The organism is Pelomonas sp. CA6 (assembly GCF_022549225.1).
In the GTDB taxonomy this organism is placed as follows: domain Bacteria; phylum Pseudomonadota; class Gammaproteobacteria; order Burkholderiales; family Burkholderiaceae_C; genus Roseateles.
Genome location: NZ_JAKZFD010000001.1, coordinates 1 through 55467 on the forward strand (window position 1 = coordinate 1; position 55467 = coordinate 55467).

Here is a 55467-nt window from a genome sequence, read left to right on the forward strand (position 1 = left end):
TGCTTCCTGCGGCGTGCAGCCGGGTCAAGGCTGGCCGTGAGGCCACCCGCAGGGCTCGGCCTTGAAGCGGCATCACGCCGAAGGACGCTCGCCGTGTGCGGTGCCTGGCCGTTGAGGGCCTGGCACCGCTGACGGCAGAGGGCGACTCGCTCCTTGCCGCTGGCGGGAAGGCGGGGGATGGGTGAAAGGAGCCGCCGCCGAAGGACGGCGGGCAGCAGCGGCAGGCGCCGATGCTGACGCGAAGGCGCACCCGCCCCCAGGCGGGTTGCCGCAGCGCTGCGGGGGCCGACCTCGTGCAGGCGCGGTCCAAGCGCCGGGTCCGCGCCCACGCGGACGCATGAGGTTGGGGTGGGGAGTGCGTTGGGCGAAAGCTTGGCGAGTCCGAGCATCAAGACGCTCGGCGACGGTAGCTCGATGGATGTGAAGCCGTTCCAGGCTGAGCCGATCGGGAAGCTGTCACCCCTGAATTCCCAAGGACTGGAAAGCCTGAGGGTGTCGTTGCCGTACTTCGCGGGCAGTGAGAACACTGCGGGCGTGCTGGGCAGCGGGACTTATGCGCTGCCGGAAATGAGCTATGCGGACCCTGCGGGCGGAGGCTCCTGGTCCGGACTGCCGACGCTTTGGAAGGGTGGCGACTCGGGAACGGAAATCATGGGTCTGGCCGGGACTGCCCCTGTGGGTGAGCTTCGCCGTTTGAATGGCCCCCTGGCCTTCAATGCCGAGTTGCCAGCCGGCGGCAGCTACATCGGCTATGCCGACCGCATGGGGCAGCGCTTCTTCGACGTGAACGACCCAGCCCAGGACCACGCAGGTGGAATACGAGGTCCCCGGCTTCATAGCTGTACAGCACAGGCGCTCCTGTGTGGACTTGCGTGTAACCGCCACGTTGAAGCAGGCTTTGGCATTTTTTGTTCTCGGGAATGGTGGTCGCCCAGAAGCTTGCAATGCCGTAGGAGTGCTGAATCTCGGTATGCATCCAGGCCAGCGCCTCCTGCGCAAAGCCGTGGCCCCAGAAGGTTGGGCTGAACAGAAAGGCGACTTCGGCGATGGAGTCGTGCAGTGTTGCCTCCAGGCGCCCAAGCATCTGCCGTGTCGTTCGCTCTCGCACAAGGAAGTTGAGCCAGCGCTCGTTTCGTCTCGATGCGCCCGGCCCACGGAGAGCTCGCTCTCGGTCGAGGATGAAGTCCTCGGTCGTAGGAATCCCGCCAATGTGTTCGTAAACCGCATGATGGCGGAGTAGCACCGCGAGCTCAGGCAAATGCTCTGCGCGGAGCTGTTCGATGTGTAAACGGGGAGTGCCCAAAGCGGCCCTTTCGCAGCCTGTTGTGATGTGCTTGTCAGTCTAAGTTTTTGGAAGTATTGCTTGATTGCCCCAAGCGCCAATCAGCCGACGTGGCCTAAGGGATACGGCCCGCTCTTGCGCTGCCTGTCGCAGCTGGCGGCGGAAGACGCGGCGCAGGGCAGCACCGATGCCACGAGTTAGTGACTAGCTAGCGCGCCCGCGGGCGGTCCAGCGTTCGTAGCACCTGCGCGAGTTTGCGGACGGCGGCGTCCAGTTCGTAGGGGGCATGGGCGGCGAAGCCCATCAGGAAGCCGGCCTGGCGCCGGCTGGTGGCGTACAGCGCGCTGAGGCCCAGCAGGTCGATGCCGGCGCGGCGCGCGGCGTCCAGCGCTTCGCGCTCGGGGAGGTCGCGGACAAAGAGGCAGGGCATCTGCAGCCCGCCCGCCGGCACGCGCGGCTCGAGCACGCCGGCCAGGTGCTGGCGCAGCAGCCGCGCCAGCACGTCGCGCCGTTCGGCATAGACGGCGCGCAGATGGCGCACATGGGCGCCGAAGTGGCCGCCCTCGATGAAGCGCGCCAGCGTGAGCTGCGGGATGGGCGCGCTGTGCCCGTCCATCAGGGTGCGGGCCACGGTCATGGGCGCCACCAGCGCCGGCGGCAGCAGCATGTAGGCGATGCGCAGGCCGGGGAAGAGGGACTTGGTGAAGGTGCCGATGTAGAGGGTGCGCTCCTGCGGGTCCAGCCCCTGCAGGCAGGCGGTGGGCTTGCCGGCGTAGTGGAACTCGCTGTCGTAGTCGTCCTCGATGATCCAGCCCTGGTGCTCGCGGGCCCATTCGATGATGGCCAGGCGCCGGTCCAGCGCCAGCGTGGCCCCGGTGGGGAACTGGTGCGAGGGCGTCAGGAACACGGCGCGGGCGGATTCGCCGGGCCGGGCGGCGGCGCGGCGCAGCAGGTCGGCGCGCAGGCCGTCGGCGTCCACCGGCACGGGCACGCCCTGCAGCCCGGCGGCCTCGAAGGCCTTGCGCGCGCCGTGGTAGGCGGGGTCTTCGATGAAGAGGCGATCACCGGGGTCCAGCAGCACGTTGGCGCACAGGGTCAGGGCTTGCTGGGAGCTGGTGAGCACCAGCACGCGCTCGGGCGTGGCGCGGGCGCCGCGCTCGAGGTTGAGGTAGTCGGCGATGGCGCCGCGCAGCGCCTCCATGCCCTGCGGCGGGCTGTGCAGCAGCGCCTGCGTGCCATGTTCCTTGAGCACCTGGCGTTGCAGGCGCTCCCAGGTCTGCAGCGGAAAGCTGCGCGTTTCGGGCACGCCCGGCGCGAAGGCGCTTGGCGCGAGGAAGTCGCGCACGCCGCCGCCGTGGAACAGCGCGCTGCCGCGCTGGCTGAGGCGCGGCGCTTCGTGTCGGCCGCTGCCGCCGCGCCGAGCCGTGGCGCCGCCGGTCAGGCGCTGCGCGCGCTCAGACACGAAGCTGCCGCTGCCCACGCGGCGCTCGATGAAGCCTTCGGCATGCAGCTGGCCGTAGGCCGCTTCGACGGTATCGCGCGAAACGCCCAGCGATCCGGCCAGCGCGCGCGAGGCGGGCAGCGGACGGCCGGCATCCAGCGCGCCGTCCAGAATCAGCTGGCGGATGGCGCGCTGCACGCGCGCGTGCAGGGGCAGGGCGCCGTGGGCGGGGTCGCCGATCCAGGCCTTGACGGATTCCAGTTGGGCGGTCTTGAACAATTGGTCGGTATGCCTGGCGATAAATGGCGGGGAACCGCCGGCCATTATGGGGCTACAAATCGGGCCATGAACGCTGCCCCGTCACCCGCTCCCTCCTCGTCGCCATCGTCCTCCGCGCCGCTGCGCTGGAGCGACCTCGCCCACCCGGTGGTGGCCGGGTTGATCTCGGTGATCGTCAACTACGGCGGCACCTTCATCCTGGTGTTCCAGGCCGCGAAGGTGGCCGGGCTGGGCGCGGAGCTGACGGCGTCGTGGGTGTGGTCGGTGTCCATCGGCGTGGGCGTGACCGGGCTGCTGCTGAGCTGGATGAGCCGCGAGCCCATCATCACCGCCTGGTCCACGCCGGCGGCCGCCTTCCTGGTCACCGCGCTGGCGGGCACGCCGTATGCGGAGGCGGTGGGGGCTTACCTGATCTCGGCGGCGGCCTTCGTGGCGCTGGGGCTGTCGGGCTGGTTCGAACGGGTGATCCGCCTCATTCCGCCCGGGGTCGCGGCGGGGCTGCTGGCGGGCATCCTGCTGCAGTTCGGCATCGGCGCCTTCGCGGGCGTGAGCGTGGACCCGCTGCTGGCCGGGCTGCTGATCGTGGCCTATGTGCTGCTGAAGCGCTTCACGGCGCGCTACGCGGTGGTGGGCATCCTGGTGCTGGGGCTGGCCTTCTTGCTGCTGCAGCAGCGCGTGGACCTGTCGGGCCTGCGGCTGGAGCTGGCCCGGCCGGTGTTCACCGCGCCGGCGTTTTCGCTCAACGCCTTGCTGAGCGTGGCGCTGCCCCTGTTCCTGATCACGCTGACCGGCCAGTACATGCCGGGCATGCTGGTGCTGCGCAACGATGGCTTCAAGACCAGCGCCAACCCCATCGTGACCGTCACTGGGCTGGGGTCGCTGCTGATGGCACCGTTCGGCTCGCATGCCTTCAACATCGCCGCGATCACGGCCGCCATCTGCACCGGCCGCGAGGCGCACGACGACCCGTCGCGGCGCTGGATCGCGGGCATCGCCGCCGGGCTGTTCTACATCCTGGTGGGCGTGTTCGGGGTGACGCTGGCGGCGGTGTTCATGGCCTTCCCGTCCACCTTCATCACCACGCTGGCGGGCCTGGCGCTGCTGGGCACGATAGGCGGCAGCCTGGCCAGTGCGCTGGCTGACGCGCGCACGCGCGAGGCGTCGCTGATCACCTTCCTGGCCGCCGCGGCCAACATCCAGCTGGTTGGCATCGGCGGCGCCTTCTGGGGACTGGTGATCGGGCTGCTGGCGCATGCGGTGCTGCATGGCCGGCTGCCGCGCCGCGCCGCCGCGGTGGCGGTACAGCCCGAACGCCATGCGCCGGCCCGCCCCGCTTCCGTTTCTTCCCCTGGCTCAGGAGTTCGCCCGTGATGCCCCGCCCGCCCGACACCCAGACCCGCCACGACCAGCACGGCCGCTATCCCGAGGCCGCGACGGTGGAGGACTTTCGCCGCAACCTGGCGGCGGTGCGCGCGCGCATCGAGGCCGCCTGCCGGCGCGCGGACCGCGACCCGGGCACGGTGCGCCTGCTGCCGGTCAGCAAGACCAAGCCTGAGGCCAGCCTGCGCCTGGCGCATGCCGCGGGATGCCGGATGCTGGGCGAGAACAAGGTGCAGGAAGCGCATGGCAAATGGGAGGCGATGCGGGACCTGACCGACCTGCGTTGGTCGGTCATCGGCCATCTGCAGACCAACAAGGCCCGGCTGGTGGCGCGCTTCGCGACCGAGTTCCAGGCGCTGGACAGCCTGCGCGTGGCGGAGGCGCTGGACCGCCGCCTGCAGGCCGAGGGGCGGGCGCTGGACGTGTTCGTGCAGATCAACACCTCGGGCGAGGCGAGCAAGTACGGCCTGGCGCCGGAGGAGGTGCCGGCCTTCGTGCGGGCGTTGCCGGCGTACGCCGGCCTGCGCGTGCGCGGGCTGATGACACTGGCGCTGTTTTCCAGCGAGGCCGAACGGGTGCGCCACTGCTTTGCGCGGCTGCGCGCCCTGCGCGATCGGCTGCGCCAGGAGGCGCCGGCCGGGGTCGCGCCGGACGAGCTGTCCATGGGCATGTCGGGCGACTTCGAAATCGCCATCGAGGAGGGCGCCACCGTGGTACGCGTGGGCCAGGCCATCTTTGGTGCCCGGCCCTTGCCGGACAGCTTCTACTGGCCCGGCGCGGCGGGGGAGGGCGACCAGACCGCGCCCGCAGGCTGAGCGCGGAGCCGGTCGCAGTGGCGCGAGTGCCGGCGCCACCCGGTCCGAGCAATTGTGGTATCCTCGCGCTCATAGATTCGCACAAGACCGTTCTTCCAAGGTCTTACTGCAGCCCCGCTGGTCTCCCCCAGGCCTCATCTCGCGAGCGGCTCGCTACAGCTTCACCCCGCTGATTGTTCTTGAGTGTTTCTGTCTCCATGTGCCATGGCGGCGTACGGAGTGCGTTTGCATATTCACCCCCTCTTTTTCAAAGGAAACACCATGAACACTCAAACCGGCATCGTGAAGTGGTTCGACGACGGCAAGGGCTTCGGCTTCATCACCCCCAGTGATGGCAGCAAGGACCTGTTCGCCCACCACAGCGAAATCCGCAACAACGGCGGCTTCCGCACGCTGGCCGAAGGCGCGCAGGTCGAGTTCGAAGTTAAGCAAGGCCCCAAGGGCCTGCAAGCCGCGAACATCCGCGCGCTCTGATCGCCAAGCCACTGCCGTCGAGGGGCGCGGCCAATCGCCCCTCACACCTCCCAAACCGCGCCAAGACGGTTCCCGCCGATCAAGGCGCACACCTCAAGAAGATGATGCAAAGAAACAGCATTGAGGTGGGGCGCTTTTCTGTCTCACCGATGACCAAAACCGATACCGATGGCCGCTTCGTCGCCTCGGTGTCCATTCGCTCCGGCACGGGTGCCGCGAGCACGGATCGCGTCTGGCGATTCGAACCCCGCTTCTCGAACGCCGAAGCCGCCTTGCGCTTCGCTGCCAACGAAGGCGTTGCCTGGGCGCTCACGCATTGAGCGCCGATTTATCAACCGGTGGCCGGGCGTCATCGGGCGACTTGAGTTGCCCGGTCCCTGGCACCCCTCACGAGGTTCCCTATGGCCAAAGAAGAGCTCATTGAGATGCGCGGCACCGTCAACGAGGTGCTGCCCGACTCCCGCTTCCGGGTCACCCTCGAGAACGGCCACGAGGTCATTGCCTACACCGGCGGCAAGATGCGCAAGCATCACATCCGCATCCTGGCCGGCGACGCCGTGACGCTGGAGCTGTCGGCCTACGACCTGTCCAAGGGCCGGATCACCTTCCGTCACCTGGAGCGTCGCTCCCCGCCTCCCAGCGGCGGATCCATGCGCCGGTAATTCGCCATCGCACGGTTTCTTCAGCTGTCTGCCCTGGGGTTTGCTCCAGCGAGTACTCCGACCGCGCGTGCATGCACGACAAGGGTGTCCGTCGCTGTCGGCTCGGGCTGGCCGCCACGGGTCACCCTTGCGGGAACTCAACGGGGTGCCGGGCTTTGACGGCTGTGCGCTACGATGCTCACATAGACCGTGAGCCGATCAACCCGAAGCCTTCGCTTCGTTCGATCTCTTCGAGCGCGCCGCAAGTCCTCGCCTTGATTGCCTGGCGCATCTGTTCGGGCCACACGCCGTGGCTCGAAACGCGAGGAGTATGAGCATGTCTATCCCGCTGGAGCCCGAGGCGCTCCGCGATTCTTTGCGCACGAGCGTGGACGCGCTGCAACGGCGCCAAGCGAACGAAATTCCCGAGCCTTTGATTGATCGGCTCGTCGAGCTGGACTGGCTCGAATGGAATGGCGGTGCGCTGCGCCTCACCACAACGGGTGAGAACATCTACCGAAAGGCCGTGGCACTCTGGCGCGCAAGTCCGGGGTCTGCACCGAGCCCCCCACAGGCAACCCGTCACTCAGGAGTCTCCAATGGCTAAGCCCAACTACCAGTTCGAGAAGCGTCAGCGGGAATTGGCCAAGCAGCGGAAGAAGCAGGAGAAGGCGCAACGCAAGGCGGCTGCTCCTTCTCCGGCCGAGTCGGATGAACCCAAGGTGCCGGCGGAAAGCTGAGCGGCTCGCGGACCTGCCAAGGGCAGGCGCTGCACGCCAGGCCGCAAGAAAAAACGGCGCCGTGTCACACGGCGCCGTTTTCGTTTGGGGTCTGACGATGGGCTAGCTCTGGCTCAGGATCCAGCCCACGGCGTCCTTGAGCTCCGCGTCGGAGATTTTGTCCGGGCCGGTGGGCGGCATCGGAATGGGACCGAAGCTGCCCTTGCCACCGGTGCGCACCTTCTGCACCAGCGTGGCGCCGACGTCCTGGCCCTTGTACTTCGCGGCGATGTCCTTGAAGGCCGGCCCGACCAGCTTCTTGTCCTTGACATGGCAGGCCATGCAGCCGGCCTTGCTCAGGCTGTCGGGCTGGGCCCGGGCGCTGCCCGGCAGGGCCAGCACCAGGCCTGCTGCCAGGGCCAGCAGCGCGAGCGCCTGGACCGGTGCCCGCGCCCCCGCGGCGGGGGGCGCGAGGCGGATGCGGGAAGAGTTGCGCATGTCCGCCTCCGTCGGGTCAGTAGATGTCGTGCTGGGTGTTGTAGACGTTGAACTTGCCGGTCGGGGTGATCAGGCGCGGGTCCTTGATCACGACCTTGGGTTGCAGCGTCTTGTCGTCCACCACCACGATGGCGCTCTGCTTGTCCTTCGCGGACCAGACCGAGAACCACACCTCGTCGCCCGCCTTGTTGTACTCCGGCTGGACCACGCGCTTGGCGCCGTCGTCGCTCAGCCCGGCCCACTGGGCGATGGGCAGCACCTTGTAGCCCTTGTCCAGACTGTTGATGTCGAACACCACGACGGATTGCGACATCGCCGGATCCGGGTTCAGCGGGGTGTCGACATAGAGGTGCTTGCTCTTCGGGTGCGTCTTGAGGAACAGCGAACCGCCGCCCTGGCCCTTGAGCTGCGCGACTTCCTTGAAGGCGAACTGCTTGTTGCGCACCGGGTCGGTACCGATCAGCGAGATCGCCTCGTCGCCCAGGTGTCCGGTGCTCCAGACGGGACCGAACTTGGGATGGACGAAGTTGGCGCCGCGGCCCGGATGCGGGATCTTGCTGACGTCGACCAGCTTGACCAGCTTGTCTTCCTTGGCGTCCACCACCGCGATCTTGTTGCTCTGGTTGGCGGCCACCATGAAGTAGCGCTTGCTGCTGTCCCAGCCGCCGTCATGCAGGAAGCGGGCGGTGCCGATCTCGGTGACCTTCAGCGAATCCAGGTTGGAATAGTCCACCATCAGGGTCTTGCCGGTCTCCTTGACGTTGACCACGAACTCCGGCTTGTAGTGGCTGCCCACGATGCTGGCCACGCGCGGCTCGGGGTGGTACTCCTGCTTGTCCACGGTGTTGCCGCGGGTGGAGATCACCTTCAACGGCTCCAGCGTGTCGCCCTTCATGATCACGTATTGCGGCGGCCAGTAGGCGCCGGCGATGGCCAGCTTGTCCTCGAAGCCCTTGAACTTGCTGGTCTCCACCGAACGCGCTTCCAGGCCAGTGCGGATCTCGGCCACGTTGTCGGGCTTCTCCATCCACAGGTCGATCATGTTGATCTTGGCATCGCGCCCGATCACGTACAGGTAGCGGCCGGAGGCCGAGGTGCGCGAGATGTGCACCGCGTAGCCGGTCTTGACGATGTTGATGATCTTCTTGGTGTCGCCGTCGATCAGCGCCACCTCGCCGGTGTCGCGCAGCGTGGTGGAGAAGATGTTGTCGATGTTGTAGTTGTTCAGCTTGCGCGTCGGCCGGTCCTTGGGCGGGATGATGACCTTCCAGGTCGCCTTCATGTCCGCCATGCCGAACTCGGGCGGGGTGGGCGGCTCATGCTGGATGTAGCGCGCCATGATGTCCACTTCCTTCTCGGTCATCTCGCCGCTGGTCTGCCAGTTGGGCATGCCGGCCGGGGAGCCGTAGGCGATGAAGACCTTGAGGTAGTCGGTGCCCTTGCCCAGCGTGATGTCCGGGGTCAGCGGCTTGCCGGTGGCGCCCTTGCGCAGCACGCCGTGGCAGCCGGCGCAGCGTTCGAAGTAGATCTTGCGCGCCTGGTCGAACTCGGCCTGGGTCATCGGCGGCGCCTTGGGATTGGTGCTTTGCACCATGGGCACGTCGGTCAGGGCCGACGGCGCCGCGTGGTACTTCACGTCGCCCGGCGCGACATCCTTCTTGTCCTGGGCCATCACGGCCAGCGGCAAGGCCGCCAGCGCCACGGCCAGACGGGTCCATTTCATCATCGGGGTCCTGCCCATTCTTTTCTCCTTGGGGTCAATCGCCATCGATCGCCGCCATCGTCGGACGGGCGTGCCCCTGCGTCCTTGAACTGGTTCAAGCGCCGCATGCGGCGTGTGGCGCCGGTACCGACGCGATAGCGCTGTGGGATCGGGCCCGTGCAGGCGCGCGCCCGTGGCCGTGCGGAGCTCGGTCGCGTTCAGAGAGGGGAGGGGGCCGCGGACGGCTCAGGCCGGCGCCGCGCCGCCGGGGTGCAGTTCGTCGCGCAGGCGCTCGAACAGCGCGTCGGCCTGGGCCGGGTCGAACTGGGCGTGGTAGTGCTTGCGCACGCCGTGCTGATGCAGCATCACGTGGCGGTCAGGCCGCAGGCCCTGGCGTTCCAGGCAGGCGCGCGTGCAGGCCAGCACGCAGCCGTCCAGCGCCAGGATGGGGCGGCCGGCGGACTGCGCGTCCACGGCCTTGCGCACCAGGCTGGGCACGCCGCCGCCCACGCCGGCGATGCAGGACATTTCGGCCAACCCGGCGCGGTCCAGCCGCAGCGCCAGATGGTTGGCCATCTGCGCCGCGTCGGAACAGCCGGAGCAGCTGTAGACCAGCGGGAGTTCGCCTGGGTTTGCCATGGCCGGCATGGTGTCGACGCCACGGCCCCTGTGCATTGCGCCACATCAAAAGCGGTATCCGCCATATTGCTTTAAGCCAAGACCGACCCGACAATTGCTTCATCTTCAATACATCTTTAAAGACCTCCATGGACCTCGCCGCCGACACCTTGCCGCTGCTCAACCTTGCCGGACTGGACGCCGAGCTGAGCCGCAGCCGCCTGCTCACCGCCTTCGAACACCTGGCGCCGGGTCAGGCGATGGATCTGGGCAGCGACGCCGACCCGGCGGTGCTGGAGCAGGCGCTGGCCGAGGTCTGGCCGCGTCAGTACAGCTGGGTGGCGCTGCCGCCGCAAGGCCTGCAGGGCCGTGTGCGCGTGACCCGCAAGGCCGCCGGCGGCTGCTGCGGCTGCTGCGGCGGCCAGTGATCACCTGAACCAGGGGCCACAGATGGGCACCGTCTTCCTGAACATCGAAGAGCCGCGCCGCCGCTTGCCGCGCAAGGGCTTCGCGTTGTGGCAGCTGGGCTTCCGGCCCTTCTACCTGCTGGCCGCGGCCTTCGCGGCGCTGAGCGTGCCGCTGTGGGCGCTGCAGTTCAGCGGCCTGCTGTCGCAGGCCTGGCTGCGCGGGTCGGCCTGGCATGCCCACGAGATGGTGTTCGGCTACACGCTGGCGGTGGTGATCGGCTTCCTGTTTACCGCCGGGCGCAACTGGTCCGGCCAGCCCACACCGACCGGTCGACCGCTGATGCTGCTGGCCGCGCTGTGGGTGGCGGCGCGCGTGGCGGTGCTCACGCCCTATGCCTGGCTGGCGCTGGCGCTCAATGTCGCGGTGCCCTGGCTGGCCGCCTGGGGGCTGTGGGGCGCGCTGCGCCGTGGCAACAACCGGCGCAATGACTTCTTTGTCGGGCTGCTCATGCTGATGGGGCTGGCGGCGGGGCTGCTGCACCTGAAGTTGATGGGACTTCTGGTCCTGCCCTGGGGGCTGAGCCCGGATCTGCCTCTGGCGCTGGACGTGGTGGTCTTCATGATCGCGGTGATGGCCGGGCGCGTGGTGCCGATGTTCTCGAACAATGGCGTGCCGGGCATGGACGCGCGGCGCGACCCGCGCGTCGAAAAGGCCGCGCTGGGCAGCGTGATTGCGCTGATGGTGCTGGACGCGCTGGGGCTGCAGGGCGCGCTGATGGCCGGCGCACTGGCGTTGGCGATGCTGGCCCATGGCGCGCGTCTGTGGCTGTGGCAGCCCTGGCGCAGCCGCAGCAATGCGCTGGTCTGGGTGCTGCACCTGGCCTATGCCTGGCTGCCGGTGCACCTGGGCCTGCGTGCGCTGGCGATGCTGGGCCTGGTGCCGGCCGGCGTGGCCACGCATGCGCTGACCGTGGGCGTGATCGGACTGATCACACTGGGCATGATCACGCGCACCGCGCTGGGCCATACCGGCCGCGCGCTGCGCGCCGGCCCGGTGGAGCAGGCCGCGTACGGGAGCCTGGCCGGCGCCGCGCTGGTGCGCGTGCTGCTGCCGCTGCTGGCGCCGGCGCAGCTGATGCTGGCGGTGCAGCTGTCCGCGCTGCTGTGGACCCTGGCCTTCGTGCTCTATCTGTGGCGCTACACGCCCTGGCTGATGCGCACCCGGGCCGACGGGCTGCCGGGCTGAGCGGCCGTCCCGCGCCGCCCATGAAGCAGGCGCTGGCGCCGCATCGGCCCTGGTTTCTTGCCGGCGCGCTGTTGTGGGCCGCGGCCACGGGGGGCTGGGCGCTGGTGCTGGCCGGCCGGTTCGTGCCGCCGCTGCCCGTGCCGGTGACGCTGTGGCATGCGCTGCCGCTGGTGCTGGGCGTGATGCCGGCCTTCATCCTGGGTTTCGCCCTGCAGGCGCTGCCGCGCTGGCTGGGCCTGGACGCGGCCCACACGCGCGGGCGTGGCCGGGCCGATGCGCTGTGCGCACTGGGCTGGCTGACGGGCTGGGGCCTGCTGCTGGCCGGCCATCCGGCGCCCGGCCTGGGACTGGCCGCCGCCCTGCTGCTGCCGCCCTGGCTGCGGCTGGCGCGGCTGTGGCGCCGGCCCGAGCGGCGCGCGTCGCCGCAGGCGCTGGTGCTGCAGCTGGCCCTGGCGGCGCTCGTACCGCTGCTGGTGGCGCTGGCCGCCACGCTGGGCGGGGGCGGGGCCGCGCTGCCGCGCGCGCTGCTGCACCTGGGCCTGTGGCTGTGCATCGCGCCGGTCTTTGGCGTAGCGCTGCAGCGGCTCACGCCTTTCATGCAGGGCGGGCTGTGGCGCGTCGAGTCGGCGCCGGCGCTGCGTCTCTTGTGGGCGCTGCTGCTCGCGTTCGCGCTGCTCGCGGTGCTGGACCCGGCGCTGCCCTGGCATCCGCCCGCCGCGTTGCGCGGGGTCGCTGTTGCGGTTTGGCTGGCGCTGGCGCTGCGGCTGTGGCGCGGCGCCCGCCGGCCCGAACTGGCCGCGGCGCTGCGCCAGCCGCTGGTGGCGCAGCTGCGGCGCGCGCTGGACTGGCTGTGTCTGGGCCTCGTGCTGGCGGCGGCGGCATGCCTGTGGGCGCTGGCCGGGCACGACGCCATGCCTTGGAGGGATGCGGCGCTGCATGCGCTGACGCTGGGTTTCATGGCCGGCGCCTGGCTGGCCATGGTCAGCCGCGTCACCGCGACGCAGGCCGGCCGCGCGCAGGCGGCCGACCGCGTGCAGCGCGCGCTGTATGGGCTGCTGCAGGCGGTGGTCGTGGCGCGCGTCGCGGGCGCCTTGCTGCCCGGCAGGGGGCCATGGCTGTGGACGGGCGCGGCGGCGGGCTTTGCGCTGCTGGCGCTGGCCTGGCTGGCGCGCCACGGGCCCTGGCTGCTGCGGCGCGGCCGCTGAGCCCCGCTGTCAGCGGCGCAGCGGCGGACCGAACTCGCCCATCGCCGTGTCGCGGTGCTCCCAGGGGCGGTCCTCGGCCCAGCGGGCCAGCCAGGCATGCAGGTCTTCGGCCGGCATGGGCCGCGCGATGCCATAGCCCTGGACGACATGGCAGCCCAGGTCGCGCAGCGCCAGCCCGTGGGCCACGGTTTCCACGCCCTCGGCGATCACGCGCCGCTTGAAGGCCGCGGCGAGGTCGATCACGCCCTTGACGATGCTGAGGTCGTCGGGGTCCACCAGCATGTCGCGCACAAAGCTCTGGTCGATCTTCAGCGTTTCCACCGGCAGCTTGCGCAAATGGGTCAGCGAGGAATAGCCGGTGCCGAAATCGTCCAGCGCGAAGCGCACGCCCAGGCGCTGGCAGCGCGCCAGCACGACCAGGGCTTCGTCGATGTCGTGGATGGCCGCGGTTTCCAGCACCTCCAGCTCCAGGTCGCGCGCCGGCACCGACGGATGACGCGCCAGCGCGCGCTCCAGCGAACCGGCGAAGTCGCGCCGCAGCAGATGGTTGGCGCTGATGTTGACGCTGACCGGCAGGCGCAGCCCGCGTTCGCGCCAGGCGTCGAGCTGGCGCAAGCCGGCTTCGATCACCCATTCGCCGAATTGCTGCTCCAGTTCGCCGGCGCCGACGATGGCGAGGAACTCGGCCGGCGGCAGCAGCCCGCGCTGCGGATGCTGCCAGCGCGCGAGACCCTCGACCCCGACGACCTTGCCGCTGAGGAAGTTGACCTTGGGCTGGTAGTACAGCACGAACTCGCCGTCCCGCAGGCCCTGGCGCACGCGCGCCACCTGCTCGCGATGCTGCTGCGACAGGCGGTCGCTCTCGGGGTCGAAGAGCTGGTAGCGGTTGCGGCCGGCCTGCTTGGCCAGGTACATGGCCTGGTCGGCGTGGCGCAGCAGGGTGTCGGGGTCGGAGTTGTCGGCCGGGTAGAGGCTCACGCCCACGCTGACCGAGGTGGTCAGCGCCAGGCCGCGGAACTCGATGGGCCGGCGCGCCGCATGCAGGATGCGCTCCAGCACCTGGGTGCATTCCTCCAGTGAGTGCAGATCGGACAGCAGCACGACGAACTCGTCACCGCCCAGCCGAGCCAGCGTGTCCTCGGAACGCAGCACGGCCTTCAGATGGCCGGAGACGCCCACCAGCAGCGCGTCGCCGGCCGCATGGCCATGGGCATCGTTGATGGCCTTGAAGTTGTCCAGGTCCAGGAAGCAGACCGCGGTGGACAGGCTGGAGCGCGCCGCGCGGTGGATGGCCTGGGCCAGGCGGTCGGACAGCAGGCGCCGGTTGGGCAGGTCGGTCAGCGAGTCGTAGTTGGCCACATGGTTGAGCTCGGCCTCGTGCGCCTTGGTGTCGCTGATGTCGGTGGAGACGCTGACGAAGTGGCTGATGCGCCCCTGGGGGTCGCGCACCGTGGACACCGACTGCAGCACCGGGAAGAGCTGGCCGTCCTTGCGCCGGTTCCAGATCTCGCCGCGCCAGGCGCCGCGGTTCAGCAGCGCGTCCCAGAACTGGCGGAAGAAGGCGTCGTCGTGCCGGCCCGAGCGCAGCAGGCGCGGCGTACGCCCCAGCACCTCGTCGCTGGGGTAGCCGGTGATGCGCTCGAAGGCGGGGTTGACCTTGACGATCGCGCCCTCGGCGTTGGTGACCATGATGGCCTCGCCGCTGCTTTCGAAGACCACATGCGCCTCGCGCATCGCCAGCTCCAGCGCCTTGCGTTCGTGGATGTCGGTGTGCGTGCCCGACATCAGCAGCGGCGTGCCCTGCTCGTCGCGCGCGACGATGCGCCCGCGCGTCAGGATCCAGCGCCAGCCGCCGTCGCGGGTTCGCGCGCGCAGCTCCACCTCGTGGCTCTCGGTTTCGCCGCGCAGGTGGCGTGCCACCGATTGGCGCACCGCCGGCAGGTCGTCCGGGTGCACCAGCTGCGCCCAGTTGGGGGAGGCGCCCAGGCGCAGCTCGCCGGGGGCATAGCCCAGCAGCGATTCCCAGCGCGCGCTGACCAGGAACTGGCGTGTCTTCAGATCCCATTCCCAGTAGCCCTGGTCCGAGCCTTCCAGCACGCGCTCCAGCTGGCTGCGGCTGGCGCGCAACGCCTCCTCGGCCTTGCGGCGGTCGGAGATGTCGGCGGACAGCGCGTAGTAGCCGCTGAGGTCGCCGTTGGCGTCCCAGGAGGGCGCGCAGATGACGTTGAGCCAGACGCCAGGGATGGGCTCCCAGTCGAAATTGACGGGTTCCCCCGCCAGCACGCGCTCGATCATGGGGCTGATCTGGGCCAGCCGCACCGGGCCCAACACCTCGGCCACGCTGCGTCCCGCGAGTCCCGGCCATTGCGGCGCGAACAGGGTCTGGTACTGTGAGTTCGCGTAGACGTAGCGGCGGTCCTTGCCGACGAAGGCGATCTGCGCCGGCGCACTGTCGATCAGCGCGCGCAGATGCTGCTCGCTGGCATGCAGCTGCTGGGTGCGCTCCACCACCATGCGGTCCAACTCCTCGTAGCGCTGGCGCGCCAGCTCCTGCGCGCGCAGCGCCAGGCTCTGGTCGTGCAGCACGACGACGCGGCCCACCCGCGCGCCGCCGGGTTCCACCAGCGGTGTCTCGGTCAGCGAAACCGGCACGCGGCGTCCGTCCGGCGTGCACAGGATGTGCAGCGGCAGGCCGTGCGAGGGCTCGGTGATCGCCTGGCCCTGGGCCGGGTCTTCCAGCGTGCAGACCTCGCGCAGGCGCCGGCCCAGCGCGTCGTCGGCGCGCCAGCCGGTCAGGGCCTCGGCGGCCGGATTCATTTGGCTGATCAAGCCTTGCTCGTCGGTGCCCAGCACGGCGTCGCCGATGGAGCTCAGCGTGGTCGCGAGTCCCTGCTCGCTGCGCACCAGCGCCAGGCGGCGCGATTCCAGCACGCGCATCTGGCGCCGCAGCGCCACATAGACGCCGGCCAGCAGCAGCGGCAGCAGGCCTGCGAGAAGCAGGCTCAGCAGCTCGGCCTGACGGCGCAGGCGCGCCTGCTCCAGCTGGCGCAGCGTCAGCAGGCGCTGCTCTTCCGCCACCATCTCCAGCAGCACGCCGTGCACCGCGGCGCGCGTGCCGGCGATATTGCTCGCGGCGACGAAGGCATTGGCTGCCGCGGCGCCCTCGGTGGCGCGCAGCTGCACGACGCGGTCGGAGAGCTGGCGCCGTGCCTCGATGGCCTTGCGCAGCGTGGCCAGCAGTTCGATCTGGCGCGGGTTGTCGGCGGTGAGCTGTCCCAGTTCACTCAGCAGGCGCTCGCGCTCGGCGACGGCCTTGTCGCGCTCCGCGACGAAGTTCTGCTGACCCGAGATTCGGTAGCTCTGCGTGCTGAGCTCGATCTGCAGCGTGCGCGAGCGCGCCTCCGACAGCCGGTTCAGCACCTGCAGCGTGTGCGCGACACGCTCGTCGGCCTGCGCGGCGCTGTCCGCCAGCCGCCAGGTCAGGCCCGCCAGCGCCAGCACCACGATCGCGCTGGTCATGAAGGCCCACAGGATGCGCGTCTGCAGAAGCTTGATGGTCTGCATGCTGCGCTCAGCGGTTGGCGTGGACGGGAACCCCACGGCCGGCCAAGGCCGTTCGAGGTCGAACCGATGCGGGGCCCGCACGGTCTCTGGGCCTGTTCAATCCCGAACCCCGGGCGCGCGAGGCTCCGCGCAGGAGGCGCGGCGCCTCGGTCACCCGATCACCCGGCGGCAATGTCGCCATGCTGTCCTCCCGGAGACCATGTGGCTCCTACAGCGTCGTGAATGACGTTGACTGTATCGAGGCGGGGCGAAAACGACGAGTGTGACAACCCCAGCGGTTGGGGGACTACCACGCCGCGGGCCGCCTCCCGGCGCCCGCGGGCGTGGTGGCAGGGCCTCAGCGCACCGTCACCGAGACAGGGGCGCCGAACACCGTGTAGGCCGAGTTCTCGTCCATTTGATAGACGTAGCCCGGCATCACCAGCGCGCTGCCGGGCAGCTTGAAGCTCAGGCTGCCGTCGGCGTTCACCGTGTGGGCCGGCGCGTCGCCGAGCACGACGAAGCGGTTGGCCGGCGCGCTGCGCGTGCCCTTGCCCTGAGTGAGCAGGGTCAGCGGCAGCGTGAAAGGCTGGCCCGCGCTGGCGCTGGCGCTGCGCGCGCTGGCGACCGAGGTGACGAAGTCCGCCGCCCACCAGGCGTCATCCGTGGTCAGGCCGTGGATGCCGTAGCTGTAGAAGCGGTTGAAGTCCTTGCGGTCGCGGAAGGTCCAGGGCCAGAAGGTGGTGCCGCGGTGCTTGGCCGCCTCCAGCAGCGGCGGCGCCAGGTTGGCGTAGGAGGGGTTGAAGGTGCTGGAGTAGGTCTGCGTCTCGTCCAGCACCGCGCGCAGGTCGGCACCGGGCTTGCCGGTGTTGGGCGTGCCGGTGAGGAAGCCGCCGGTGACGCCGGGCAGTTCGGTCTTCAGCCGTTGCAGCTGGGCGCCGTGGAAGGTGATCAGCACCAGCTGGTCGGCCACCCCGTGGCGCTCGATCAGCGCGCGCAGCGGCGCGAGGATCTCCGGCTTGGTGCTCTTGATCTCGACGAACAGCGTGACCTTCTTGTTGTTCTTGAACTCGACGAAGTAGTCCTCCAGCGTGGGCACCGCATAGCCGCTCTTGGTGCGCAGCTTCTTCACCTCGGCCAGGCTCATCTTCTCGATCTCGCCGGTGCCGTTGGTCGTGCGGTTGACCGTGGCGTCGTGCATCACGACCAGGTGGCCGTCGGTGGTCAGGTAGATGTCGTTTTCCACCGCGTCGGCGCCGGCTTCGACGGCCAGGCGCGAGCCCTCGATGGTGTTCTCGTCGGCCTTGCCGGGCATGCCGCGATGGCCGGTGATCAGCGGCTTGCGCAGCAGGGTGTTGGCCGGCAGGCGGGCCAGCACCTCGGCGAACACCGTGCCATGGCTGGCGATGACGCCGTTGACGCCGCTGACCAGCAGTTCGGCCGCCTCGGCCTGGGTGCTGGCGCTGGAACGCGCCCAGGGCGTGATCAGCAGGCGCTGCACATGCTCGATGCTGGCGCGCTGCAGCAGGGCCTGCGGCAGCACGACGATCTTGGCCAGCGCGCGGTTGGTGGACTGCACCACGCTGAGCACGTCGCGCGCATTGGCGCCCAGCCGCGTGTCGGCCGACAGGTCCAGCGCGCTGCGCAGCTTGGGCAGCGCCTGGCGCGCGCTGCGCAGCAGCTCGACCTGGTCGGACAGCAGCGTCAGGTCGGCGAGGTCCTGCGTGGCAGACAGCGCCACCAGGGCCTGCACGGTGGCCTGGTCGCGGATGCGCAGCACCGGCAGCGTGCGGCGGTCGCCGCGGCTCAGCAGGGCCTTCAGCGAGCCCAGGTCCTCGCCAGCCTCGCCGCGCAGGCTCAGCTTGGCATCCAGCTCGTACAGCGCCTGGCTGGCGCGCGAAGCGCTCAGATCGGTGCCGGCGCGCATGGGCTGCACCAGCGTGGGCGCCATCGAGGCGCGGGTGCCGCTGTCCTGCACGGCGATGAAGCCGTCCAGCTCGGGCAGCGGCGTCGCCTGCTCGCTGACCTTGATGCGGTCCACCTTCATCACCAGGCCCGCGGTGGACAGGCCGAGGCCGCCCTGGGCCTGCGCGGGATCCAGCTCCTGGTCGTGCAGCAGCGTGCCGTCGAGGTAGTGGCGCACGCGGTTGCCATGCACCACCACGCTGGCGCGATAGACCCGGCCTTCGACGATGTCCTCGCCGTGGGCCTTCTTGCCGATCACGTTCCAGGTGTCCTTGGCCGTGCGCTGGGCCAGTTCGGCGCCGTTGCTGGCGCTGGCGTTGGCGCGCATCGCGAACTGGTAGTAGGGGGTGGGCAGGTCGGCACCCTTGCCCGCGGCGGCGCGGTAGACGATGCTGCCCCAGCGGGCCGCGTCGTTGCGTTCCAGATAGCTGAAGTCGATGTCCACGCGGTAGTTCGCCTGTGTCTGAAGTGACTCGGGCAGCAGCACGGTGGTCATGGTGCTGCTGTGCTTGCGACCGTCAATGTACAGGCTGCCGTCGCGCACGGTGGCGCTACCCGCACTGCCGTTGGCCAGGCGCCAGCCGGCGGGCAGTTCGCCGTTCTTGTCGAAGCTTTCGTCCAGCAGCAGCTTGGCGGGCTGTTCCAGCGCCGGCGGGGGCAGCGATAGCCCATCGCCGCCGCCACAGGCGGCCAGGGCCAGGGCCAGGGCGGTCACGAGCAGGGTGGGGGAGGTTCTCATGCGGGGCTCCAAGAGGGAAAGCCGCGCAATCTAGGCTGGCCGCGTGACGGATTCGCGTCAGAGGCGCCAGCTGGGCGATGCAAGACCCCGCGGGGCGAACAGCAGCCCCCGGGGGCCGCCGGTGCGCAGGGCGAGCAGGCGTCAGCGGCTGCTGACCCAGTTCAGCCCCAGGGTCCACCAGGACTCGCCCGGGCGCGGCAGCGCCTGCGCCCGGCTGACGTCCAGCGAGAAGTTCTCGTTGAAGAAGTGGCGCAAGCCGACGCGACGCTGCGCATGCTGGCCGTCGTCGAACCACTCGACCAGGCCCTGCCAGCGCTCGTGGGGCTGCCATTCCAGCGCCACGCCGCGGCGGGTCTGGTCGGGCTCGCGGCGGCGGAAGTCGCGGCCCAGGTTGAGATGCAGGGTCAGGTCTTGCCGGGGTTGCCAGCTCAGCGGGATCAGCAGGGTCTGGCCGGCGTAGCGCGGGGCCTGGTTCTGCCAGGTGGCGGACCAGACCAGGCCGGCCCCCAGGCCCGGCAGCCATTCGCGCGCCCATTTCAGCTGCAGGCCGCCGCTGCGCTGCACGGCCTCGCCGCGCGGGCTGTTGCGGGTGAGGTTCAGCCCCAGTTCGACGCCGAACAGATGGCAGCCGGGGCCCAGGTAATGCAGCTGGCGGTCGCGCGCCTGCTCGTTCCAGAGTTCCAGCTGGCACTGGCCGGGTTCGAGGATGGCGGCATCGTCCACCGCGTGGTGGCCGCCGGTGGCCTGGCAGGGCAGCGCCGGCAGCGCGCCCAGCGCCAGCGCCGCCAGCCGCGCCAGGACAGGGCGGACGGCGTCGGCGGGCGGGGAAGACGGGGGCAGAGGCATGGGGATGGCGGCGGGTGGACAGCCGCCATCGTCGGCGATGCGGGCGCTGGCGCGCAACAGCCAACCGGCCTGGGCGTGAATCCTTGCCGGAAGCGGCGGGGTGCGCGGCGATCGCCGGCGCCGCGCTCAGTGCGACGTGCCTTCCTCGCGGCTGATTTTGTTGCCGACGTTGTACTTGCCCACCGGCTTGCTCATCGGGAGGCGCTTCACCTCCTTCAGCGTGCGCGCGTCGTAGACGATCAGCGCGCCGTCCATTTCCCACACGCTGGCCAGCACGTAGCGGCCGTCGCGCGTGAACTCGACGTGGGCCAGGGTCTTGCCGGGCTCGCGCACCTGGGCCACGACCTCCAGCTTGCTCTTGTCGATCACGCTGAGCGTGTCGCGGCCCTGGGCGCTCATCATGGAGTCGGCCCAGGCATAGGGGCTGGCGGCATGGCTGCGCAGGAAGAAGCCCGGCCCCGGGGTGGCGATCTCGCGCAGCGCGCTCCAGTTCTTCAGGTCGATCACGCTGATGCGGCCGTCGCTGAGGTTGGGGCTGGCCATCACGCGCCGACCCTGCCAGTCGAAGCTGATGCCCGACCCCAGGTGCGGCATGCCCTGGATGGGCAGGGTGGCGATGCGCCGGCGCACGTCCAGGTTGACCACCTGGCCCAGCAGCGGCTGGGCCTTGCCGTCCTGGCCCTCGCGCGGGCGCGCGGCGCCCAGCACATGGGTGTAGCGGTCGTCGAAGAAGAAGTCGTCCAGCGGCTCGTCCAGCGGCGTGCGGCGCGGGTTCAGGAAGCCCGGCGTGGGCAGGGCTTCGCCTTGGCGGTGGTCGTGGACCAGGCCGTCGTGGATGGGCGCGGCCTGGCGGTCGTAGGAAATCTCCCAGAGCTCGGCGATGTCCTTCAGCGCGACGACGAAGCTGTGGCGCGGCGCCGCGTCGTAGACCGCCGAGACGCGTGAGCTGGCCTTGCCGTCCAGGCTCTTGGCCGGGATGAGCTTGACCAGGCGCAGGTCGGCGTCGAACAGCGCCACGCTGTGCGGCAGGTAGTTGGCCGCCATCACCCATTGGCCGTCGGCGCTGACCGCGATGTTGCGCATGTTCAGCCCGGCGCGCACCTCGGCCACCCACTGCAGGCGCCAGAGGTCGTACTTGCTGATCCAGCCGTCGCGCGAGCCGAAGTAGACGAAGCGCCCGTCGGGGCTGAACTTGGGGCCGCCATGCAGCGCGAAGCGCGACGGGAAGCGGTGGAAGCGCTCGAAGCGGTCGCCGTCGACCAGGCTGATGTGGTGGTCGCCGCCCTCGACGACGACGAAGAGGTTGAGCGGATCGCCGGGCCAGACCGGCTTGTCCAGGGTCGGCGCGGGGCGCTCCACCGGGCCGTCCTGCCACAGGCGCGACGCGCGGATCTCGGCCTCGCCCCAGCTCGGTTCGGGCAGCACGGGGCTGCGGATGTAGGCGGCCAGCGCCTGGATCTCGGCGGCCGAGAGCTGCCCGGCGAAGGCCGGCATCTGCGTGGCCTGGCGGCCCTGGGTGATGACGCGCTGGGCCTCGGCGGGGCGCAGGCGCTCCAGGCTTTGCGGCAGCAGCGCCGGGCCCATGCCGCCCAGGCGTTGCTCGCCGTGGCAGGACTGGCAGTGCTGGCGGTACAGCGCGGCCGCGTCCACCGTGGCGGGCTGCGCGGCGGCCGGGCGCGGGCCCAGCACGGCCAGGCTCAGGATCAGGCCCGCCAGCGCGGCGCGCGGCAGGGAGGGGGAGACGAGCTTCATGGGGGTCCTGGTGGAGGTCAGAGCACGGGGCAGCCAGCGGCCGGCGCGGCCTCGGCGATGGGCACGACAGGCCTGCGGGCCTCGGTGAAGGGCAGGGCGGCGACGGGGTGCAGCCGGTTCAGCCGCTCGGCCTGCTCGGGCGACAGGCCGATCTCGGCGTCGTCCAGGTAGCAGCCCGGGTCCGGGCCCCAGGGGTCGCCGCTGAGCTGCTGGGCGCGCACGCGGGTGTTGCCGCCGCAGATGGCCAGGTGGGCGCATTCGGCGCAGCGGCCCTTGAGCGGGCGCGGATGGGCCTTGAGCCCGGCCATCAGCGGGTCGCTGCGGTCTTCCCAGATCTCGCCGAACGGGCGCTCGCGCACCTGGCCCAGCGGGTGGTGCCACCACATGGTGTCGGGGTGGACCACGCCCAGGTTGTCGATGTTGGCCACGCCGACGCCGGAAGAATTGCCGCCCCAGGCGCGCAGCCGCGTGCGCAGCGCGTCGCTCCAGGCGGGAAAGCGCCGGCCCACCCATTGCAGCAGGTAGACGGCGTCGGCATCGTTGTTGCCGGTGACGTAGTCGCGCTCCGCGCCCGCCTCGGCATCGCGCCAGGCGGTCTCGAAGAGCAGGTCCAGCGCGTCGCGCGTGGCGGTGAAGCGGGCGTCGCGCTTGCGGTGGATGTTGCCGCGTCCGGCGTAGTTCAGGTGGGAGAAGTAGAACTTGTCCACCGCTTCGTCGCGCATCAGCTGCAGCAGCGCCGGGAAGTCCTGGCCGTTGAGTTCGGTGAAGGTGTAGCGCAGCCCGGTCTTCACGCCCTGCTCGCGCAGCAGGCGCAGCGCCCGCACCGAGGCATCGTAGGCGCCCGCCAGGCGGCGGAAACGGTCGTGCGTGTCCTTCTGGCCGTCGATGCTGATGCCCACGTAGTCGAAGTTCTGGGCGGCGATGCGCCGCGCCAGCGGCGCGTCGATCAGCGTGCCGTTGGTGGACAGCGCGGTGTAGAAGCCCAGGCGCTGCGCCTCGTCGGCGATCTCGAACAGGTCGGGGCGCAGCAAGGGCTCGCCGCCGGAGAGGATGAGCACGCGCACGCCGTAGTCGCGCAGCTGGCCCATGACGCGGAAGACCTCGTCGCGGTCCAGCTCGCCGGGGTAGTCGTGGTCGGCCGACAGCGCGTAGCAGTGCTTGCAGGTCAGGTTGCAGCGCCGTGTCAGGTTCCAGATCACCACCGGCCGCACGGGGCCGCGGGCGGCGCGCGCGGGCGGCGGGTAGCTGCCGCTGCGCTGGGCCTGGGCGATCTCGCGGAGGTATTGGCTGATTCTCAGCATGGCGCTTGCTCCCTCAGTCGGAGTCCGGTCTTTTTCAGGATCGCGCTGCTGTAGAGGATGTCGTGGGCCCGGCAGGCCGGCCCCAGCAGCGTGCGCAGCCGGGCGGCCTGGGCCTGCACGGCCTCGCGGCGGTGCCCATGCAGCATCGCGAACAGGTTGTAGGGCCAGTCCGGCAGCCGGCGCGGGCGCCGGTAGCAATGACTGACCCCGGGCTGCGCGGCGATCAGCGCGGCGAGCCGGTCGATCTGGCGCTCGTCCACGTCCCAGACGCTCATGCCGTTGGCCACATAGCCCAGGCGGTAATGGTCGGGCACCGCGGCGATGCGGCGCACCAGGCCGCGCGCGCGCATCGCGGCGAAGGCCTGCAGCACCTCGTCCTCGCCCAGGCCCAGCATCGCGCCCAGCGCCTCGAAGGGGCGCGGCAGCAGCGGCAGGCCCTGCTGGCTGGCGCGCAGCAGGCGGCGCTCCAGCTCGCTCAAGGGCGCGTCGTCGGCTTGCGTGGGCACGGCGGCGACATCGAGCGCGGAGACGGCCTCGGGCAGCGGCTCGCCCGGCGCGGCGACCGGCAGGAAGAGCCCGACGCCGTACTCGCGCTCCTTGGGAAAGGCGAGCACGCGCAGGCCGGTCAGCGTCTCGATGTGCGCGCAGGCCGCGTCGGCGGCGGCCGGGGTCTCGGCGCCGACGACGAACCACATGTTCAGCGCATGCTCGCGGCGGTAGTTGTGCGCCACCTCGGGCAGCGCGGCCAGCTGCGCGGCCACCGCGGCGAAGCGCGGCTCGGGCACGGCCATCGCGGCCAGCACGAAGCGGCCGCCGGCACGCTCGATCTGGAACAGCGGGCCGAAGCGGGTCAGCGTGCCATCGGCGAGCATGCGCGATAGCCGCTCGATCAGCGCCCATTCCGGACAGCCCAGCTCGGCGCCCAGCTGCTCGAAGGGGCGCGGACACAGCGGCAGGTCGCGCTGCAGGCGGTTCAGCAGGCGCGCGTCCAGCGCGTCCAGCACCGCGGGGCGGGGCAGCCCGGGCTCATGCATGGTCGTGCTCCGGGGCCAGCCAGGCCGGTTCGGCGGAGGGCTCGGCGAAGTAGCGCGCGCCGCATTGCTTGAAGCGGCGCAGGCTGAACAGCACGTCCTGCGGCAGCGCTTCCAGCCCGGCGGCGGCGCGTGCGCGCGCCAGCAGCGCCAGCACCGCGCCGCGTTCACGGCCGTGCAGCATGCAGAACAGGTTGTAGCGCCAGCCCGGCGCGCGCTCGCGCCGGTAGCACAGGGTCACGCCGGGCTGGGCGGCGAGGCGCGCGCCCAGCGCGTCCACTGCGTCGTCCGGTGCATCGAACACGCACATCGCGTTGGCCGCATAGCCCAGTTCATGGTGGCGCACGACGATGCCGAAGCGGCGCAGCTGGCCGCCGTCCAGCCAGTCCTGCAGCCGGGCGTGCAGCGCCGGCTCGTCCATCCCGAGCTGGCGCGCCCAGCGCGCATAGGGGCGAGGCTCCAGCGCCAGGCCCTCTTCGGCCAGCGCGGCCAGCGCATGGTGCTGCGGCGCCAGCGGCGCGGACGCGGCGGCGGGCGGTGGGGGGCGCAGCGCGGAGGCGGTGGCGCCGCCGGCGAGGTCGAAGCCCAGGTCGATGCGGTAGGCGCGGCGCATGGGCAGGCGCAGCACGGTCAGCCCGCTGGCGGCCTCCAGCGCGTCCAGGTCCCGCTGCAGCGCGTCGGCCCGCGCGCCGGTGAGCACGAACCACAGGTTGAGCAGGTGCTCGCGCTCATAGCTGTGGTTCACGCCCGGGTGGCGGCCCACCAGCGCCGCGACCGTGTCCAGCCGCTCGGCCGGCACGGCCATCGCGCACAGCAGCGCGGCGCCGCCGGCGCCGGCGTTCCAGACCGCGCCGATGCGCGAGAAGAAGCCCTGCTCGCGCAGCCGCGAGAGCCGTTGCAGGACCTGTGCCTCGTCCACGCCGCAGGCCCGCGCCAGTGCGTCGAAGGGGCGCGGCCGCAGCGGGAAGCGGTGCTGCCAGTCGTTCAGCAGGCGCTGGTCCAGCGCGTCGTCCATGTTCAGAACCCCATGCGCAGCGCGCGGCTGGTGAAGAAGATGCCGCTGGGCGCGTCGGCCGGCAGGCGGGCCAGCGTCGCGAAGCTGTCGGTGGCGATCACGTGCACCTCGTTGGAATCGCGCGCCGAGATCCACACCGCCTCGCCGCGCGGCGTGAACTCCATGTGCAGCACGGCCTTGCCGGGCCGCAGCGTGTGCACCACCTGGCGGCGCTGGGTGTCGATCACCTGCACGCGGTCGTAGTCGGGCACGGCGAAGTTGACCCAGACCTGGCGCCCGTCCGGCCGCGCCATCACGAAGACCGGCTGGCCGGCCACCGGGATGCGGCCCACCTCGGCCCAGCTCTCGGTGTCCACCACCAGCACCTCGTGGCGGCCGATCGCGGGCAGGTAGGCATGGCGGCCGGCGATGGCCCAGCCGCGCAGGTGCGGCATCTTGAACACCGGCAGCGGCTCCTGGCCGCGGCCGTAGCCGGCCAGGATGCGCTCGGCGCGCGGCGTGTCGGCCCACAGGTCGACCTTGACCAGCCCGTCCTCGCCGAAGAGGCCGGCGATGTAGTGGCGGCCGTCTGGTGTCAGCAGCGCGTCATAGGGCTGGCGGCCCACGTCGCGCAGCCGCGTGATGCGCGGCGCGGCGGGGTCGGCGAGATCGGCGATCCAGATCTCGCCGGCGTCGAACAGCGAGAAGATGAAGCGCTGCCCCGGCAGGTCGGCGAGGCCGACGACGCGCGAGAGCCGGCCCGGCGCGTACTCGGCCGGGATGTCGGCCACCAACTTCAGCGTCTGCGCGTCGAAGACCTTGATGCCGCCCGGCTGGTAGTTCTGCGCCGCGACCAGGCGGCCGTCCTGCGAGATCGCGCCGCCGATCGAGTTGCCGCTCTGCTGCACGCGCGCCAGGATGCGCCGGCTGGGCAGGTGCACGCGGGTGAGCGCGCCATCGCGGCCGAACACATAGGCATGGGCGCCATCGCGCGAATAGACCAGCGAGGCATGCGACAGGTCGCCCAGGCCCTCGATGCGGCCCAGCGCCTCGCGCCGGCTGGTGTTGATCAGCTGCAGGCTGCCGCGCGCGCGCTCGACGACCAGGCCCAGGTCGCCGGTGCCCTGGATCGTCGGGCCGGCGGTCTCGGGCGCGGGCGTGGCGCAGCCGGCCAGCCCGGCGGCGAGCGCCAGGGCGGCGAGCAGCCGGCGCGGCCAGGCGGCGGGAGCGGGGAGCGCGGGACGGTGGGCGGCGCTGAATGCGGCGCGAAGTGCGGTGAGGCTCATGGCTTGGGCGTGGCGGTGTCGGGGTCCTGGCGCAGCCGTCCGGCCAGCCAGTCGGCCTCCTCGGCGCTGATCATGCTGCGCCAGGGCGGCATGGGCGTGCCGGGACGGCCGTGGTAGATGGTGGCGGCCAGGCTGTCGCGCGGGATCTCGCGCATGCGCGCCGGGCGCAGGTCCGGCCCCAGGCCGCCGGTCATGCGCAGGCCGTGGCAGGAGCCGCAGTCCTGCTCCAGCATGCGCAGCAGCTGCTGCTGGCGCGCCGGCGCGGGCGGAGCCGGCTGTGCCGCGGCCGCGCCGGCCAGCCCGAGCGCCAGCCACAGCGCCCTGGCGAAGTGCCGTGGCTGGCGTGGGCGATGCGGATCGAGGGCGGCAAGAGCCGTTTTCATGGCGACTTTCTCTGAGGCGGACCCCGGGCTTGGGGTGTCGGTTCCATGGTGTCGGCGGGGGCAAGGGATGTCCTTGAACTGCTTCAAGGACGTTCCGAGGTGCAGCTTTTGACAATGGGCTACAGGGCGGTCCAGCCGGGCCGCGAGGATTGGAAACGCCATGAGCCGAGTCGATGAACCCCGCTTTTTCGTCCCCGAGACCGCAGCGTCCCGGCCGTTCGCGCCGGGGCTGGTGACGCTGGTCGGCGCCGGCCCGGGGGATCCCGAGCTGCTGACGATGAAGGCGATGCGCGCGATGGCGCAGGCGCGCCTGGTGCTGTACGACCACCTGGTCTCGCCGGACATCCTGGCGCTGCTGCCGCACCGGGCCAAGCGCGTCTACGTGGGCAAGGAGAGCGGCCACCACAGCATGAGCCAGGAGGCCATCATCGAGCGCATGGTGTCGTTGGCGCAGAGCGGCCATTCGCTGCTGCGGCTCAAGGGCGGCGACCCGCACATCTTCGGCCGTGGTGGCGAGGAGGCGCAGGCGCTGGCCGCCGCGGGCGTGCCCTTCGTCGTGATCCCGGGCATCAGCGCGGCGCAGGCGGCCTCGGCCGCCACCGGCATCCCGCTGACCCACCGTGACCATGCCTGCTCGCTGGTGCTGACCACCGGCCACCTGCGCGCCGGCCCCGACGGCGGGCGCAGTGCGGGCCTGGACTGGGCGCAACTGGCGCGGCCGCGCCAGACCGTGGTGGTGTACATGGGCCTGGCGGCGCTGCCCGAGATCAGCCAGCAGCTCATCGCCCACGGCCTGGCCGGTGACACGCCGGCCGCGCTGATCGAAAACGCCAGCCTGCCCGCGCAACGCTGCGTGCGCGGCACCCTGGCCACGCTGCCCCGTCTGGCCCAGGAAGCCGAAGTCCGCTCGCCCGCGCTGCTCGTCATCGGCACCGTGGTCACGTTGCACGACGCCCTGCGCGAAGCCCTCGCCGCCGGCCTGGCCCGAGCCCGCCAAGCCTGAGCGGCATTTGGGCCGAGCGCCGGGCCGCCCCAAGCCGGCCCATCTGGCGATGTGCGAGCGGGGCCACCCCCGCGAGCATCGCCGTCCCCATGGGGGACCGGCCAGGGTACTCCCTGGCCGAGGGGCATCATGATTTGCCGAGCGCCGGGCCGCCCCAAGCCGGCCCATCTGGCGATGTGCGAGCGGGGCCACCCCCGCGAGCATCGCCGTCCCCATGGGGGATCGGCCAGGGTACTCCCTGGCCGAGGGGCATCATGATTTGCCGAGCGCCGGGCCGCCCCAAGCCGGCCCATCTGGCGATGTGCGAGCGGGGCCATCCCCGCGAGCATCGCCGTCCCCCTGGGGGACCGGCCGGGGTACTCCCTGGCCGAGGGGCATCATGATTTGCCGAGCGCCGGGCCGCCCCAAGCCGGCCCATCTGGCGATGTGCGAGCGGGGCCACTCCCGCGAGCATCGCCGTCCCCCTGGGGGACCGGCCAGGGTACTCCCTGGCCGAGGGGCTCATTCAAGCCGAACAGTACCGTGCCAAACCCTGCGGCTGCAGGATGTGGATGTCGCGCCGGCGCGTCTCGATCAGGCCGGCGTCTTCGAGCTCGCGCAGCACGCGCGAGAAGTATTCGGGCGTCAGCGACAGCCGCGACGCGATGGTGGCCTTGCTGACCGGCAGCGACACCACCACCGGCGCGGTGCCGCGCTGGCCGCCACGCGCCTCGGGGCGCGACAGCAGATAGCCGACGACGCGGCGCACGCCGCTGTGCAGGCAGTAGGCCTCGACGTCCTGCAGCAGGTCCTGGATGCGCTGCGACGCACCGGCCAGCAGGCGCAGCGCGAAGCGCGGCTCGCGCGCCACCAGCGCGGTCAGCGGCGCCTTGGGCAGGTGCAGCAGCAGCAGATCGGTCAGCGCCTGCGCGTGCAGGCTGTGCGGCTGGCCGTGGAAGACCAGGGTCTCGCCGATGCACTGGCCCGGGCCGATCAGCTCGAAGACCTTTTCGCCGCCCGCGGGCGTCAGCCCGTACAGCTTCACATGCCCGGTCACGACCACCAGCATCTCGTCGCAGCGGTGGCCCGCAGCGAACAGCCGGTCGCCCCGCGTGGGCCGGCTCAGCCGGCAGCCCTGCAGGGCCAGGGTCTGCCGGTCTTCTTCGCGCAGCTCGGCGAACAGCGGCAGCGTGCCCAGATAGCGTGTGAGATCGAACGATGCGGCCATGGAATCCTCCCTGCTTTACGGCTTGCCGCCCGGATTCTTTGCGGCAGGCCCCGCGCGCGATTGATGCGCGTCAAGCTCGCCCGCCTGCTCATACTTCGGAACGAGAGCGTGGCGGACTGTCATCATCCTTTCGAACGATGCCGCCTCGGGGCTTGATCCACCACAAGACCTAGGGCGCGGCCGGCCCAGGCCGGCCGCGGGGGCCACCCGGCACGGGGTCTTTGCCTAGGCGGGGGTGGACGGATAGTGGGCCAGGCGCTGCGCGTCGAGGATGTGGATGTCGCGCCGGTCGACGCGGATCAGCTCGGCGGACTCCAGCTCGTGCAGCACGCGCGAGAAGTACTCCGGCGTCATCGACAGCCGCGAGGCCAGCGTGGCCTTGCTGACCGGCAGCGACACGGTGATCACCTCGCCGCTGGCGCAGTCCTCCACCTCGGTCTCGCGCAGCAGGTAGCCGATCACGCGCTGCATGCCACTGTGCAGCGCATAGGCCTGCACGTCGTGCACCAGGCCGTGCAGCCGGCGCGAGATGCCGGCCAGCATGCGCAGCGCGAAGCGGGAGTCCTGCTCGATCTCGGCCAGCACCGCAGGCTTGCCCACGCTGAGCACCAGGCTGTCGCTGAGCGCCTGGGCGTTCACGATGTAGGGCTTGCCGGTGAACATCAGCGCCTCGGCGAAGCTGTGGCCGGGGCCGATCAGTTCGATGACCTTTTCCTGGCCCGCCGGCGAGATCGCGAACAGTTTGATCTGGCCGGTCACGGTGACGTGGAAGGCCTCGCAGGGCTCGCCGACGCTGAACACGCGCTCGCCGCGCTGCAGCCGCCGCAGCGAGCAGCCGCGCGCCAGGCGCTGCAGCTCGGTGGCGTTGAGGTCGCTGAACAGCGGCAGCACCGACAGGTAGCGGGGAAGATCGAAATGGCGGAGGTCCATCGGCGGGCCTTTGCGGGACATTGACTGACGCGCGCGATTCTGGGCGCCCGGCCCAGGCTACGCCTTGACCGCGCTTAAGTCCAGGAACGGTGGGGACGGGTGTCGAACCCGCCGCCAGGGCGGGAAGGTCTGGGCCGCTATCGGCGACGCGCTCAGGCCTGGCGCGTCAGGCGCGCATAGAGCGCCGTGAGCCGCTGCGGCAGCTGTTCGGGGCGCTGCAGCTGGGCCCAGCCGCCGCGGCCGAACAGGCGCGGCAGGTAGTCCTGGGCCTCGGCGTCGATGCTCAGGCAGAAGGGCGTCAGGCCCGCCTCGCGCGCCTGCTGCACCGCATGGCGGGTGTCCTCCAGCCCCCAGCGGCCCTCGTAGACGTCGAGGTCGTTGGGCTTGCCGTCGGTCAGGATGAGCAGCAGGCGCTGGCGCTCGGGCCGCGCGGCGAGCCGCTGCGTGGCGGCGCGCACCGCGGCGCCCATGCGCGTGTAGTAGCCCGGGCGCACGGCGCCGACGCGCGCGCGCGCCGCGGCATCCCAGCGCTGGTCGAAGTCCTTGAGCTGCTGCAGCCGCACATGTTCGCGGCGCACCGAGCTGAAGCCCAGCATCTCGAAGGGGTCGCCGCAGCCCTGCAGCGCCTCGCCGAAGACGTAGAGCGCGTCTCGTATGACGTCGATCACCCGCGCCTCCTGGCTGCACCAGGCGTCGGTGGACAGCGACAGGTCGGCCAGCAGCAGGCTGGCGAGGTCGCGCTGGCCGCGTTGGCGGCGCGCATGCACGGGCGGCTCGGCGCTCTGGTTGGGCTGGCCGCGCGCCAGCGAATGGCGCACCCAGGCGTCCAGGTCCAGGCGCTCGCCCTCGGCGCAGCCGTGCTGCCACTGCGGCGCGGCACGCAGGGCTTCCAGGCGACGGCGCATGCGCCCGGCGACGCGGCGCAGCGCGGGCGGCGGCAGCCAGGGCTCGGCCGGCTGCGCCTGCAGCCATTGCGCCGCGCAGTGGCCAGGCAGCAGCCGGCCGGCCTTCCAGTCCCATTCGGGCAATGGCAGCGGCGCGCCCAGCGGCCGGTCGTCGGCGGCGGCGCTGGGCAGGTCCAGGTCGAAGCGCACGCGCGAGGCCAGGCTGCGCACGCGGCGCACCAGGCTCAGCCGCTCCATGTCGTCGGCGGCTTCGCCGGCCTGTTCGTCGGGGCTGTCGTCCTCGGCGCGGTCCAGCTGCACGTGCTCGCCCCAGCTCAGCAGGGACTCGACCTTGGAGGTCAGCAGCAGGGGGGCGCGCGCCGTCTTCTGCTGCACCTGGCGGGTGCGGCGGCGCGTCGCGCTGCTGGCATGCGGGTCGGGCGGGCGGTCCTGGCCGGCGCCGGACCGCGGCGCGGGCGCTTGGGCGTCGGGTGCGGCCGGATCGGCCTCGGGCAGCACGGAAATCCACAGCCACACCGGCGCCACGTCCGCCGGGTCCAGGTGCAGCCCGGGCGGTGGCGCGTCGCCGCGCAGGGCTTGTTGCACGGCGGCTTCGGCGGCGTTGGCCGGGGCACCGCGCTGGGCCAGGTGGGCGTCGCGCAGGCGTTGCCAGCGCGGCAGCAGCCCCGGAAAGCGCGCCAGCGCGCGCGCGCAGGCGTGTTGGTTGGCCTGCAGCCAGCCTGGGTCGGCGGGCGTGGGTGCGTCGCCGTGGCTGGCGGCCAATGCGGCCAGCCACAGATAGAGCTCGCGGTTGAGTTCGCGCGTGTCGAACACGGCGATGCGCGGCGGCAGGGCCAGGGTCTGGCCGTCCAGCTCGGCGCGCGTCACGCGCAGGCCGCTGCCGGCCAGGCGTTGCAGCCAGCCGCGCGCACCACCGGCGCGCGACAGCCCGCTGGGCACGATGCGCAGCGCGGCATCGCCGCCCAGCGCGCGGTAGAACAGGGCCAGCGGCCGCGCCATGTCGGCCAGCGCCACGCCCTGGTCCTCATGCTCGCGCGAGACCAGCCGCGTGATCAGGCGGTCCCAGTGCGCGCCGACCCACTCTTCCATGGCGTCGCTCCGCCGCTCTCAGGCGGGGCCCAGCACCGCGAGCAGCACCTCGTCCAGCGCCGCCAGCGTGGGACCGTCGTCGCTGAGCGCCTGCAGCACCGCGGCGCGGCAGGCCTGGTGCAGGTCCAGCCCGCCTTGCGCGAGCCGGGCCGCCATCACCAGCAGCCGGGTGCTGGCGGTCTCCTCCAGGTCGTGCTCGGTGAGCCGGCGCAGCGCCTGGCCCAGGCGCACCAGGCAGGCGGCGCGCGCGGCGTCGCAGCCGCTTTCGGCCTGCACGATGGACTGCTCCAGCGCGGGCGCCGGGTAGTCCAGGCTCAGCGCGACAAAGCGCTGGCGCGTGCTGGGCTTGAGGCCCTTGAGCAGGTTCTGGTAGCCGGGGTTGTAGCTGATCACCAGCATGAAGCCGGGCGCGGCGGGCACCAGCTCGCCGGTGCGCTCGATGGGCAGCACGCGGCGGTCGTCGGCCAGCGGATGCAGCACGACGGTGGTGTCCTTGCGCGCCTCGACCACCTCGTCCAGGTAGCAGATCGCGCCTTCGCGCACCGCGCGCGCCAGGGGGCCGTCCACCCAGCGGGTGTCGCCGCCGACGATCAGGTGGCGGCCCACCAGATCGGCCGCGCCCAGGTCGTCATGACAGCTGACCGTGATCAGCGGCCGGCCCAGGCGGGCCGCCATGTGCTCCACCAGCCGCGTCTTGCCGCAGCCGGTGGGGCCCTTGATCAGCAGCGGCAGGGCGCTGGCATGGGCCTGCTCGAAGACGCGGCACTCCGTGCCCTGTTCGGCGTAGTAGGGGATGCCGGCGAGCCGGCGCGCATCGTGCAGGTCCATGCTGGGGCTCCCGCGTGGCTCAGGCCGCCTGGCCCAGCGCCACGGGGCGGGTGGCCTCGTCGCGACCGGAGCCGATGAAGAAGCTGGACAGATAGGTCAGCAGCCCCGTCAGGAAGCCCACGCCACCGGCCACGCGCACCCAGTAGAAGAAGCGCAGCTGGTCCTGGGTGGCCATGAAGCCCATGGCGCCCTCGGTCGGCAGGCGTTGCAGCCAGACCTGCAGGATGCCCGCGCCGGTCAGCGCCAGCACCATCACGCCCATCGAGATGCTCATGATCCAGAAGCTCCACATCTCGAAGGCCTGGGCGCGCGCCGAGTTGGCTTCGCGTCCGCGCAGCCGCGGCATGGCGTAGCTGATCACCGCGATCACCACCAGCACATAGGCGCCATAGAAGGCCAGGTGGCCGTGCGCCGCGGTGATCTGGCTGCCGTGGGTGTAGTAGTTCACCGGGCTCAGCGTGTGGATGAAGCCCCACAGACCGGCGCCCAGGAAGCCCATCACCGCGCAGCCCACGGCCCACAGCAGCGCGGCCTGGTTGGGATGCTCGCGCTTGCGCCGCTGCACCATGCTGAACGCGAACAGCGTCATCATGAAGAAGGGAATGGGCTCCAGCGCGCTGAACACGCCGCCGACCCAGGACCAGTAGCCGGGCAGGCCGATGAAGTAGAAGTGGTGGCCGGTGCCGAGGATGCCGGTGACCAGGGCCATGGTGATGATCATGTACAGCCACTTGTCGATCACCTCGCGGTCCACGCCAGTGGTCTTGATCAGCACGAAGGCCAGCAGCGCGCCCATGATCAGTTCCCAGGTGCCTTCCACCCACAGGTGGACGACGAACCACCAGTACATCTTGTCGCGCACCAGGTTGCTCGGGTTCACGAAGGCGAACAGGAACAGCAGCGCCAGGCCCCACAGGCCCATCAGCAGCACCAGCGTGATCGCGGTCTTGCGGCCCTTGAGCACCGTCATGCTGATGTTGAACAGGAAGGCCAGCGCGACGACCACGATGCCCAGCTTGGTGGGCAGCGGCTGCTCCAGGAACTCGCGTCCCATGGTGGCGAGGATGTCGTTGCCGGTGGCCTGGGCCAGCGTGGCGTAGGGCACCAGCAGGTAGCCCAGGATGGTGGCGGCGCCGGCGGCCAGGAAGATCCAGAACAGCGCGCGCGCCAGGGCCGGGCTGTAGAGCTCGGTTTCGGCCTCCTCGGGCACCAGGTAGTAGGCGGAGCCCATGAAGCCCATCAACAGCCACACGATCAGCAGGTTGGTGTGAACCATGCGGGCAATGTTGAAGGGGATGTAGGGGAACAGCAGGTCGCCGATCAGGTATTGCAGGCCCAGTGCGAGCCCGAACACGATCTGGCCGACGAACAAGCCGATGGCCCCGATGAAGTACAGCCGGGCGACCGACTGCGATGCGTAGGGATAGGTGGCGGGTTTCATGATGTTCTCAGCCCTCGATGTTCGGCGGCCACTGTTCGGTGTTGACGCCGTTGGTCCACTTCAGGAATTCGACGAGGTCGTCGAGCTGCTGGTCATTGAGGTGGAACTGCGGCATCTGGCGCCGTCCCGGCGCGCCGGTAGGCTGGGCCTTCATCCATGCTTTGATGAAGTCGCCGCCACGGCGCTTGTAGACGTTGCCCAGTTCGGGCGCGAAGTAGGCGCCTTCGCCCAGCAGGGTGTGGCAGCCAATGCAGTTGCGCGTCTCCCAGATGTGCTTGCCGCGCACGACGGCAGGGGTGATTTCGGCGGCCTTGGACCGCTCGGGGATGCGCTTCTCGGTGTCAACAATCAATGCGGTGAACAGCAGCACGAAAAACAGGCTGCCACCGTAGAAGATATTGCGCGCCCGCTGGCTGGTGAAGCCTCGGCTCATGGGGTCCTCCGGCAGGATGTGGGAATGGCCGAAAGCCTAGTGTTCTGGTCAGGAATTTCCTTGAACCAGTTCAACCGCGGGGCAGGTGTGGCGCGCGCCCCTCGCTCAGTGCCGGCCCAGCAGCGGGCCCAGCGCGTCCAGCGTGTTCTTGACCAGCAGGCCGAACTCGGTGTCGCCCTCCATCACCAGCGCGCGATCGAAGAAGAGCCGGTCGGCGTCCTCCTCGCCGCGCAGCAGCTGCCACAGCGCGCGGCTGCGCGCGCGTATGCGCAGTGCCGGCGTGGCGCAGCCGGCGGCGGCCTCGAAGCCACGCTCGCCCAGGCGCAGGCGCACGCGCACGCCGGGCTCCAGCAGCTCCAGCTCCAGCACCGGGCCGCGCAGGGCCTCGCGCTGCGCGGCGTCCAGGCGCGGCCACAGCAGCCGGTCCAGCAGCCGCGCGGCGGCGAAGGACGGCGGCTGCAGCGGCAGACGGCGCACCAGCGCGCGGGCCTGGGCGGCGGCACGGGCCGCCAGCGGGGGCAGGGTGTCATGCATGTTCGAGCTCCTTCATGCCCGCCTCGCGGCGGGCAAAACCATGGACCAGGGTGCCGGGCAGGTTCAGCCCCGCGGCCTGGCGCAGCGCCTCAGCCGCCGGCAGGCGGCCGTTGAAGACCTGTTCATGCAGCACCAACATCGCGTGGAAGTCGCCGCTGCAGGGCGACAGGCGCAAGGCGGCGATGCCGGCCGCGGCGATGGCGTCCGGCTCGCCGAGCACGCAGTGCAGGCCCGCCGACTGCGTCTGTATGCCGTTGAGGACCAGGAAGTCCTGTCCCTCGCGGCTCTTCAGCAGCAAGCCGTCGGCGTCGTCGCGGCAGCGGAAATCGCACTGGTCCTTGGGCAGGTGATGGTGGCGGGCGGTGAAGCAGCGCGCCGAGAAGGCCAGTGGCATGCGGCCGAAGGCGAACAGCTCCGTGCGCAGCGCGCCGCCTTCGGGCGCTCGCACGGGATCCCGCGGCGGGTTGATGCGCGCCACCGCATCCAGCGCCAGCTCCAGCGGAGGCACCCAGGTGGCGCAGCCGGGCAGCGTATGCTCCCGCAGCGCGCTGCGGCTGTAGATGTTGATGTGCGGCCCCAGCGCCAGGGCCGGGCGCGGCCTGCCGTCTGGACGCGAGGCGTGGGCCTGCAGCGCGGCGGTGTCGCCGGCCTCGAGCTCGAACTCGGTCTGCTCGGCGGCGATGCGGCGCATCTGGCGCAGCTCGGCCTCGGACATCAGCAGCGGCAGCGTGGCCAGGCGCACGCGCTTGCCGGCCTGCGTCAGTTCGCGGCCCAGCGCCAGCCAGTCGTCCAGCGTGAACTCGTGGCGGCGCGAGCAACAGACCTCGCCCAGCACCACGGTGTCGGCCGGGCCCTCGGCGATGTCGGCGTAAAAGGCCATCAGGGTCTGGCGCGGCCACCAGTACTGCAGCGGGCCGACGCAGAGCTGCATGGCGCGCGCTGCGCGTGTTGCGCCGGATGAGGAATCGGAAGGAAGGGAAGGCATGGGCAACTCCATGGGATTCAACGCCAGGGGCGGTCGAAGGCGCCCAGCGTGCCTTGCTGGCCCTCGGCCCAGCGGCCCAGTTCCTGGGCCCAGGCGGGCTTGGGCGAAAAGCGCGGCTGGCTGAAGGCCTGGTCGATGGCCTCGCGCCAGACGCGCGTGACGCCGGCCACATAGGCGGGGCTGCGCTGGCGGCCTTCGATCTTGATCGCCTTCACGCCCGCGGCGATCAGCTGCGGCAGCAGGGCCAGGGTGTTCAGGCTGGTGGGCTCCTCCAGCGCGTAGTCCAGCCGGCCGTCGACCTCGAAGCGGCCCTTGCACAACGTGGGATAGCCGCGCGGCTCGTCGGGGGCGTAGCGGTCGATCAGCACGCCGTTGAGCCGCGCCTCCACACCCTCGGGCCGCTCCATCCATTGCACCGCCGACGGCGGCGAGCAGACACCCGCGGTGTTGGGCGACTGGCCGGTGGCGTAGGAGGACAGCGCGCAGCGGCCCTCCACCATCACGCAGAGGCTGCCGAAGCCGAAGACCTCGATCTCCACCGGGCTGTGGCGGATCACATGCTGCACCTGCGACAGCGTCAGCACGCGAGGCAGCACCGCGCGCTGGATGCCGTAGCGCTCGCGGTAGAACTCGATCGCCTCGTAGCTGGTGGCGGAGGCCTGCACCGACAGGTGCAGGCGCAGTCGCGGATGGTGGCGGTGCGCGTAGGCCAGCACCGCAGTGTCGGCGACGATCAGCGCGTCCGCGCCCAGCGCCGCGGCCTGGTCCACGGCCTGCTGCCAGGGGCGCTCGTCGCGTGCGTCGGCATAGGTGTTCAGCGCCATCAGCACCTGGCGGCCGCGCGCATGGGCATAGGCCAGGCCTTCGCGCACCTGGGCTTCGTCGAAGTTCAGGCCGGCGAAGTTGCGCGCGTTGGTGGCGTTCTTCAAGCCCAGGTAGACGGCGTCGGCCCCGGCATCGATCGCGCTGGTCAGCGCGCGCAGCGATCCCGCGGGGCAGACCAGATGCGGCTTCTCGGCAGCGGGCATCGTGGCTCCTCGTGAAAGAAAGCGGGCAATCTAGGCAGCGGGGGCGGGCGGCCCTTTGTTCTGGCACAAGGGGTCAAGACCGATGGATGCTGCGATGTCCCTTCGCGGCGAAGGGGCTTGCACGAGTACGCGCCGCGCGAGGCGAACCAGATCAAGTTTTTGCCAAGCGCGCCGCCATCGGCCTGCGCCCTTTGTGGCAGGTCAAACAAAGGTGGGGGTGCTGCCGCAAGAGTGCCACCTTGCAAACGGAGAGCCCCCATGACGTCCCTCAGCCCCGCCCTGAACGCGAGCCGGCGCCTGTCGCCGCCGCCGCTGAATGCCGCCGCCGATCTTGCGCCGCCGGGCGCCTGCGAAGGCCTGCGCGAGACGCTGCGCCGCGCGCTGCTGCCCTGGTCGCTGGACGACGAGTTGCTGGACGCCTGGGCCAGCCTGGGCCAGGAGCGGCGCGTGCTGACCGACGAGGTGCTGGTATCCAGCCAATGCCAGGCCGACCGGCTGTGGCTGCTGCTGGACGGCGTGGTGCGCGTGGGCCGCTATGACCGGCAGGGCGGCTGGCGCCAGTCGCGCCTGCTGGAAGCGGGGCGCTGGATCGACGTCAGCAGCGCCTGGCTGGGAGGCATGTATCTGGAAGACGTGCTGGCGTCGCAGCCGGCGCGGGCCTGCTGCTTCGACGTGGCCGATCTGCTGGCGCTGTCGTCCCGACCCGGGGGCGGGCGGCAGGCGCTGGCGTCCACGCTGCTGGCGCTGCAGTCGCGCGAGCTGGTGCGCTGGATGGACCAGGGCCAGCAGCGCGTGCTGCACGACGCCACCGCGCGTGCCGCCGCCTGGCTGGTGGAACAGCAGGAGCAGCAGGGGCTGCGCATCCAGCTGCGCGAACGCAAGAAGTACATCGCGTCGCAGTGGGGCGTGGCGCCGGAGACCTTCTCGCGCGTGATGCGCCAGCTCGAAAGCCTGGGGCTGATCCGCATGCAGGGCTACGAGGTCGAGGTGCTGGACCCGGCCCAGCTGGCGCGGCTGGCGGGCTGAGCCCGCCGCCGTTCGCGCCGCCGCGCTCGGTCAGGCCTTGAGCTGCAGCCGCTGGTTGGCGCGCAGCGCCAGCAGCGTACAGGCGGCGCCGGAGAGCAGGTACAGGCTCACCGCCCACAGCCCGTAATGGGCCGACAGGCCCAGCGCCACCAGCGGCGCGAAGGCCGCGCCGATCAGCCAGGCCAGGTCAGCGGTCAGCGCCGCCCCGGTGTAGCGCAGGTGGGGCAGGAAGTTGGAGGTCACCGCACCGGCCGATTGCCCGTAGGACAGGCCCAGCAGCACGAAACCGACCAGAATGAAGAGGTCCTGGCCCAGCGTGCCGCCGCCCAGCAGCAGCGGCGCGAAGAGGCTGAACACGCCGATGGCCACGGCCAGGCTGCCCAGCAGGCTGCGCCGGCCAATGCGATCGGCGATCAGCCCGGAGACCGGCATGGCCAGCGCGGCCAGCACCGCGCCTACCAGCTCCACCGCCATGAACTCGCCGATCGCCTGGTCGGAGTACAGGCTCACCCAGGACAGCGGGAAGACCGTGACGATGTGGAACAGCGCATAGCTGGCCAGCGCGGCGAAGGCGCCGATGAAGACGTTGCGGCCCTGGGTGTGCATCAGCTCGCCGACGTCGCAGGGGTCCAGCTCGTGGGCGTCCAGCTCGCGCTCGTACTCATGCGTCAGTACCAGGCGCAGCCGCGCGAACAGCGCGACGACGTTGATCGCGAACGCGGCAAAGAAGGGATAGCGCCAGCCCCAGTCCAGGAAGTCGCGCGCATCCAGACTGCTCCACAGATAGGCGAACAGCCCGCAGGCGACCAGAAAGCCCAGCGGCGCGCCCAGCTGGCCCAACATCGCATACCAGCCGCGCTTGTGCTCGGGCGCGTTGAGCGCCAGCAGCGAGGGCAGCCCGTCCCAGGATCCGCCCAGCGCCAGGCCCTGGCCGACACGGAACAGCGCCAGCAGCGCGATTGCCAGCGCGCCCGCGCTGGCATAGCTGGGCAGCAGGGCCATGCCCACGGTGGAGCTGCCCAGCAGGAAGAGCGCCACCGTCAACTTGGTGCCGCGGCCGAAGCGGCGCTGGATCGCCATGCTGGCCAGCGAGCCCAGCGGGCGCACGACAAAGGCCAGCGCGAACAGCGCGAAGGCCCACAGCGTGCCCTCCAGGCGCGGCAGGTGCGGGAAGAACACGGTCGGGAAGACCAGCACCGACGCGATGCCGTAGACGAAGAAATCGAAGTACTCGGACGCCCGGCCGATGACCACGCCGACGGCGATGTCGCCGGGAGCCAGGCTGTCGGGTTCGGCGGCCGGCCGGCCCGGGTTCGCGGGGGCGGTGGCGTAGGGGCGGGGCAGGGTGCTGCTGGCAGTCATGATCAAGACCTGGGACAAAATGTCCAATCGTTGATATGGGTCAATCAAGATACATTCGCGCCCGGCACGCAACTAGCGTTTTCCCGCCGCTTTCGCTGTACCCATGTCCTCCACCACCTCCTCCGAGCGCCCCCGGAACGGTCGGGTCCCCCTGAGCCGTTTCGCACTTCTGGCGCTAACTCTGCCGCTGGCAGCCTGCAACGCCGTCGTGATGAAGCCATCTGGCGACATCGCCGCGCAGCAGGCCGACCTCATTGTCGTCTCCACGCTGCTGATGCTGCTGATCATCGTGCCGGTGATCGCGCTGACGCTGTGGTTCGCCTGGCGGTATCGCCAATCCAACACCTCGGTGCCCTATGAGCCGGAATGGGACCATTCCACCCGGCTGGAACTGATCATCTGGGGCGCGCCGCTGCTGATCATCATCGCGCTGGGCGCGCTGACCTGGATCAGCACCCACAAGCTGGATCCCTACCGGCCGCTGGACCGCATCTCCGACACAAAGCCGCTGGCCGCCGAGGTCAAGCCGCTGATCGTCGAGGTGGTGGCGCTGGACTGGAAGTGGCTGTTCGTCTACCCCGAGCAGGGCGTGGCCACGGTCAACGAGCTGGCCGCGCCGGTGGACCGGCCCATCCAGTTCAAGATCACCGCGTCCACGGTGATGAACTCCTTCTACGTGCCGGCACTGGCCGGCCAGATCTATGCGATGCCGGGCATGCAGACCCAGCTGCACGCGGTGATCAACAAGGAAGGCGTGTACGACGGCTTCTCCGCCAACTACAGTGGCGACGGCTTCTCGCACATGCGCTTCAAGTTCCACGGCCTCAGCGAGGACGGCTTCGCGCGCTGGGTGGCATCCGCCAAGACCGAGGGCCAGGTGCTGACCCGCGCCGAGTACCTGAAGCTGGAACAGCCCAGCAAGCGCGACCCGGTGCGCCGCTACGCCGGCGTGGACGCCGGCCTGTTCGACGCCGTGCTGAACCGCTGCGTCGAGAGCGGCAAGATGTGCATGGGCCAGATGATGGCCATCGACGCCGCCGGTGGCGGCGGCAAGGGCGGGGTGGACGGCCTGTCCGTCCTGCGCTGGCGTGACGGCGAGCGCCCTGTCGTCGCGGCGCTGTGCACGCCCGAGAACGCGGCCCAGTTCATGGCGGCGCCCGCGGCGCCCACCGAACAGCGCTGAGTCCCCCGGATAGACGAGATCTGCTATGCAAGACCTGACCACGCTCGTGTTCGGCCGCCTCGGCCCGGACGCGATCCCGCATGACCCCATCGTCTGGATCACCTTCGCGATGGTGGTCCTGGGCGGCACCGCGCTGCTCGCCGTGATGACCAAGTACCGGGTCTGGGGCCCGCTGTGGCGCGACTGGATCACCAGCATCGACCACAAGAAGATCGGCATCATGTACATCGTGCTGGGCCTGGTGATGCTGCTGCGCGGCTTCGCCGACGCGCTGCTGATGCGCGCCCAGCAGGCCTTCGCCTTCGGCGACCAGATGGGCTTCCTGCCGCCGCACCACTACGACCAGATCTTCACGGCCCACGGCGTGATCATGATCTTCTTCGTCGCGATGCCGCTGGTGACGGGCTTCATGAACTACCTCGTGCCGCTGCAGATCGGCGCGCGCGACGTGGCCTTCCCCTTCCTGAACAACTTCAGCTTCTGGATGACGACCAGCGGCGCGGTGCTGATGATGATCTCGCTGTTCGTCGGCGAGTTCGCGCGCACCGGCTGGCTGGCCTATCCGCCGCTGTCGGGCATCCTGCAGAGTCCGGGCGTGGGGGTGGACTACTACATCTGGGCCCTGCAGCTCTCGGGGGTGGGCACCACGCTCTCGGGCATCAACCTGATCGCGACCATCGTGAAGATGCGCGCGCCGGGCATGACGCTGATGAAGATGCCCGTGTTCACCTGGACCTCGCTGTGCACCAACGTGCTGATCGTCGCCGCCTTCCCGGTGCTGACCGCCGTGCTGGTGCTGCTGTCGCTGGACCGCTACCTGGGCACCAACTTCTTCACGAACGACCTGGGCGGCAACGCCATGATGTACGTGAACCTGATCTGGATCTGGGGCCACCCCGAGGTCTACATCCTGATCCTGCCCTGCTTCGGCATCTTCTCGGAGGTCGTGGCCACCTTCTGCCGCAAGCGCCTGTTCGGCTACGCCTCCATGGTCTATGCGACGGTGGTGATCACCATCCTGTCCTACCTGGTGTGGCTGCACCACTTCTTCACCATGGGCTCGGGCGCCAGCGTGAACTCCTTCTTCGGGATCACGACCATGATCATCTCGATCCCGACCGGCGCGAAGATCTTCAACTGGCTGTTCACCATGTACCGTGGCCGCATCCAGTTCGAGCTGCCCATGATGTGGACCGTGGCCTTCATGGTCACCTTCGTGATCGGCGGCATGACCGGCGTGCTGCTGGCCGTGCCCCCGGCGGACTTCGTGCTGCACAACAGCCTGTTCCTGATCGCGCACTTCCACAACGTGATCATCGGCGGCGTGCTGTTCGGCCTGTTCGCGGGCATCTACTTCTGGTTCCCCAAGGCCTTTGGCTACAAGCTGGACCCGTTCTGGGGCAAGTGCTCGTTCTGGTTCTGGGTGATCGGCTTCTATCTGGCCTTCATGCCGCTGTATGTGCTGGGCCTGATGGGCGTGACCCGCCGCATGAGCCATTTCGACGATCCTTCGCTGCAGATCTGGTTCCAGATCGCCGCGCTGGGCGCCGGCCTGATCGCGCTGGGCATCGCCTGCATGCTGATCCAGTTCGCCGTGAGCTATCTGCGCCGCGAGCAGCTGCGCGACCTCAGCGGCGATCCCTGGGACGGCCGCACGCTGGAGTGGTCGACCTCGTCGCCGCCGCCGGACTACAACTTCGCCTTCACACCGGTGGTGCATGAGGCGGACGCTTGGCAGGACATGAAGAAGCGCGGTGTGGCGCGTCCCACCAGCGGCTTCCTGCCGGTGCACATGCCCAAGAACACGGCCGCCGGCTTCGTGATCGCCGCGCTGTGCACGCTGATGGGCTTCGCCCTGGTGTGGCACATGTGGCTGGTGGCCGGGCTGAGCTTCCTGGCGACGGTGGTGGCCACGATCGCCCACACCTTCAACTACAAGCGCGACTACCACATCCCGGCCGACGAGGTCGCCCGCGTCGAGAACGCCCGCAGCGCGCAACTGGCGTCGGCGGCGGCGCTCGCGAGCCGCTGAAGACCGGGGAGCAACACCATGAGTCATTCCGTTTCCCTGACCGCGGCCGACGGCTCGCCGCGTTACTACGACTTGGCCGGCGATCACCACCCGAAGCAGGGCACGCTGCTGGGCTTCTGGCTCTATCTGATGAGCGACTGCCTCATCTTCGCGGTGCTGTTCGCGACCTATGCGGTGCTGGGGCGCTCCTACGCGGCCGGCCCCTCGGGCGCCGATCTCTTCGACCTGCCGCTGGTGGCGGTGAACACGGCCTTCCTGCTGCTGTCCTCCATCACCTACGGCATGGCGATGATCTCCATGCAGCATGGCCGCCGCCAGGGCGTGCTGGGCTGGCTGGCCATCACCGGCCTGCTGGGCCTGGCCTTCCTGGGCCTGGAAATGTATGAGTTCGCGCACCTGATTCACGAGGGCGCGGGACCGCAGCGCAGTGCCTTCCTGTCCAGCTTCTTCACGCTGGTGGGCACGCACGGGCTGCACGTGACCTTCGGCATCATCTGGCTGGTGACGCTGATGGTGCAGGTCAACAAGCTGGGCCTGACGACCGAGAACAAGCGCCGCCTGATGTGCCTGTCGATGTTCTGGCACTTCCTGGACGTGGTCTGGATCGGTGTCTTCACCTTCGTCTATCTCATGGGGACCCTTTGACATGAGCGCGCAACACAACGAGCACCACGCCGAGCACCATGACGACGGCGGCTACCACGCCACCGTGAAGGACTACGCGATCGGCTTCGTGCTGTCGGTGATCCTGACCGCGATTCCGTTCTGGCTGGTGATGGCCAAGGTCCTGCCCCCGGGCACCACGGCCTTCGTGATCCTGGGCTTCGCGGCGGTGCAGATCGTGGTCCACATGGTGTACTTCCTGCACATGAACGCGAAGGCGGAGGAGGGCTGGTCCATGCTCTCGCTGATCTTCACCCTCGTGCTGGTGGTGATCATGCTGGCCGGCTCAATCTGGGTGATGTATCACCTGAACACCAACATGATGCCCGTGCACGACATGCGCAACATGCCCTGAGCCCGCGGTGATGCAGGACGCCCGTCCCGCCTCTCCCCCGCGGCCGCGCCGCGGCGGCGTCCTCGTGGCGCTGCTGCTGGGCGCGGCCCTGTTTTTTGCGGGCTTCGTCGCACTGGGGCTGTGGCAGCTGCAGCGCCTGGCCTGGAAGGAGGCGCTGATCGCGCGCGTCGAGCGCGGCCTGGCCACCGCGCCGGTGGCGCCGCCGGCACGCGCCGAGTGGCCGGCGCTGGCGCGCGACACGCACGAGTACCGCCGCCTGCGCCTGCAAGGGCGCTTCGACCATGACGGCGAAACCCTGGTGCGCGCCAGCACCGAGCTGGGCACCGGCCACTGGGTGCTGACGCCGCTGCGCCTGGACGACGGCGTCTGGGTGCTGGTCAACCGCGGCTTCGTGCCGCCCGAGCGGCGCGAGCGCGCCACCCGGGCCGCGGACGAACCCGTCGGCGCGGTGACGGTCGAGGGGCTGTTGCGGCTCAGCGAGCCGGGCGGCAGCCTGCTGCAGAAGAACGAACCGGCCGCGGGCCGCTGGTACTCGCGCGACGTCGCCGCGATCGCCGCGGCTCGCGGGCTGCCGGGGCCGGTCGCGCCGTTCTTCGTCGACGCCTGGCCGGGGCCGTCCGCCGTTTCTCCGGCAGGGCCTTGGCCGCGCGCCGGCCTGACGGTCCTGCGCTTCAGCAACAATCACCGGGTGTACGCGCTCACCTGGTTCGCCCTCGCGGCGATGATGGCGGCGGCGGCGGGCGCCCTGCTGTGGCAGGAGCGCCGCTGGCGCCGGGCGCGCTGAAGCCCTTGCCCGATGAACCCCGCCCTGAGCCCCGACCCCCTGACCGTGCCGCCCTCCGCCTCGACCGGAGCGCGGCTGCCGGGCCTGCCCTGGCAGGTCCAGCACCAGGCCGACGGGCAGGCGGGGCGCAAGAACCTGATGCAGCTGGTGCAGCTGCGCTGGCTGGCGGTTGCGGGTCAGCTGGCGACCATCCTGGTCGTGGACCTGGTCCTGGGCATCGCGCTGCCGATGGGCGAGATGCTCTCGCTGCTGGCGCTGCTGGTGCTGTTCAACCTGGCCTGCTGGCTGCGCGCGCGCGGCGTGGGGCCGGTGAGCGATGTCGAACTGTTCGCCGGGCTGCTGGTGGACATGGCCATGCTGTCCGGCCAGCTCTACTACAGCGGCGGCATCAACAACCCCTTCATCTTTCTCTACCTGCTGCAGCTGGCGCTGGCGGCGGTGCTGCTGCGGCCGGTCTATGTCTGGGCCATGGTGGCGCTGGCGACCGCCTGCTTCGTCGGGCTGACGCTGTGGCACCGGCCCCTGGTGCTGCTGGAGCAGGGCATGGTGGCGCTGCCGTCGCACTACATCGGCGGGCTGCTGCTGTGCTTCGCACTCAATGCCGGGCTGGTCGTCGTCTTCATCCACCGCATGGTCGCCAACCTGCGCCAGCGCGATGCGCGCCTGGCCGATCTGCGCCAGCGCGCCGCCGAAGAAGAGCACATCGTGCGCATGGGCCTGCTGGCCTCGGGCGCGGCGCACGAGCTGGGCACGCCGCTGGCCACGCTGTCGGTGATCCTGGGCGACTGGTCGCGCATGGCCCCCTTCGCCGGCGACCCCGAGCTGCGCGAGGAGATCGAGGAGATGCAGCTGCAGCTGCAGCGCTGCAAGACCATTGTCAGCGGCATCCTGATGTCGGCCGGCGAGACGCGCGGCGAGGCGCCAGCGCAGACCACGCTGCTGGCCTTCTTGGACGCGCTGGTGCAGGAGTGGCGCAGCACGCGCAGCGCCGCCGAGCTGCGCTATGAGCGCTACGGGCTGCCCGACCTGGCCATCGTCTCCGACACCGCGCTCAAGCAGATGGTGGGCAATGTGCTGGACAACGCGCTGGAGGCGGCGCCGGGCCGGCCGTTGAGCCTGGTGGCGCATTGCGAGGGTGAGCTGCTGATCCTGCGCGTGCAGGACCAGGGCCCTGGCTTCGCGCCGCAGATGCTGGCGCAGCTGGGCAAGCCCTACCAGTCCAGCAAGGGCAAGCCGGGCGGCGGCCTGGGGCTGTTCCTGTCGCAGAACGTGGCCAGCAGCCTGGGCGGGCGCATCCGCGCACGCAACCGCGAGGAAGGCGGTGCCGAGGTCGTGATGCAGCTGCCGCTGGCCGCGCTGACGCTGGACCGCGCCGTGGCGCGTGGAGGTCCGCGATGAATGCGCCGCCCACCGGCATCACTGGCAGCGCGCTGGACGAGGCGCTGGAGCGCCTGCTGCTCATCGTCGAGGACGACGACAGTTTCGCGCGCACGCTGGTGCGCTCCTTCGAGCGGCGCGGCTACCGCGTGCTGCGCGCGGCCAGCCTGGACGAGGTCGAGGCGCTGATGCAGAAGCACCGCCCGGGTTATGCCGTCGTCGACCTGAAGCTGGCCGGCGGCGGCTCCGGCCTGGCCTGCGTGCAGGCCCTGCACGCGCGCGACGAGGAGATGATCATCGTCGTGCTCACCGGCTTCGCCAGCATCGCGACCGCGGTGGAGGCGATCAAGCTGGGCGCGCGCCACTACCTGGCCAAGCCCGCCAACACCGACGACATCGAGGCCGCCTTCGCGCGCGCCGAGGGCGACGCGGAGGTCGAGCTCAGCGAGCGCCCGACCTCGATCAAAAACCTGGAGTGGGAACGCATCCACGAGACCCTGGTGGCGACCGACTTCAACATCTCCGAAACCGCGCGCCGCCTGGGCATGCACCGCCGTACGCTGGCGCGCAAGCTCGAGAAACAGCGCATCAAATAGCCGGGAGCCCCCGATGAGCAAGACCTTCCAGATCGCGGTGATTCCCGGCGACGGCATCGGCAAGGAGGTCATGCCCGAGGGGCTGCGTGTGCTGGGCGCGGCGGCGGCCCGGCACGGCATCGCGCTGGCGCTGCACCCCATCGACTGGGCCAGCTGCGACTATTACCGCCAGCATGGGCAGATGATGCCGGACGACTGGAAGGCGCGCCTGCAGGGCATGGACGCGCTGCTGTTCGGCGCGGTGGGCTGGCCGGCCGAGGTGCCCGACCACGTGTCGCTGTGGGGCTCGCTGCTGAAGTTCCGGCGCGAGTTCGACCAGTATGTGAACCTGCGCCCGGTGCGTCTGTTCGAGGGCGTGCCCTGTCCGCTGGCGGGGCGGCGACCCGGCGAGATCGACTTCCTGATCGTGCGCGAGAACACCGAGGGCGAATACTCCAAGGCCGGCGGCGTGCTCTATGAAGGCACGGAGCGCGAGCTGGTGATCCAGGAATCGGTCTTCACCCGCCACGGCACCGACCGCCTGCTGCGCTATGCCTTCGAGCTGGCGCGCTCGCGGCCGCGCCGCCAGCTGACCGTGGCCACCAAGTCCAACGGCATCGCGATCAGCATGCCCTGGTGGGACGGCCGCGCCGACGCGATGGCCGCGCACTACCCCGAGGTGGCTGTCGACAAGCAGCATGTGGACATCCTGGCCGCGCGCTTTGTGCTGCAGCCGCAGCGCTTCGACGTGGTCGTCGGCAGCAATCTGTTCGGCGACATCCTGTCGGACCTGGGGCCGGCCTGCACCGGCACCATCGGCCTGGCGCCCTCGGCCAACCTGGATCCGGAGCGCCGTTTCCCCTCGCTGTTCGAGCCGGTGCACGGCTCGGCGCCGGACATCTATGGCCGAAACATCGCCAATCCGGTGGCGATGATCTGGTCCGCCGCGCTGATGCTGGACTTCCTGGCTGGCAGCGACCCGGCCCAGGCCGCCGCCTGCCGCGCGGCGCACGACGACATCCTGCGCGCGATCGAACAGGTGCTGGCCCGCGGGCCGCGCACGCCGGACCTGGGCGGCACGGCGGACACCCCTGAGATGGGACGCGCCATCGAGGCAGCGCTGCAAGCGGGTGCCTGAAAAGCACAACCCCGGCAGGGCGTGGCCGCCATGCCGGGGTGGGGACGGTCCGGCTCGGGCGCGGACCGAGGGCAGGAATTACAGGCGCGACGAGGTGGGCGCCGGATAGGCCTGGGGATGGGCTTGCGGCGCGGGCGGCTGCGGCGGCGCGTAAGGCGCGCGCGTCACGCGGGCCTTGCCGCCATTGGTGACGATGATCACGGTGTCGCCGGGCTGCAGGGTCTCGCTGCCGCGCGCCTGCACGATGGCGCGGCGTTCGCCGTTGCGCAGCTGGACCAGGATCTCGATCGCGTCTTCCTTGGTCACGCCCCGCTCGATGGCATTGCCCAGCGCCGCGCCGGCCACCGCGCCGAGCACGCCGACGATGGCGCCTTCGCGCTTGCCACCGACGCTGGAACCAGCCACCGCGCCGGCGACGCCGCCGGCCACCGCGCCGACCCCGCTCTGCGAGCCGTCGACCGTGACGGCCCGTATCGACACCACCGTGCCATCCAGCACCTGGGACATGCGCTGCGCGTCACCGCGCTGGATCACGTCGGGATTGGTGGTGCTGCAGGCGGCCAGCGCGGCCACGGTGGCGGCGAGAATGATCTTTCGCATCGAGAACTCCACAGGAAACGGTGTCAAGGCAACGCCCATCCTAGTGCCGCCGTTGACCTGTGACACAAGTCTTTACGGCCTTTTACCCGGGGCAGGCCTCATCCATGGAGCCGCGAACTGCGTGGCACGCTGGCGAGCAGGAATTCCATCTGGTCGGCCAGGATGCGCCGCCCACGCAGGATCATGTCTTCGTGCAGGCTGGGCACATAGGGCAGGTAGAGCAGGCTCATGCGGGCCTCCTCGGGTGTGCGGTTGCCCTTGCGGCCGTTGCAGGCCCGGCAGGCGGTGATGCAGTTCATCCACGAATCGCGACCGCCGCGCGAGACGGGCAAGATGTGCTCGCGCGTCAGCGCTTCGAAGCCGGGACAGTGGCCGCAGTATGCGCAGACCATGCGGTCGCGCGCGAAGAGCTTGGGGTTGGAGAGGGCGGGCGCCTGGCGCCAGGCGCGGCTGGGCACCGCGCCGCGCACCGCGACGATGGGGTGCACTTCGATGCGCGATTGCAGTCCGGTGCGGCGCTGCAGCCCGCCGCGCAGCACCTGACAGGGCAGGCCCAGGGTCCAGGCCACCCCGTCGCTGGCATAGAGCACGGCGGCTTCCTTGGTCGAGATCCAGGCCTGCGGTCGGCCTGAAACATCCAGCTGGAGAACATCCACGGCGTTGACCTCCGCCGCTAGCGTAATCCAGTCGGCAGGCCGGGCTCAAGGGGTGCATGCCAGCTCACGTCGCGCGCGCGGAACGGGGATTGCCCGTCAAGAACCTGTCACGACCTGACCCCACACTGGCCGATCCGCGGGAGAACCCGGTGGCGTTCTAGGCGTGCCGCCCTAAAGCAATCCCCTGGCGCCGTATCCGGCGACCTTTATTTGGGCAAAAATAGAACGACCGTTCGTTTTATTATCCGAACCCGAAGCAGCTTAACCGGTCCGCCCACGTGTCCAGCCTGACCCGCCTCAAACCCGAAGCAGCCGCCGTCGCCTCCCCGGCGCGGCGCGGCGCCCGTTCGCTGCAAAAGGGCCAGCAGACCCGTGCCGCCATTCTGGAGGCAGCGCTGGGGCTGGCCTCGCACATGGGGCTGGAGGGGCTGTCCATCGGCGCACTGGCGGACGTGACCAAGATGAGCAAGTCCGGGGTGTTCGCGCACTTCGGCTCGCGCGAGGAACTGCAGATCGCGGTGGTGCGCGAGTACCACGCGAAGTTCGAGGAGGAGGTCTTCTTCACCTCCATCCGTGAGCCGCGCGGCCTGCCGCGCCTGCGCGCGCTGTTCGAGCGCTGGGTGCGCCGCGTGTCGGTGGAAATCGATTCGGGCTGCATCTACATCAGCGGCGCGGTCGAGTTCGACGACCGGCCCGGCCCGGTGCGCGACGCGCTGGTGAGCATGGTCAAGGCCTGGCACGCCGCGCTGCACAAGGCCATCGTGCTGGCCAAGGAGGCCGGCCATCTGCGTGCCGACGCCGATGCCGAGCAGATCCTGTTCGAGCTGCACGGCCTGATTCTTTCGCTGCACCACGACGCGCGCTTCCTGCGCAGCCCGGGTGCGCTCAACCGTGCCGGCGTGGGCTTCGAGCGCATCGTCGGCTTCTTTGCCACCCCCGCCGGCCGCAAGGCCGACGAGGAATCCAAAACCAAGCAGCCGCCGGCGGCGCCCGGCGCGGTCCGCAAGCGCGGCTGACCCCATTACCAGACGACAGGAGCCACACATGCCTCAGTACAACCCTCCCCTGCGCGACATGAAGTTCGTGCTGCACGAGCTGCTGCACGCGGTCGATGAGCTGAAGCTGCTGCCGGCCCATGCCGAGGTGGACGAAGACACCGTCAACGCGGTGCTGGAAGAGGGCGGCAAGTTCTGCGCCGAGGTGATCGCGCCGCTGAACCTGTCCGGCGACGCCGAGGGCTGCACGCTCGACAAGAGCACGCACGAGGTGCGCGCGCCCAAGGGCTTCAAGGAGGCCTACCAGCAGTATGTGGAAGGCGGCTGGCCCGCGCTGTCCTGCGACCCGGAGTACGGCGGCCAGGGCCTGCCGGTGGTCGTGAACCAGTGCATGTACGAGATGATGAACTCGGCCAACCAGGCCTGGACCATGTACCCGGGCCTGAGCCATGGCGCCTACGAGGCCCTGCATGCCCATGGCACGCCCGAGCAGAAGTCGCTCTACCTGCCCAAGCTGACCAGCGGCCAGTGGACCGGCACCATGTGCCTGACCGAACCGCACTGCGGCACCGACCTGGGCCTGCTGCGCTCCAAGGCCGAACCCGTGGGTGACGGCAGCTACAAGATCACCGGCCAGAAGATCTTCATCTCCGCCGGCGAGCACGACCTGGCCGAGAACATCGTCCACCTGGTGCTGGCCCGCCTGCCGGACGCGCCGGCCGGCTCCAAGGGCATCTCGCTGTTCATCGTGCCCAAGTTCCTGGTGAAGGCCGACGGCAGCATCGGCGAGCGCAACCCGATCTATTGCGGCGGCCTGGAGCACAAGATGGGCATCCACGGCAACGCCACCTGCCAGATGATCCTGGACGGCGCCGTGGGCACCCTGGTCGGCGAGCCCAACAAGGGCCTGCAGGCGATGTTCGTGATGATGAATGCCGCGCGCCTGGGCGTGGGCAACCAGTCGCTGGGCCTGACCGAGGTGGCCTACCAGAACGCCGTGGCCTACGCCAAGGACCGCATCCAGATGCGCGCGCTGTCCGGTCCGAAGGCGCCGGACAAGCCGGCCGATCCCATCATCGTGCATCCCGATGTGCGCAAGATGCTGCTGACCGCCCGCGCCTATGCCGAAGGCGGCCGTGCGCTGTCCGCCTACGTGGCGCTGCAGCTGGACAAGGCGCTGACCAGCGACGACGCCGACGAGCGCAAGGACTGCGAGGCCGAGGTCGCGCTGCTGACGCCCATCATCAAGGCCTTCATCACCGACAACGGCTGGATCGCCACCTCGCACTGCATGCAGGTCTTCGGCGGCCATGGCTACATCCACGAGTGGGGGATGGAGCAGTTTGTGCGTGATTCGCGCATCAACATGATCTACGAAGGCACGAACACCGTGCAGTCGCTGGACCTGCTGGGCCGCAAGATCCTCGCCAACAACGGCGCCACGCTGAAGAAGTTCGGCAAGAAGATCGCCGAGTTCGTCGAGGAGGAAGGCGTCAGCGAGGCCATGCAGGAGTTCGTGAACCCGCTGGCTGACATTGGCGACAAGGTCACCAAGCTGACCACCGAGATCGGCATGAAGGCCTTCCAGAATCCCGACGAGGTGGGCGCCGCCGCGGTGGACTACCTGCGCGTCGTGGGCCATCTATGCTTCGCCTACTTCTGGGCGCGCATGGCCAAGCTGGCGCTGGAGAAGCAGGCCAGCGGCGATCCGTTCTACACCGCCAAACTGGCGACTGCGCGCTTCTACTTCGCCAAGCTGCTGCCGGAAACGGCCGGCCTGATCCGCAGCTGCCGCGCCGGCCTGCAGCCGCTGATGGCCATGGACGAGGCGCTGTTCTAAGCTTGGCCCTTGTGCCCGACACGGCACCATAACACCCCCATTCAAGGAGACACCCGATGAAGAAGCTGATCGCGGCCGCTGGCCTGAGCCTGCTGAGCGGGCTGGCGCTGGCCCAGGCCACGCCCGCCGGTCTGTGGAAGACCATTGACGACGAGACCAAGCAGGAGAAGTCGCTGGTGCGCATCAGCGAGTCGGGTGGGGTGTTCAGCGGCCGGATCGAGAAGCTGGTCGATGCGTCCAAGCAGGACTCGCGCTGCGAGAAGTGCAGCGACGAGCGCAAGGACCAGCCCGTCCAGGGCATGACCATCCTGCGCAACGTCAAGAAGAACGCCGACGATGCCGGGCTCTGGGATGGCGGTGACATCCTGGACCCGAACAACGGCAAGGTCTACAGGGTCCGTCTCAAGCCGGTCGACGGCGGCAAGAAGCTGGAGGTGCGGGGCTACATCGGCATGCCGATGCTGGGCCGCACCCAGACCTGGATCCGCGTCGAGTAAGCCGTTCGACCTCATCGGAGAAGGCCGGGGCTTCCCCGTGTCTTCTCACCCCCTCGGGGGCGGGCCGGGCCGGCCCGACGCCGGGGGTATTTCAGTCTCAGACTCTCCAAAGGATTCAACATGAGTCGATTCCAAGTTCGCAAGGTCGCCGTGCTGGGCGCCGGCGTGATGGGCGCGCAGATCGCCGCCCACCTGGTCAACGTCAAGGTGCCGGTCGTGCTGTTCGATCTGCCGGCCAAGGAAGGCGCCAAGAACGGCATCGTGGCCAAGGCCGTCGACGGGCTGAAGAAGCTCAAGCCGGCGCCGCTGGGCGTGCCCGAGAACGCCGCGCTGATCCAGCAGGCCAACTACGAGGAGCACCTGGAGCTGCTCAAGGACTGCGACCTGATCATCGAGGCCATCGCCGAGCGCATGGACTGGAAGCTGGACCTGTACACCAAGATCGCGCCGCATGTGGCGCCGCATGCGATCGTGGCGTCCAACACCTCGGGTCTGTCCATCACCAAGCTGTCCGAGGTGCTGCCCGAGGCGATCAAGCCGCGCTTCTGCGGCATCCACTTCTTCAACCCGCCGCGCTACATGTATCTGGTCGAGCTGATCAACACGCCGACCACGCGTCCGGAAGTGATCGACCAGCTGGAGAGCTTCGTCACCACCGCGGTGGGCAAGGGCGTCGTGCGCGCCAATGACACGCCTAACTTCGTCGCCAACCGCGTCGGCATCGCCGGCATGATGGCGACGATGATCGAGGCCGAGAAGTTCGGCCTGAGCGTGGACGTGGTGGACGACCTGACCGGCAAGAAGCTGGGCCGCGCCTCCAGCGGCACCTTCCGCACCGCCGACGTCGTGGGCCTGGACACCATGGCCCATGTCGTCAAGACCATGCAGGACAACCTGAAGGACGACCCCTTCTACAGCACCTACGCCACGCCCAAGGTGCTGGCCGGCCTGATCGAGAAGGGCGCGCTGGGCCAGAAGTCCGGCGCCGGCTTCTACAAGAAGGTCGGCAAGGACATCCTGCGCCTGGACTTCGCCACCGGTGAGTACGTCGCCGGCGGCGGCAAGGCCGACGAGATCGTCGCCCGCATGCTGAAGAAGCCGGCGGCCGACCGCATCAAGCTGCTGCGTGAATCGAGCAACCCGCAGGCCCAGTTCCTGTGGTCCATCCTGCGCGACAGCTTCCACTACGTGGCCGTGCACCTGGACACCGTGGCCGATACCGCGCGCGAGATCGACTTCGCGATGCGCTGGGGCTTCGGTTCGCAGCAGGGCCCCTTCGAGCTGTGGCAGGCCGCCGGCTGGAAGCAGGTGGCCGAGTGGATCGCCGCCGACATCGCCGATGGCAAGACCCTGTCTTCCGCGCCGCTGCCGGCCTGGGTGTTCGACGGCCCGGTGGCCGCCAACGGCGGCGTGCACAGCAAGGACGGCTCGTGGAGCGCCAAGGAAGGTCGCTTCAAGCCGCGCGCCAAGCTGCCGGTCTATGAGCGCCAGGCTTTCCCCGAGTCCCTGGTGGGCGAGGGCGCGGCCGAGCCGCTGAAGGCGGGCACCGAGGAGTACAAGAACGACGAGGTCCGCGTCTGGAGCCTGGACGGCGAGGTGCTGATCGCGTCGATCACCGCCAAGCTGCACCTGATCAGCCCGGCCGTGACCGAGGGCCTGGTGAAGGCGGTCGAGATCGCCGAGGACCGCTACAAGGGCCTGGTGATCTGGTCGCCGGATGACGTGTTCTCCGCCGGTGCCAACCTGGAAGCGCTGATGCCGGTCTTCATGACCAAGGGCTCCAAGGGCATCGCGCCGGAAGAGAAGAAGCTGCAGGACGCGATGCTGCGCATCCGTTATGCCAACGTGCCGGTGGTCGCCGCGATGCGCGGCCTGGCGCTGGGCGGCGGCTGCGAGCTGGCGGTGCACTGCGCCCGTCGCGTCGCGCACATGGAAAGCTATGTCGGCCTGGTCGAGGTCGGCGTGGGCCTGATCCCGGGTGCCGGCGGCCTGACCTACATCGCCCGCCGTGCCGCCGAGATGGCCGCCGCCGGCAATGCCAACGCGGACACCTTCGCCTTCCTGAAGGACGGCTTCACGACCGCGGCCACCGCCAAGGTCGCGACCTCGGCGCTGGAAGCGCGCAAGAACGGCTTCCTGCTGGACAGCGACGTGATCGTGCCGAACAAGGACGAGCTGCTGTTCGTCGCGTCGGCGCAGGCCAAGGCCATGGCCGACTCCGGCTACCGCCCGCCGCTGAAGGCGCTGTTCCCGGTGGCCGGCCGTTCGGGCATCGCCACCATCAAGGGCCAGCTCGCCAACATGCGCGACGGCGGCTTCATCAGCGCGCACGACTACCACCTGGCGGCGCTGATCGCCGACGTGGTCTGCGGCGGCGAGGTCGAGGCCGGTTCGCTGGTCGACGAGGAGTACCTGATGTCGCTGGAGCGCAAGCACTTCTGCTCGCTGCTGGATCACCCCAAGACCCAGGAACGCATCATGGGCATGCTGCAGACCGGCAAGCCGGTGCGCAACTGATGGGTGCCGGGGGGCCGCCCGCGGGCCCCCGCCGACCGCTGCCTCGAATTCAAGATTTCCGCTGATCGTCGAAAGGATCAGAAATGAGCAAACAAGTTCAAGACGCCTACATCTGCGCCGCCACCCGCCTGCCCATCGGCAAGTCGGGCCGCGGGTACTACAAGAACACCCGGCCGGACGAAATGCTGTCGCGCGCCATCCAGGCCGCGCTGGCCCAGGTCCCGGGCCTGGATCCGGCGGCGATCGAGGACGCCATCGTCGGCTGCTCCTTCCCCGAGGGCGAGCAGGGCATGAACATCGCCCGCGTGGCCGCGGTGCTGTCCGGCCTGCCCAACACCGTGGGCGGCGTGACCGTGAACCGCTACTGCGCGTCCGGCATCACCGCGCTGGCGATGGCGGCGGACCGCATCCGCGTCGGCGAGGCCGAGGTGATGATCGCCGGTGGCGTGGAATCGATGTCCATGGTGCCCATGGGCGGCAACAAGCCTTCGCTGCCGCCGGCCATCTTCGAGCGTGACGAGAACATCGGCCTGGCCTATGGCATGGGCCTGACCGCCGAGAAGGTCGCCGCGCAGTGGAAGGTCAGCCGCGAGGCGCAGGACGAGTTCGCGCTGGAATCGCACCGCCGCGCGCTGGCCGCGATCGCCGCCGGCCACTTCAAGGACGAAATCACGCCCTTCGAGGTGATCGACCGCAGCCCCAACCTGGCCGACGGCAGCGTCACGCTGAACAAGCGCGTTGTGGACGTCGACGAAGGCCCGCGCCGCGACACCTCGGCCGAAGGCCTGGCCAAGCTCAAGCCGGTGTTCGCCGCCAAGGGCAGCGTCACCGCCGGCAACAGCTCGCAGACCTCCGACGGCGCCGGCGCGCTGATCGTGGCCTCGGAAGCCGCGGTCAAACGCTTCGGCCTGACGCCGCTGGCGCGCTTCGTCTCCTT

51 protein-coding genes (1 of these 51 only partly in view) are annotated in these 55467 nt (G+C 70.2%); 25 read left to right on the forward strand and 26 right to left on the reverse strand.

What is annotated here, in order from left to right; genetic code table 11:
• Positions 1 to 712: 712 nt before the first annotated feature.
• A complete protein-coding gene (locus tag LZ017_RS00005) occupies positions 713 to 1303 on the reverse strand; it encodes a GNAT family N-acetyltransferase (RefSeq protein WP_277604413.1) in 591 nt (196 codons plus the stop codon).
• 187 nt (positions 1304 to 1490) lie between these two features.
• Positions 1491 to 3002, reverse strand: a complete 1512-nt coding sequence (locus tag LZ017_RS00010; RefSeq protein WP_241297980.1) for a PLP-dependent aminotransferase family protein — start codon at positions 3000 to 3002, stop codon at positions 1491 to 1493.
• Positions 3003 to 3068: 66 nt separating this feature from the next.
• Here LZ017_RS00010 and LZ017_RS00015 point away from each other — a divergent pair, with 66 nt between their 5' ends.
• The 7 genes from LZ017_RS00015 (at position 3069) to LZ017_RS00045 (ending at position 7052) form a co-directional block, all read left to right on the forward strand.
• The gene (locus LZ017_RS00015) at positions 3069 to 4373 is read left to right on the forward strand and encodes a benzoate/H(+) symporter BenE family transporter (RefSeq protein ID WP_241297982.1); all 1305 of its coding nucleotides are present in this window, start codon (positions 3069 to 3071) and stop codon (positions 4371 to 4373) included.
• Positions 4373 to 5197 (forward strand): YggS family pyridoxal phosphate-dependent enzyme, encoded by an 825-nt coding sequence (locus LZ017_RS00020; RefSeq protein ID WP_241298673.1) that lies wholly within the window; start codon positions 4373 to 4375, stop codon positions 5195 to 5197. Before LZ017_RS00015 ends, LZ017_RS00020 begins: the two co-directional genes overlap by 1 nt.
• A 261-nt stretch (positions 5198 to 5458) precedes the next feature.
• On the forward strand, positions 5459 to 5671 hold the full coding sequence (locus LZ017_RS00025; RefSeq protein WP_241297983.1) for a cold-shock protein: 213 nt from the start codon (positions 5459 to 5461) through the stop codon (positions 5669 to 5671).
• A gap of 104 nt (positions 5672 to 5775) precedes the next feature.
• A complete protein-coding gene (locus LZ017_RS00030; RefSeq protein WP_241297985.1) occupies positions 5776 to 5991 on the forward strand; it encodes a hypothetical protein in 216 nt (71 codons plus the stop codon).
• A gap of 81 nt (positions 5992 to 6072) precedes the next feature.
• Positions 6073 to 6333, forward strand: a complete 261-nt coding sequence (infA, locus tag LZ017_RS00035) for a translation initiation factor IF-1 (protein WP_241297987.1) — start codon at positions 6073 to 6075, stop codon at positions 6331 to 6333.
• Positions 6334 to 6649: 316 nt separating this feature from the next.
• Positions 6650 to 6919, forward strand: a complete 270-nt coding sequence (locus tag LZ017_RS00040; RefSeq protein ID WP_241297988.1) for a hypothetical protein — start codon at positions 6650 to 6652, stop codon at positions 6917 to 6919.
• Positions 6912 to 7052 (forward strand): hypothetical protein, encoded by a 141-nt coding sequence (locus tag LZ017_RS00045; protein WP_241297990.1) that lies wholly within the window; start codon positions 6912 to 6914, stop codon positions 7050 to 7052. The genes LZ017_RS00040 and LZ017_RS00045 overlap by 8 nt, the downstream gene beginning before the upstream one ends.
• Positions 7053 to 7154: 102 nt before the next feature.
• On the opposite strand, the gene LZ017_RS00050 is transcribed toward LZ017_RS00045, so the two are convergent.
• The 3 genes from LZ017_RS00050 to LZ017_RS00060 all read right to left on the reverse strand — a co-directional run bounded on the left by LZ017_RS00050 (position 7155) and on the right by LZ017_RS00060 (position 9870).
• On the reverse strand, positions 7155 to 7529 hold the full coding sequence (locus LZ017_RS00050; protein WP_241297991.1) for a c-type cytochrome: 375 nt from the start codon (positions 7527 to 7529) through the stop codon (positions 7155 to 7157).
• A gap of 16 nt (positions 7530 to 7545) precedes the next feature.
• Complete coding sequence (locus LZ017_RS00055) at positions 7546 to 9252, reverse strand: nitrite reductase (protein ID WP_277604415.1); 1707 nt, start codon at positions 9250 to 9252, stop codon at positions 7546 to 7548.
• Positions 9253 to 9477: 225 nt separating this feature from the next.
• A complete protein-coding gene (locus tag LZ017_RS00060; protein WP_241297993.1) occupies positions 9478 to 9870 on the reverse strand; it encodes a putative zinc-binding protein in 393 nt (130 codons plus the stop codon).
• 128 nt (positions 9871 to 9998) lie between these two features.
• Between LZ017_RS00060 and LZ017_RS00065 the strand changes: the two genes are divergently transcribed.
• Genes LZ017_RS00065 through LZ017_RS00075 form a run of 3 tightly spaced genes read left to right on the forward strand, consistent with a single transcriptional unit; the run spans position 9999 to position 12707 of the window.
• Complete coding sequence (locus tag LZ017_RS00065) at positions 9999 to 10277, forward strand: hypothetical protein (protein ID WP_241297995.1); 279 nt, start codon at positions 9999 to 10001, stop codon at positions 10275 to 10277.
• A 22-nt stretch (positions 10278 to 10299) separates the two neighbouring features.
• Entirely contained in the window at positions 10300 to 11502 is a 1203-nt protein-coding gene (locus tag LZ017_RS00070; protein ID WP_241297996.1) for an NnrS family protein, read from the forward strand.
• A gap of 20 nt (positions 11503 to 11522) precedes the next feature.
• Positions 11523 to 12707 (forward strand): NnrS family protein, encoded by a 1185-nt coding sequence (locus tag LZ017_RS00075; protein WP_241297998.1) that lies wholly within the window; start codon positions 11523 to 11525, stop codon positions 12705 to 12707.
• Between the two features lie 9 nt (positions 12708 to 12716).
• Here the strand turns inward: LZ017_RS00075 and LZ017_RS00080 are convergent, their stop codons facing one another.
• The 9 genes from LZ017_RS00080 to LZ017_RS00120 form a co-directional block, all read right to left on the reverse strand.
• A complete protein-coding gene (locus tag LZ017_RS00080; RefSeq protein WP_241297999.1) occupies positions 12717 to 16271 on the reverse strand; it encodes an EAL domain-containing protein in 3555 nt (1184 codons plus the stop codon).
• A gap of 337 nt (positions 16272 to 16608) precedes the next feature.
• The gene (locus LZ017_RS00085) at positions 16609 to 18954 is read right to left on the reverse strand and encodes a glycerophosphodiester phosphodiesterase family protein (protein WP_241298000.1); all 2346 of its coding nucleotides are present in this window, start codon (positions 18952 to 18954) and stop codon (positions 16609 to 16611) included.
• Positions 18955 to 19095: 141 nt separating this feature from the next.
• Positions 19096 to 19800, reverse strand: a complete 705-nt coding sequence (locus LZ017_RS00090; protein WP_241298002.1) for a hypothetical protein — start codon at positions 19798 to 19800, stop codon at positions 19096 to 19098.
• A gap of 126 nt (positions 19801 to 19926) precedes the next feature.
• Entirely contained in the window at positions 19927 to 21552 is a 1626-nt protein-coding gene (locus tag LZ017_RS00095) for a nitrite reductase (RefSeq protein ID WP_241298004.1), read from the reverse strand.
• A gap of 17 nt (positions 21553 to 21569) precedes the next feature.
• On the reverse strand, positions 21570 to 22853 hold the full coding sequence (nirJ, locus tag LZ017_RS00100; protein ID WP_241298005.1) for a heme d1 biosynthesis radical SAM protein NirJ: 1284 nt from the start codon (positions 22851 to 22853) through the stop codon (positions 21570 to 21572).
• The gene (locus LZ017_RS00105) at positions 22847 to 23887 is read right to left on the reverse strand and encodes an AsnC family transcriptional regulator (RefSeq protein WP_241298007.1); all 1041 of its coding nucleotides are present in this window, start codon (positions 23885 to 23887) and stop codon (positions 22847 to 22849) included. Before LZ017_RS00105 ends, nirJ begins: the two co-directional genes overlap by 7 nt.
• Positions 23880 to 24899, reverse strand: coding sequence for an Lrp/AsnC family transcriptional regulator (locus tag LZ017_RS00110; protein WP_241298008.1), 1020 nt, complete (start codon positions 24897 to 24899; stop codon positions 23880 to 23882). Before LZ017_RS00110 ends, LZ017_RS00105 begins: the two co-directional genes overlap by 8 nt.
• Before the next feature lie 2 nt (positions 24900 to 24901).
• On the reverse strand, positions 24902 to 26164 hold the full coding sequence (locus LZ017_RS00115) for a cytochrome D1 domain-containing protein (RefSeq protein ID WP_241298010.1): 1263 nt from the start codon (positions 26162 to 26164) through the stop codon (positions 24902 to 24904).
• A complete protein-coding gene (locus tag LZ017_RS00120; RefSeq protein WP_241298012.1) occupies positions 26161 to 26547 on the reverse strand; it encodes a cytochrome c in 387 nt (128 codons plus the stop codon). Before LZ017_RS00120 ends, LZ017_RS00115 begins: the two co-directional genes overlap by 4 nt.
• A 160-nt stretch (positions 26548 to 26707) precedes the next feature.
• Here LZ017_RS00120 and cobA point away from each other — a divergent pair, with 160 nt between their 5' ends.
• Complete coding sequence (gene cobA, locus LZ017_RS00125; protein ID WP_241298014.1) at positions 26708 to 27550, forward strand: uroporphyrinogen-III C-methyltransferase; 843 nt, start codon at positions 26708 to 26710, stop codon at positions 27548 to 27550.
• Between the two features lie 505 nt (positions 27551 to 28055).
• Here the strand turns inward: cobA and LZ017_RS00130 are convergent.
• From LZ017_RS00130 to LZ017_RS00175, 9 genes are all read right to left on the reverse strand, one after another.
• Complete coding sequence (locus LZ017_RS00130) at positions 28056 to 28757, reverse strand: Crp/Fnr family transcriptional regulator (RefSeq protein ID WP_241298015.1); 702 nt, start codon at positions 28755 to 28757, stop codon at positions 28056 to 28058.
• A gap of 225 nt (positions 28758 to 28982) precedes the next feature.
• The gene (locus LZ017_RS00135) at positions 28983 to 29687 is read right to left on the reverse strand and encodes a Crp/Fnr family transcriptional regulator (protein WP_241298017.1); all 705 of its coding nucleotides are present in this window, start codon (positions 29685 to 29687) and stop codon (positions 28983 to 28985) included.
• A 152-nt stretch (positions 29688 to 29839) separates the two neighbouring features.
• Positions 29840 to 31681: a nitric oxide reductase activation protein NorD gene (locus tag LZ017_RS00140; protein ID WP_241298019.1), complete on the reverse strand. Its 1842-nt coding sequence runs from the start codon at positions 31679 to 31681 to the stop codon at positions 29840 to 29842.
• An 18-nt stretch (positions 31682 to 31699) separates the two neighbouring features.
• The gene (locus LZ017_RS00145; protein ID WP_241298021.1) at positions 31700 to 32509 is read right to left on the reverse strand and encodes a CbbQ/NirQ/NorQ/GpvN family protein; all 810 of its coding nucleotides are present in this window, start codon (positions 32507 to 32509) and stop codon (positions 31700 to 31702) included.
• Between the two features lie 19 nt (positions 32510 to 32528).
• On the reverse strand, positions 32529 to 33950 hold the full coding sequence (locus LZ017_RS00150) for a cbb3-type cytochrome c oxidase subunit I (RefSeq protein WP_241298023.1): 1422 nt from the start codon (positions 33948 to 33950) through the stop codon (positions 32529 to 32531).
• Between the two features lie 7 nt (positions 33951 to 33957).
• Positions 33958 to 34383, reverse strand: a complete 426-nt coding sequence (locus LZ017_RS00155; protein ID WP_241298024.1) for a cytochrome c — start codon at positions 34381 to 34383, stop codon at positions 33958 to 33960.
• A 105-nt stretch (positions 34384 to 34488) separates the two neighbouring features.
• Entirely contained in the window at positions 34489 to 34917 is a 429-nt protein-coding gene (locus tag LZ017_RS00165) for an SCP2 domain-containing protein (protein ID WP_277604419.1), read from the reverse strand.
• Complete coding sequence (locus LZ017_RS00170) at positions 34910 to 35902, reverse strand: U32 family peptidase (protein ID WP_241298025.1); 993 nt, start codon at positions 35900 to 35902, stop codon at positions 34910 to 34912. Before LZ017_RS00170 ends, LZ017_RS00165 begins: the two co-directional genes overlap by 8 nt.
• Before the next feature lie 17 nt (positions 35903 to 35919).
• Positions 35920 to 36930, reverse strand: coding sequence for a peptidase U32 family protein (locus LZ017_RS00175; protein WP_241298026.1), 1011 nt, complete (start codon positions 36928 to 36930; stop codon positions 35920 to 35922).
• Positions 36931 to 37188: 258 nt separating this feature from the next.
• Here LZ017_RS00175 and LZ017_RS00180 point away from each other — a divergent pair, with 258 nt between their 5' ends.
• The gene (locus tag LZ017_RS00180) at positions 37189 to 37956 is read left to right on the forward strand and encodes a Crp/Fnr family transcriptional regulator (protein ID WP_241298027.1); all 768 of its coding nucleotides are present in this window, start codon (positions 37189 to 37191) and stop codon (positions 37954 to 37956) included.
• A gap of 30 nt (positions 37957 to 37986) precedes the next feature.
• Here the strand turns inward: LZ017_RS00180 and LZ017_RS00185 are convergent, their stop codons facing one another.
• The gene (locus tag LZ017_RS00185) at positions 37987 to 39318 is read right to left on the reverse strand and encodes an MFS transporter (RefSeq protein WP_241298028.1); all 1332 of its coding nucleotides are present in this window, start codon (positions 39316 to 39318) and stop codon (positions 37987 to 37989) included.
• A gap of 103 nt (positions 39319 to 39421) precedes the next feature.
• Between LZ017_RS00185 and cyoA the strand changes: the two genes are divergently transcribed.
• The 8 genes from cyoA to LZ017_RS00225 are packed head-to-tail and all read left to right on the forward strand — an operon-like array spanning position 39422 to position 47425.
• On the forward strand, positions 39422 to 40501 hold the full coding sequence (cyoA, locus tag LZ017_RS00190; protein WP_277604420.1) for a ubiquinol oxidase subunit II: 1080 nt from the start codon (positions 39422 to 39424) through the stop codon (positions 40499 to 40501).
• Positions 40502 to 40526: 25 nt separating this feature from the next.
• On the forward strand, positions 40527 to 42533 hold the full coding sequence (gene cyoB / locus LZ017_RS00195) for a cytochrome o ubiquinol oxidase subunit I (RefSeq protein WP_241298030.1): 2007 nt from the start codon (positions 40527 to 40529) through the stop codon (positions 42531 to 42533).
• An 18-nt stretch (positions 42534 to 42551) separates the two neighbouring features.
• On the forward strand, positions 42552 to 43178 hold the full coding sequence (cyoC, locus tag LZ017_RS00200) for a cytochrome o ubiquinol oxidase subunit III (RefSeq protein WP_241298031.1): 627 nt from the start codon (positions 42552 to 42554) through the stop codon (positions 43176 to 43178).
• Between the two features lies 1 nt (position 43179).
• Positions 43180 to 43551, forward strand: coding sequence for a cytochrome o ubiquinol oxidase subunit IV (gene cyoD, locus LZ017_RS00205; RefSeq protein ID WP_241298032.1), 372 nt, complete (start codon positions 43180 to 43182; stop codon positions 43549 to 43551).
• Positions 43552 to 43561: 10 nt separating this feature from the next.
• Complete coding sequence (locus LZ017_RS00210) at positions 43562 to 44335, forward strand: SURF1 family protein (RefSeq protein WP_241298033.1); 774 nt, start codon at positions 43562 to 43564, stop codon at positions 44333 to 44335.
• Positions 44336 to 44347: 12 nt separating this feature from the next.
• Positions 44348 to 45733 (forward strand): ATP-binding protein, encoded by a 1386-nt coding sequence (locus LZ017_RS00215; protein ID WP_241298034.1) that lies wholly within the window; start codon positions 44348 to 44350, stop codon positions 45731 to 45733.
• Positions 45730 to 46308: a response regulator transcription factor gene (locus LZ017_RS00220; protein ID WP_241298035.1), complete on the forward strand. Its 579-nt coding sequence runs from the start codon at positions 45730 to 45732 to the stop codon at positions 46306 to 46308. Before LZ017_RS00215 ends, LZ017_RS00220 begins: the two co-directional genes overlap by 4 nt.
• Positions 46309 to 46321: 13 nt before the next feature.
• A complete protein-coding gene (locus LZ017_RS00225) occupies positions 46322 to 47425 on the forward strand; it encodes a tartrate dehydrogenase (protein ID WP_241298036.1) in 1104 nt (367 codons plus the stop codon).
• 78 nt (positions 47426 to 47503) lie between these two features.
• Here the strand turns inward: LZ017_RS00225 and LZ017_RS00230 are convergent, their stop codons facing one another.
• Positions 47504 to 48025, reverse strand: coding sequence for a glycine zipper 2TM domain-containing protein (locus LZ017_RS00230; RefSeq protein ID WP_241298037.1), 522 nt, complete (start codon positions 48023 to 48025; stop codon positions 47504 to 47506).
• A 98-nt stretch (positions 48026 to 48123) separates the two neighbouring features.
• Entirely contained in the window at positions 48124 to 48681 is a 558-nt protein-coding gene (locus LZ017_RS00235; protein ID WP_241298038.1) for an HNH endonuclease, read from the reverse strand.
• A 287-nt stretch (positions 48682 to 48968) separates the two neighbouring features.
• On the opposite strand from LZ017_RS00235, the gene LZ017_RS00240 reads away from it, so the two are divergent.
• The 5 genes from LZ017_RS00240 to LZ017_RS00260 form a co-directional block, all read left to right on the forward strand.
• Positions 48969 to 49697: a TetR/AcrR family transcriptional regulator gene (locus LZ017_RS00240; protein ID WP_241298675.1), complete on the forward strand. Its 729-nt coding sequence runs from the start codon at positions 48969 to 48971 to the stop codon at positions 49695 to 49697.
• Between the two features lie 28 nt (positions 49698 to 49725).
• A complete protein-coding gene (locus LZ017_RS00245) occupies positions 49726 to 51516 on the forward strand; it encodes an acyl-CoA dehydrogenase C-terminal domain-containing protein (protein WP_241298039.1) in 1791 nt (596 codons plus the stop codon).
• 56 nt (positions 51517 to 51572) lie between these two features.
• A complete protein-coding gene (locus LZ017_RS00250; RefSeq protein ID WP_241298040.1) occupies positions 51573 to 52013 on the forward strand; it encodes a DUF2147 domain-containing protein in 441 nt (146 codons plus the stop codon).
• 120 nt (positions 52014 to 52133) lie between these two features.
• On the forward strand, positions 52134 to 54530 hold the full coding sequence (locus tag LZ017_RS00255; RefSeq protein ID WP_241298041.1) for a 3-hydroxyacyl-CoA dehydrogenase/enoyl-CoA hydratase family protein: 2397 nt from the start codon (positions 52134 to 52136) through the stop codon (positions 54528 to 54530).
• 83 nt (positions 54531 to 54613) lie between these two features.
• Positions 54614 to 55467, forward strand: the 5' portion of a protein-coding gene (locus LZ017_RS00260; RefSeq protein WP_241298042.1) for an acetyl-CoA C-acyltransferase. It continues 361 nt past the right edge of the window; the window shows 854 of its 1215 coding nt (coding positions 1–854); its start codon is at positions 54614 to 54616; its stop codon lies off the right edge, out of view.

What these genes read in the sequence shown, in the direction of transcription:
- LZ017_RS00155 (WP_241298024.1), bottom strand. Translation starts at nt 34,383, where the DNA reads ATGAGCCGAGGCTTCACCAGCCAGCGGGCGCGCAATATCTTCTACGGT.
- LZ017_RS00105 (WP_241298007.1), bottom strand. Translation starts at nt 23,887, where the DNA reads ATGCATGAGCCCGGGCTGCCCCGCCCCGCGGTGCTGGACGCGCTGGAC.
- cyoA (WP_277604420.1), top strand. Translation starts at nt 39,422, where the DNA reads ATGTCCTCCACCACCTCCTCCGAGCGCCCCCGGAACGGTCGGGTCCCC.
- LZ017_RS00220 (WP_241298035.1), top strand. Translation starts at nt 45,730, where the DNA reads ATGAATGCGCCGCCCACCGGCATCACTGGCAGCGCGCTGGACGAGGCG.
- LZ017_RS00180 (WP_241298027.1), top strand. Translation starts at nt 37,189, where the DNA reads ATGACGTCCCTCAGCCCCGCCCTGAACGCGAGCCGGCGCCTGTCGCCG.
- LZ017_RS00140 (WP_241298019.1), bottom strand. Translation starts at nt 31,681, where the DNA reads ATGGAAGAGTGGGTCGGCGCGCACTGGGACCGCCTGATCACGCGGCTG.
- LZ017_RS00090 (WP_241298002.1), bottom strand. Translation starts at nt 19,800, where the DNA reads ATGCCTCTGCCCCCGTCTTCCCCGCCCGCCGACGCCGTCCGCCCTGTC.
- LZ017_RS00225 (WP_241298036.1), top strand. Translation starts at nt 46,322, where the DNA reads ATGAGCAAGACCTTCCAGATCGCGGTGATTCCCGGCGACGGCATCGGC.
- LZ017_RS00215 (WP_241298034.1), top strand. Translation starts at nt 44,348, where the DNA reads ATGAACCCCGCCCTGAGCCCCGACCCCCTGACCGTGCCGCCCTCCGCC.
- LZ017_RS00085 (WP_241298000.1), bottom strand. Translation starts at nt 18,954, where the DNA reads ATGAGAACCTCCCCCACCCTGCTCGTGACCGCCCTGGCCCTGGCCCTG.
- LZ017_RS00060 (WP_241297993.1), bottom strand. Translation starts at nt 9,870, where the DNA reads ATGGCAAACCCAGGCGAACTCCCGCTGGTCTACAGCTGCTCCGGCTGT.
- LZ017_RS00095 (WP_241298004.1), bottom strand. Translation starts at nt 21,552, where the DNA reads ATGAAGCTCGTCTCCCCCTCCCTGCCGCGCGCCGCGCTGGCGGGCCTG.
- cyoC (WP_241298031.1), top strand. Translation starts at nt 42,552, where the DNA reads ATGAGTCATTCCGTTTCCCTGACCGCGGCCGACGGCTCGCCGCGTTAC.
- LZ017_RS00040 (WP_241297988.1), top strand. Translation starts at nt 6,650, where the DNA reads ATGTCTATCCCGCTGGAGCCCGAGGCGCTCCGCGATTCTTTGCGCACG.
- LZ017_RS00145 (WP_241298021.1), bottom strand. Translation starts at nt 32,509, where the DNA reads ATGGACCTGCACGATGCGCGCCGGCTCGCCGGCATCCCCTACTACGCC.
- LZ017_RS00150 (WP_241298023.1), bottom strand. Translation starts at nt 33,950, where the DNA reads ATGAAACCCGCCACCTATCCCTACGCATCGCAGTCGGTCGCCCGGCTG.
- LZ017_RS00185 (WP_241298028.1), bottom strand. Translation starts at nt 39,318, where the DNA reads ATGACTGCCAGCAGCACCCTGCCCCGCCCCTACGCCACCGCCCCCGCG.
- LZ017_RS00245 (WP_241298039.1), top strand. Translation starts at nt 49,726, where the DNA reads ATGCCTCAGTACAACCCTCCCCTGCGCGACATGAAGTTCGTGCTGCAC.
- LZ017_RS00170 (WP_241298025.1), bottom strand. Translation starts at nt 35,902, where the DNA reads ATGCCTTCCCTTCCTTCCGATTCCTCATCCGGCGCAACACGCGCAGCG.
- LZ017_RS00020 (WP_241298673.1), top strand. Translation starts at nt 4,373, where the DNA reads ATGCCCCGCCCGCCCGACACCCAGACCCGCCACGACCAGCACGGCCGC.
- LZ017_RS00135 (WP_241298017.1), bottom strand. Translation starts at nt 29,687, where the DNA reads ATGGACCTCCGCCATTTCGATCTTCCCCGCTACCTGTCGGTGCTGCCG.
- LZ017_RS00050 (WP_241297991.1), bottom strand. Translation starts at nt 7,529, where the DNA reads ATGCGCAACTCTTCCCGCATCCGCCTCGCGCCCCCCGCCGCGGGGGCG.
- LZ017_RS00210 (WP_241298033.1), top strand. Translation starts at nt 43,562, where the DNA reads ATGCAGGACGCCCGTCCCGCCTCTCCCCCGCGGCCGCGCCGCGGCGGC.
- LZ017_RS00255 (WP_241298041.1), top strand. Translation starts at nt 52,134, where the DNA reads ATGAGTCGATTCCAAGTTCGCAAGGTCGCCGTGCTGGGCGCCGGCGTG.
- LZ017_RS00250 (WP_241298040.1), top strand. Translation starts at nt 51,573, where the DNA reads ATGAAGAAGCTGATCGCGGCCGCTGGCCTGAGCCTGCTGAGCGGGCTG.
- LZ017_RS00165 (WP_277604419.1), bottom strand. Translation starts at nt 34,917, where the DNA reads ATGCATGACACCCTGCCCCCGCTGGCGGCCCGTGCCGCCGCCCAGGCC.
- LZ017_RS00120 (WP_241298012.1), bottom strand. Translation starts at nt 26,547, where the DNA reads ATGAAAACGGCTCTTGCCGCCCTCGATCCGCATCGCCCACGCCAGCCA.
- LZ017_RS00115 (WP_241298010.1), bottom strand. Translation starts at nt 26,164, where the DNA reads ATGAGCCTCACCGCACTTCGCGCCGCATTCAGCGCCGCCCACCGTCCC.
- LZ017_RS00230 (WP_241298037.1), bottom strand. Translation starts at nt 48,025, where the DNA reads ATGCGAAAGATCATTCTCGCCGCCACCGTGGCCGCGCTGGCCGCCTGC.
- cyoB (WP_241298030.1), top strand. Translation starts at nt 40,527, where the DNA reads ATGCAAGACCTGACCACGCTCGTGTTCGGCCGCCTCGGCCCGGACGCG.
- LZ017_RS00025 (WP_241297983.1), top strand. Translation starts at nt 5,459, where the DNA reads ATGAACACTCAAACCGGCATCGTGAAGTGGTTCGACGACGGCAAGGGC.
- LZ017_RS00175 (WP_241298026.1), bottom strand. Translation starts at nt 36,930, where the DNA reads ATGCCCGCTGCCGAGAAGCCGCATCTGGTCTGCCCCGCGGGATCGCTG.
- LZ017_RS00055 (WP_277604415.1), bottom strand. Translation starts at nt 9,252, where the DNA reads ATGAAATGGACCCGTCTGGCCGTGGCGCTGGCGGCCTTGCCGCTGGCC.
- LZ017_RS00075 (WP_241297998.1), top strand. Translation starts at nt 11,523, where the DNA reads ATGAAGCAGGCGCTGGCGCCGCATCGGCCCTGGTTTCTTGCCGGCGCG.
- LZ017_RS00015 (WP_241297982.1), top strand. Translation starts at nt 3,069, where the DNA reads ATGAACGCTGCCCCGTCACCCGCTCCCTCCTCGTCGCCATCGTCCTCC.
- LZ017_RS00065 (WP_241297995.1), top strand. Translation starts at nt 9,999, where the DNA reads ATGGACCTCGCCGCCGACACCTTGCCGCTGCTCAACCTTGCCGGACTG.
- LZ017_RS00030 (WP_241297985.1), top strand. Translation starts at nt 5,776, where the DNA reads ATGCAAAGAAACAGCATTGAGGTGGGGCGCTTTTCTGTCTCACCGATG.
- LZ017_RS00080 (WP_241297999.1), bottom strand. Translation starts at nt 16,271, where the DNA reads ATGCAGACCATCAAGCTTCTGCAGACGCGCATCCTGTGGGCCTTCATG.
- LZ017_RS00130 (WP_241298015.1), bottom strand. Translation starts at nt 28,757, where the DNA reads ATGGCCGCATCGTTCGATCTCACACGCTATCTGGGCACGCTGCCGCTG.
- cyoD (WP_241298032.1), top strand. Translation starts at nt 43,180, where the DNA reads ATGAGCGCGCAACACAACGAGCACCACGCCGAGCACCATGACGACGGC.
- LZ017_RS00110 (WP_241298008.1), bottom strand. Translation starts at nt 24,899, where the DNA reads ATGGACGACGCGCTGGACCAGCGCCTGCTGAACGACTGGCAGCACCGC.
- cobA (WP_241298014.1), top strand. Translation starts at nt 26,708, where the DNA reads ATGAGCCGAGTCGATGAACCCCGCTTTTTCGTCCCCGAGACCGCAGCG.
- LZ017_RS00045 (WP_241297990.1), top strand. Translation starts at nt 6,912, where the DNA reads ATGGCTAAGCCCAACTACCAGTTCGAGAAGCGTCAGCGGGAATTGGCC.
- LZ017_RS00070 (WP_241297996.1), top strand. Translation starts at nt 10,300, where the DNA reads ATGGGCACCGTCTTCCTGAACATCGAAGAGCCGCGCCGCCGCTTGCCG.
- nirJ (WP_241298005.1), bottom strand. Translation starts at nt 22,853, where the DNA reads ATGCTGAGAATCAGCCAATACCTCCGCGAGATCGCCCAGGCCCAGCGC.
- infA (WP_241297987.1), top strand. Translation starts at nt 6,073, where the DNA reads ATGGCCAAAGAAGAGCTCATTGAGATGCGCGGCACCGTCAACGAGGTG.